The sequence below is a fragment of the Lentzea sp. NPDC036955 genome (genome assembly GCF_055608005.1).
This window is the reverse complement of sequence record NZ_JBVJRC010000014.1, coordinates 132,949-190,619: the sequence shown is the minus strand read 5'-3', so window position 1 is coordinate 190,619 and position 57,671 is coordinate 132,949. Positions and strand designations below refer to the sequence as shown.

The following is a 57,671-nucleotide window of genomic DNA, read 5'->3' as shown; positions in this document are numbered from 1 at the left end:
GCACGCGTCCTGTGCGACCGCCACTTCGGGGTCGGCGCTGACGGGGTGGTGTTCGGACCGTTGGGACGACCGGCCGCGGCGGGCGTGGTCGAGGTGCGCATCCACAACGCCGACGGTTCGGCGTGCGAGCGGAGTGCGAACGGGTTGCGCGCGTTCGCACTGGAACACGCGCGCCGGCACGGGACGCGGCAGCTGGTCGTGGACACGGGGTTCTGCACGTCCACGGTCTTCGTCGACGACGTGGACGCCGGGATCGTGTCGATCGAGCTCGGCCGCCCGGACTTCTCCGCGCAGGCGGTGCCCGTGCTGGGCTGCGCCGGTGAGGCCGTGGACGTGCCGATCGAGGTCGGCGGCGGCCGGTGGCAGGTCACCGCGCTGAACAACGGCAACCCGCACGCGGTGCTGGTCCTGTCCGCTGTGGACGATCAACTGGCCGACTCGGTCGGTCCCCTGCTGTCCGCGCACCCGCGGTTTCCCGGCAGGGTGAACGTCGAGTTCGCCGCAGTCTTCGGCCAGGACGTGCTCGGCGTGGTGGTGTGGGAACGGGGCGCCGGCCGCGTGCTGGCCTCCGGCAGCGGTGGCTGCGCGGCCGCCGCGGCCGCACGCCGCCTCGGCCTGGTCGGGGACCGGGTCGAGGTGGTCATGAGCGGCGGTGCCTTCACCGCGCGGTTCGACCGCCGGGGCTCCGTGCTCATGACCGGTGAGGTCGAGCACGTCGCCACGGGCCGGGTGGCAGCCGGCCTCACCTCGCGGCTGGAAGAACTGCAACCGTCCTGAGGGAGTGTCGTGCCACGCCAGAACCTGCCCATCACCAGCGCCACGAGCGAGGTCGCCGGAGCGTGCCCGCTCGACTGCCCCGACTGCTGCAGCTGGCTGGTCACCGTGGAGAACGGGGTGGCGACCGGGCTGCGCGGCAACCGGGAGCACCCGGTCACCAGGGGCACCCTGTGCGTCAAGGTGAACCGCTACCTGGAGCAGGCCTCGCACCGGGACCGGATCCTGCACCCGATGCGCCGGGTGGGGGCGAAGGGCGAGGGCCGGTTCGAGCGGATCGGGTGGGACGAGGCGCTGGACGAGATGGCCGACCGCCTCTCCCGCATCGTCGACGAGCACGGCGGTGAGGCGCTGTGGCCCTACCAGGGCACCGGTGCGCTCGGGTACCTGCAGGGGGTGCAGGGGCGAGCGGGCACCAGGTTGTGGAACGTGCTCGGCGCGTCCCACCACGACATGACGATCTGCTCGATCGCGGGCCTGACCGGGTTGACGTACGCGCTGGGCACCAGCAGGGGCATGGACCCGGAGGACTTCGCGCTCTCCAAGCTGACCCTGCTGTGGGGCACGAACACGTTGACGTCGGGGCACCACCTCTGGAGGTTCATCGAGGCGGGCCGCAAGAACGGTGGTCACGTCGTCGCCATCGACCCGATGCGCACGCGGACCGCGGCCGCCGCGGACGAGCACCTGGCGCCGATGCCCGGGACCGACGGCGCGCTCGCACTCGGCCTGATGCACGTCATCGTCGCGAGTGGCCGGGAGGACGACGACTTCCTGTCGCGGTACTGCTTCGGCTGGGAGGACTTCCGCGAACGCGTGCTGGCCTTCACGCCGGAACGCGCCGCGTCCATCACCGGTGTCCCCGCGGAGCAGATCCGGGACCTGGGTGAGCGGATCGCGCGCACCAGGCCCACCGCGATCCGCACCTCCCAGGGGGTTCAACGGCACGCCGGTGCGGGCGCGACGCTGCGGACGCTCGCCTGCATCCCCGCGGTCACGGGCGACTGGCACCGGCCCGGCGGTGGGCTGATGTTCTCCACCGACACCTACTTCGGCGGCAACCGCGAGGCGCTGTTCCGCGACGACCTGCGCCCGAAAGCGGTGCGCACGCTGTCGATGACGCGGCTCGCCGAGGGGCTGCTGGAGGCGAGCGACCCGCCGGTGATGGGGCTGGTCGTGTACGGCGCCAACCCGGTGGTCAGCACCAGCGACCAGAACCGGGTCCGCGCGGGTCTGTCCAGAAAGGACCTGTACACGGTGGTCGTCGAACACTTCCCGACCGACACCGTCGACTACGCCGACCTGGTCCTGCCCGCGACGATGCAGCACGAGCACACGGACCTGATGGACGCGTACGGCCACCTCTACCTCGCGTGGAACGAACGTGCCGTCGAGCCGCCGGGCGAATGCAGGTCGACCACGGACACCTTCCGCGACCTGGCCGCGCGGATGGGGTTGCACGAGCCCAGCCTCTACGACTCCGACGAACGGCTCGCCGAGCAGCTCCTCGACTCCGACCACCCCTCGCTGCACGGGATCACGCTCGACGGGCTGCGGGCCGGCGGGTGGGCCCGGCTCAACTACCCCAGCCCGCTCGCACCGTTCGAGCACGGGTTCCCCACCCCCTCGGGGAAGTTCGAGTTCGTCTCGGCCACGGCGGCCGCCGACGGCCTCGACCCGATGCCGGGCTACACCCCGCCGCTGGAGGTCGTGGACGACGAGATGGCCGCACGCCATCCGTTCGTGCTCATAGCGGGCGCGTCGCACTTCGCCATCAACACGATCTTCGGCAACAACGACGAACTGCGGAGGAGAGCGGGCTCGCCGACCGTGGTCGTGCACCCCGACGACGCCCTCGCGCACGGGCTCGCCACCGGCACCCGCGTGAGGGTGTTCAACAGCCGCGGTGAGTTCACCGCGGACGTGCTGGTCGACGCACGGGTCCGCCGCGGTGTCCTCAGCACCACCAAAGGCCATTGGCTCAAGCTCACCGGCGGCGCGACGGTCAACGCCACGGTGGACGAACGGGATGCGGACATGGGTGGTGGAGCGGTGTTCCACGACAACCGGGTCTCGGTCGAAGCCGTCGAGGTCCCGGCAGCGCAGATTCGAGGAGGAGCGTCGACATGAGCGCACACAACGGTGTCCAGCTGGCGAGCGGACCGCAGGGCGCCGAGCAGTTGGGCGCCCTGCTCGGGGTGGCCCTGCGCGGCATGGAGGCCGGCATCCTCGAACGCGGCGGCCCGCTGCCGGCGGGAGGGCCCGCCGTCGTCTCGGCCGCCCTCGCGGCAGCCGGCGGCGGAACGGGCCGCCTGCCCCTCGAGGGCATCGGCGAGGAACGCGCGCTGGAGGAGATGAGCAGGCTCCTCGGCCTGGGCTCCGCCGATCCCGCCCACCCGCACTGCGCGGCCCACCTGGTCTGCTCGTCGCTGGCGGTGTCCGTCGCCGCGGACGTCGTGGCGAGCGCGCTCAACCCGTCCATGGACGTGTGGGAGCTGGCGCCGATGGCCAGTGAGATCGAGCGGGACTTCACCGCGGGCATCGCCGGGCTCTGCTACCCGGCCGAGCCCTCCCCCGACGCCGTGGTGACCTCCGGCGGAACCGAGTCGAACCTCCTGGCGCTGCTCCTCGCGCGCACCCTGCTCGGTGCCGGCCTCCAGGTGGTGTGCGGCGCGAACGCCCACCACAGCGTGACGAGGGCGGCCTGGCTCCTCGGACTGCCCACCCCGGTCGTCGTCGCCTGCGAGGACGACCGGATGGTCCCGGCGGCACTGGAGGCCGCTCTGGAGCGGCTCGGCCCGGCCACCCTCGTCGTCGCCACGGCGGGCACCACCAACACCGGCCGGATCGACCCGCTCCACCAGATCGCCGGGATGTGCCGCCGGTTCGGGGTGCGCCTGCACGTGGACGCGGCCTACGGCGGGCTCGCGCTGTGCAGCGAGGAGTGGAGCCGGCACCTGCACGGCGTCGAGCTGGCGGACTCGGTGACGCTGGACATGCACAAGTTCGGCTGGCAGTCCATCGCGGCCGGTCTCCTCGCGACCCGCAACGCGGCGGACCTCGGTGCGCTGACGATCAGCGCCGACTACATCAACGCCTCCGACGACGTCGACGCCGGCCTGCCGGACCTGCTCGGCAGGTCGATCTGGACCTCGCGGCGCGCGGACGCGTTCCGGATGGCGGTCACGCTGATGGCGCTGGGCACCAACGGGCTCGGTCGCCTGGTCGAGCACTGCTGCGCGACCGCGCGGGAGGTCGCGGCGGAGATCGACTGCCGGTCCGACCTGAGGTTGTGGCAGAGCCCGTCCTTGTCCACCGTGCTCTTCCGGCCGACCGTCCTCGACGACCTGCCGATCGCCGCGGGGGACGCGCTCGTCGGCCGCGTCCGGCGTGAGCTGCTGGCCAGGGGGACCGCGATCGTGGGGCGGGCCGCACTTCCGGACGCGGTGGACGGTCAGCGGAAGCTGTGGCTCAAGCTCACCCTCCTGCACCCGAACGCCTCGGGCGCCGACTACCGCTCCCTGCTCGACCAGGTCGTCGCCGTCGCGGCGGAAGAAACAGGGCTGGTGGAGTCCCGGTGAGCCGCCCAGGGCGGTGTGCGCCGGCGGACGGACCTCCGAGCGCGCTCGGGCAGGAGGTCGTGGACGGGTCAGCGGGCCGACCGTGCCCGCTGTGACGATGCACCGCGCGGCGGTCCCCACCGGCCGCCCGGTTTTCACCTAGGAGTTCTGCCATGCAGATCGTGCTCGCGACAGAGTCGGACGCTCCGGCGCTCGGCGAACTCATCACGGAGTCGTTCCGCGACCTGGACCTCACCGGCTGGCTGGTGGACGACCTGGAGGACTGGTGGAAGATCGGTCCGCACTACCTCGAACGGGAGGTTCGGGACGCCATCGCCTGCGGTGTGGTCTACACCCTCCCGGACCTGTCCGCCGCCCTCGTCGCGTTCGACCACGCGGTCGAGCCAGAGCCGACGCCGGAACGGGAGAGCTGGCTCAGGGACCTCACCGGTCCGTACTTCGAACGGTTCGCCCGGTTCGAGGCGGCCTTCCTCTCCGCGCACCCGCACCAGTCCCACTACTACGGCGCCTACCTCGCCGTGCGCCCGACCGAGCAGAACAACGGTGCGGCCACCCTGCTGCTGAACCACCACCACCAGGTCCTGGACGAGCTGGGCCGCGACGCCTACGGCGAAGCGTCGAGCAAGCGGCTGGTGGGCTTCTTCGGTGCCCGCGACTACACGCCGCTCGGTCCGCCGGTCGTCCTCGACGGCCAGGAACTGCTCCAACCGATGTGGCGCACGGCCCGTCGCCCCGGCTGACCGGCTTCGGCGCCGGACCGGCCCACTCCGGTCCGGCGCGTCACTTCCGAGCGGTGCCGACCAGGAGCAGCGACCCGCTCGGATCGCTGAAGTCCACCACCTGGTCGTGCTCGCTCGCCTCCTCCGGATGCCAGTCGGGCGCCCAGGTGACGCCGGGCTCCAGGAGGGTGAAGTCCCCGAAGAGGGCGGTGACCTCCCGGCGGTCGCGGAAGATGGCCGGGCTGACCGAGTTCGCGTACATGCTCTTCAGCTCGCCCAGCATCGCGGCGCTGCGCGGTGAGACCTCCGTGTCGGTGACGTGGGACAGGGAGAGGTACGACCCCGGCACGAGCAGGTCGCGGTAGGTGGCGACGAGGCGGGGGCCGAGGTCCTCGGTGTCGCCGCTGCCCGGTGCGGGTGGTTGCTGGATGTGCAGCACCGCCATGAGGAGCACCGCCACCGGTTCCCGCAGGTCGATCACCCCGGTGTCCGAGATCCGCGACCAGACCCGGTCCGGGTCGCGCAGGTCCGCGTGGACGGCCGCGTGCCGGCTCGGGTCACCGTGCTCTTGGAGCAGCAGGTTCGCGTGGTCGACGGCCACCGGCTCGTGGTCGACGTAGGCGACCCGCACCTCACCCGGCGCGACCTGCTCGCCCACCTCGTGCACGTGCCCCATTGTGGGCACCCCGGACCCGATGTCGATGAACTGGCGGATGCCCAGCCGGACGAGGTGCCGCACCACCCTGCGCTGGAACATCCGGTTGGCGTACGCGACCGACCTGATCACCGGGTAGTCGCGCAGGACGCGTTCGGCGAACTGCCGGTCGACCTCCCAGTTGGTGGTCCCGCCGAGGTAGTAGTCGTAGATCCGGGCGACGCTCGGTCGCGTCAGGTCGACGCCCGGCAACGGGAAGGGCTCGTCGTTCGACTCGGGCACGTCAACTCCTCCGGGTACTGCGCGGACCTGACTCCACTGTGGACCGCAGCGGCTCGCTGCCGATTCCACACCGGTACGACTTCACGGCGCTGCAGGAGATTCTGGCACACCGGCGGTACCGGATGATCACCCGGAACAGGCTTTGTCCGTGTTGTCCGACGGGCAGGAGGTGGTTCATGAAGATCGAACGGCGCGAGTGGGTCCGGACGGTGGGCGAGGACGCCGCTCCCGCGCTGCTCACGTTGCTCGAAGCCGGGGGCGTTGCCTTCGACCCGGTGGAGGAGCAAGTCAACCCGGTCTACCGCGAGTACACCGACGAGTTGCCGGAGGAGGACTACCGCGAGGTCGTGGTGCCGAGCTCACCGATGTCGGCACGGTGCGCGTGAGCGAGCCGGGGAACGCGTCAGCGACGCGGCCGGGATCGGTGACCAACCCCGGCGTTCGTCACCCGCCTCGCCCGTGTCCGTCGAGGAGCCCCAGTCGCCGGGACGGAGACAGTCGTGATCGAAGTTCAGGGCTCAGGCCAGGCCACCGCCGCACACCAGGGCGTGGCGAACTCAGGTTCCATATGCGACGTTCATGTCGAGTGCCACTACAACTCCGCAGCAGAGTCGGCACCGTCCTGGCCGATGATGGTCGTCGGCAGAGGTATACCTGCCGCTCAGGTGTGCCGAACAGGCGGTTGGCTGTGCAGAACATCTTGCCCGCGGGTCAACCAGCCGCCGGAGTTCGTGACATGTCAGGACGGTCGTGCCGTTGCTCCAGCCGGATAGCCTGCCCCGCTGCAACGGCAACGCGGGAACAGTCAGTGTGATCGCGACGACCGCCGTTACCACGACCGCAGCCCAACCCACGTAGTTGCAGCGTTAGCGCTCTCACCACAAAGATTCGCGTCGCCGTGGCTGAACCGTGTCTGGGCTGCTTCTTCGCTCGTTCTCGCGCCATGGTCCCGGTACTGCCCGACGCTGGCCCATCGAGTGCGTGGTTGCCGACGATCTGTGCAGGTCAGTGCGCCGTTACCGAATGCTATTTATAGCTGATACATCACCCGTTCGGCTGCTATACCGCTTTGCTGTCACCGCAGGCCCAAGAGTTCCGAGGCAGCACCCGCCACCTCTTGTCATGTGGAATTACGGACCTGCCTAAACTTCGTAGCTTTGATCAAACCAAAATCGGGGTGTTCAGCGAGATGGACGACTTGGGCGACCGTCACACTCATAACGTGGTGGGCGGCGATGTGCATGGCCAGACGTTGATGGCCGGCACGATCAACGGCGACGTGCACATGAACCAGCGCCCGCAACAGGTGGTCGAATTGCCGCACCGGGCGGGAGCTTCTCCTGTGAGGGCGGGCTTCTTCCAGCCGCGCCAGGTGGAGCTGCCAGTGGAACCGGAGACACGGACGATCGTGTTGACCGGTCTTGGTGGCGTGGGCAAGACACAACTAGCGCTCGACCATGCCGAACGTGCGTGGGAGGCAGGGCAGGTGGACCTGCTCGTATGGGTTACCGCTGACTCCAGGGACGCGGTGGTGAGCGCTTACGCGTCTCTCGCCCGCGATCTCACCGGTATCGAGGACGTCGACCTCGAACGAGGCGCGGTCCGACTGTGGGAATGGCTGGCTCGCACGAGCGCGCGGTGGCTCGTCGTGCTGGACGACGTGATGCGTCCAACCGACTTGAATCGGCTCTGGCCTCCCAAATCGCCGAACGGACGCACGGTGGTCACCACCCGGCGAACCGATGCGGCGATTCGAGGCGATGGGCGCAAACTGATCAACATCGGAGTTTTCCACCCTGCGGAGTCGCTGTCCTATCTGGAAAGCGCGCTGGAAGACCACACGCACCTCCTGTCCGAAGCTGCGGAGTTGGGGCCTGATCTGGGGCACCTACCACTGGCGCTCGCGCAAGCGAGCGCATACATGGTCGACCTCAATCTTCCCTGTGATCGCTACCGCGCCCGGTTCGCGGACAGGCAACGGACACTCGCGACGCTGTTCCCCGATCGCGAACATCTGCCCGATGGGCACCAGCGAACCGTCGCAGCTACCTGGTCCTTGTCCGTCGAACTCGCCGACCAGCTGGTTCCTGCCGGACTTGCCAGGCCGTTGTTGATGGTGGCGAGTCTCCTCGATCCCAACGGCATTCCGCTCGACGTCTTCTCCACGCCGTCCGTGCTGGAGTGGTTGACACGGTCGGCAGGCCGCCGGGTGAGCGCTGAGGAAAGCCGTGACGGGTTGTGGTGCCTGCACAGGTTGAGCTTGATCAGCTCCGCCCGCAACCCGGATGACCAGGCCGTCCGGGTGCACAGACTGGTTCAGCGGGTCACCAGGGACACGATCACAACCGAACAGCTCGAAGAACTCACTCATGCCGGCGCAAAGGCGTTGGTGGAGGTGTGGCCGGAGGAGTTCAAAGACGCAGTGCTCGGGCAGTCGTTGAGGGCGAACACAGATGCACTCGCAGCGTCGACAGGAGAGTTGCTCTGGCGGTGCTCCTGCCGTGAGGTGCTGTTTCGAGCGGCAATCAGCCTGGGGCACAACGGTGGAGTGGTGGCTGCGCGTACAGCGTTCCTCAGCTTGACGGCGTCCGCCGAACGTCTCCTCGGGCAAGATGCCCCAGCCACCTTGCAAGCACGGAAGTACCTGGCGCGGTGGACCGGCGAGGCCGGGTATCCCACGCAGGCGGTCGAACAGATGGAAACCTTGTTGTCCGACGTCGTGCGTGCAAAGGGTGGAACAAGCCGGGCCGTCTTGGAGGCACGCAGCGATCTCGCACACTGGCGTGGACAGGCGGACGACCCACACGGCGCACTGTTCGATTTCGTGGCCATGGTGCCCGATTTCATCGCTGAACTGGGAGAGGACGACCTCCTCACGCTCACGGCAAGGGGCAACGCTGCCCGCTTCTACGGTGAGGCCGGCTATCCGTGTGCCGCGGTCTCCGCATATCGGGAACTGCTACCCGACCTGCGCCGGGTGCTGGGCGAGGACCACGCCGCGACGCTGACCGCTGCCCACAACTACGCGCACTGGCGAGGAATGGCCGGGGATCCGGTCGGAGCAGTAGCCGCCCTGCGAGCGGTCTTGGAAAACCGGGCGCGAGTGCTTGGAGATAATCATCCACACACCCTCTCGACGCGGGGAGTCATCGCACGATGGTTCTGGCGGACCGGAAACCCCGATGAGGCGGCGCAGCAACTTGAAGGAGTTGTCCTCGACCGCACTCGGGAATTCGGCGCCGAGCACCCCACCGTCGTGATCGATCTGGTCGACTTGGCCGTCATCTGGGCGCATGCCGGCAATCGAGCAAAGGCTCAAGCCGCACTGGACGCCGCACTCGCCGCAGACGAAAGCAGCCAGAGTTTGGACCTTGATCTCACGAGGTTCGTGCAACGGGAGATCTCGCAGTCCCAGCCGTTCCCTCGGACTCACACCACCGCAACGAGCCCCGCTCACAACAGGCCGTAGCGGCTTCCTGGGGTTGCGAGACCCGCGGGTTCATCGACGAGGCATCGCGGACCACATGCGGCACAAACGCTGCGCACAACCAGCGTGCTCACCATGCGGGAAGGTTCGCGAGCAGCTCGAGCGACTGCTAACTTCGAGCAGACCGCCGATCACTCGTCGAACATTGCGAGCCGATGAATGGCGCATGAATTCCTCGTCCAGCTGACCGACGACCTGGACGGCACCACCGCGGACGACATCGAGACCGTGCAGTTCGGCCTCGACGGCGTCACCTACTTGATCGATCTGAACGGCTACAACGCCGACACGCTGCGTGCGTTGCTGCGGGAGTACGTCACAAAGGCACGTCGAAAAAGTCGGTGAGCGAGCTATTTCGCGCTTTCCTCCTGGGAGAACCGGCGCAGCGTTCGGTTCGTCGTCGCGAAGACGGTCAACAATGCCGTGCCCACCGTGCACGTGAGAATGGCCTGCGTCGGTGTCAGGAAGTCCACGAGCAGGCCGCCGACCGCGGGGCCGGCGATCGCCGCGACGCCCAGTGCCACGCCCATCACGCTGCTGAGCCTGCCGCGCAGCTCGTCGGGCGTGAGCAGCAGCTGGTAGGTGGTGATGGTGGTGTTGGCGGTGGGGGCCAGGAACGCGGCGGCCGCGAACAGCACGCCCATGGGCAGGCCGGGGTCGAGGAACAGCGCGACCGGGATCAGGGCGGTGATCACCCAGAACACACCGACGATGGCGCGGTGCGGGCGCAGGGTGCGGTGCAGCCGCGGGGCCACCAGGGCGCCGAGGATGCCGCCGACGCCGAGCATCGCGCCCATGAGGCCGATCTGGCCCGCGGGCACGCCCTCCTGGTGGGCGATGGCGATCATCAGCAGGTAGAACGCCTGGAAGAACAGGTTGAGGCCCACCGCGCAGAACGCCACCACGCGCACCACCGGCTGGGTCCACACCCAGCGCAGACCCTCGGCGACCTCGCGGTGGAACCGGCCCAGGGGTGCGGGTTCCCGTTGACGTGGCGGGACGCGGACGAACAGCAGCGCCAGGAACGTGGCCACGTGGGTCACCGCCTCCACCGCGAACGGGAGCCAGCGGCCCAGGCCGAACAGCAGGCCGCCCAGTGCGGTGCCGGAGAGCTGGCCGAGGTAGCCGCGGGCGGTGTTCATCGCGACGGCGTCGGAGAGGTGGCGTTCGGCCACGATGGCGGGCAGCACGGCGTCCTCGGCCGGTTCTGACAGTGCGCGGCAGACGCCGAGCACGATCACCACCAGCACGACGTGTTCGACGCCGACCGCCTGCCACCACAGGGCGGCGACCAGGAACGCCACGGCGAGGGCCTGCACGGCCTCGCAGATCAGCATCACCGTTCTGCGGTTCCAGCGGTCGACCAGTGCCCCCGCGGGCAGGCCGACGACGAGCTGGGCCGCGGCTGAGGCGCCGAGGACGAAGCCGGAGGTCGCCGCCGAGTCGGTGAGGGTCAGGACGAGCAGGGGCAGCGCGATGACCGACGCGCTCGCCCCCGCCTCGGAAAGCGCCTGGCCGACCCAGAGGAGCCGGTAGTTGCGGTTGCGCGACAGGGACGTGGTCATCGGGTGCTCCGGCAGTCGGCGGCGATGCCGCGCAGGGCTTCGAGGAAGTCCTCCGCGACGCGGCGCACGGTGGTCTCGTCGTGCCGGTCGGGTTGGTGGTGCCAGGTGAAGCGGAGCTCGCCGCCCGCGACACCGCCGACGATCTCCAGCAGGTGCGGTCCGCGGTCGGCCGGGGAGCTGTCCTGCCCGATCGCGTCGAGGACGGTCCGGAAGAGACCGCCGTCGGCCTGGTCCGCGGTGCTGCCGGACTGGCCGAGGTAGTTGAACACCACCTGCGGACCCTGACCGGCGAGACGGTCCCCTGCTCCCAGGTTTCTCAGCGCGCCGAAGCCGAAACCGTTGCCCGGCACCGTGCGCAGCTGCCTGCGGACCGCCTTGACCACGTCACGCCACGACGCGTCCTCGCCCGGCAGCGTCAGGCGGACCGGGTAGAGGGTGGTGAACCAGCCGACCGTGCGGGACAGGTCGGCGCCCAGGACGTCCTCGCGGCCGTGGCCCTCCATGTCCAGCGACACGGTCTGTTCGCCGGTGAACCGCGACAGCGCGCGGGCCAGTGCGGCGAGCAGGACGTCGTTGATCCTGGTGCGGTAGGCCGTGGGGGCGTCGTGCAGCAACGCGTCGGTGTCCGCGGCGTCGAGGACCACGTGCACCTCGCCCGGCGGTGTGCCGGGCGTGGGCTCGTCGTGGTCGACGGGCAGCGGTGCCGCGTCGAGTGCCGCCTCCCAGTGGTCGAGCTCGTGGTCGAGCGCGCCGTCGGCGACGTGCTGCGCCAAGCCGTTCGCCCAGTCGCGGAACGACGTCGACTTCGCACCCAGGTCCACGTCCTCGCCGCGGACGGCCTGCCGGTAGGCGGTGTCGAGGTCGTCGAGCAGGATGCGCCAGGACACGCCGTCGACCACGAGGTGGTGCACGGTCAGGAACAGCAGTGGTGAGGGCATGTCGTCGGCGTGGAACAGCACGACCCGGTACAGCGGACCCGTGGCGAGGTCGAAGCTCGCGTGCGCCTCGTCGGCGATCTTCTCCAGGTGCGCCTGGCGTTCCGGCTCGGCGGTGGAGCTGAGGTCGCGGCGTTCCAGCACGGTGCCGTGCTGCACGGGGGCGTTGTGCTGGCGCCATTCGCCGTCGACGTGCTCGAAGCGCATGCGCAGCGCGTCGTGGTGCGCCACCACGGCCGCGAGTCCCTTCTCCAGCGCGTCCTCGGCCACGTCCGGGGTGAGCTCCAGCAGCATGGACTGGGCGTAGTGGTGTGGCGCGAGCGTGTGCGTCTCGAAGAACCAGCGCTGGATCGGGGTGAGCGGGACGTCGCCGACGACCTCGGCGGTGTTCGCCGGCGCGGTGTCGATCTCGGTGACGAACGGCGCCAGTGCCTCGATGGTCTGGTTGCGGAACAACGACTTGGTGGTCAGGGCGAGTCCTGCCTTCCGCGCGCGGGACACCACCTGGATCACCAGGATGGAGTCACCGCCCAGCTCGAAGAAGTTGTCCCGCACCCCGACCCGGTCGGCGCCCAGCACGTCCGCCCACACCTCGGCGAGCGTGGTCTCCACCGGTGTGCGCGGTGCGACGTGCGCGGTCGTGTCGGTGATCGGTTCGGGCGCGGGCAGTGCCGCCTTGTCGAGCTTGCCGTTGGGCGTCACCGGCAGGACGGGCAGCGCCACGAACGCGGACGGCACCATGTAGGCGGGCAGGCGGTCCGTGAGGAACGCGCGCAGCTCCGCCGACCCCACCTCGCCACCGGCGACGTGGTACGCGACCAGGCGGGCGTGACCCTGGCCGGTGTCGGCGGCGATGACGGCGGCCTCGGTGACGAGCGGGTGGTGCAGGAGCGCGGACTCGACCTCGCCCGGTTCCACGCGGTGGCCGCGGATCTTGACCTGGTCGTCGATGCGGCCCAGGTACTCGACCACGCCGTCGGCGCGCCTGCGGACCAGGTCGCCGGAGCGGTACATCCGCTCCCCCGGCGCGCCGAACGGGCACGCCACGAACGCGGCCGCGGTGAGGCCGGGCCGGTTGAGGTAGCCCCTGGCGAGGCCGTCGCCCGCGATGCACAGCTCACCGGGCACGCCGAGCGGCACCGGCCGCAGCTGGTCGTCCACCACGTAGAGGCGGGTGTTCCAGGCCGCGTGGCCGATCGGCACGGGTCCGGGGTCCAGTGGCGCGCCGGGTTCGACGCGGTGCTCCATGCAGCCGACGGTCGCCTCGGTGGGGCCGTACTCGTTGATCACCACGGCCGTCGGGTGCGCACGCCGCCACTCGTCCACGACCGCGCCGACGAGCTGCTCGCCGCCGACGACGAGGTCACCGGTCGGCGACAGCTGCGCCGGCACCGTGCCGAGCAGGGCCAGGTGGCTGGGCGTGGCCTTGAGGAACGCCGCCTGCTCCACCGGCGCCGCGTCCTCCTCCAGGTCGCTCACGACGATCCGGCCGCCGGCGAGCAGCGGGCCGAACAGCGTCGTGACGGTGAGGTCGAACGAGACCGGTGAGTGCAGCACCGCCGCACCGCGCAGGCCGCCGTAGACCTCGCTGGCCCAGACGAGGTAGTCGACCACCGAGCGGTGCTCGACGACGACGCCCTTGGGCCGGCCGGTCGACCCGGACGTGTAGATCACGTACGCGGGGTCGCGAGTGGACAGTGGTGCGATCCGGTCGTGGTCACGGGGGTTGTCGTCCCTGCCGTCGGCGCGCAGGAGGTCCCGGTCGTCGAGCACCAGGACGGGCCGGGCGTCGTCGAGCACGAACGCGACCCGGTCCGCGGGCTGGTCGGGCTCGACCGGCACGTACGCGGCGCCCGCCTTGAGCACCGCCAGCACGGCCACGAGCAGGTCGGCGGAGCGCGGCAGGGAGATCGCGACGTACCGGCCGGGGCCGACGCCCTGCGCGATCAGACCGTGCGCCACCCGGTTGGCACGGGCGTTGAGCTGCGCGTACGTCCACGTCTCGCCGCCGTCCACCACCGCGGTGGCCTCCGGCGTCCGCACCACCTGGGCCTCGAACAGCTCCGTGATGGTGGCGTCCGGCACGGCGTGGGCCGTGTCGTTCCACTCGTGCAGCACGGCCCGCTGCTCGTCCTCGTCCATCAGCGGCAGGTCGGACAGCGGCCGGTCGGGGTCGGCGACGGCGGCGGTCAGCAGCACGCGCAGGTGCCCGGCCATCCGCTCGACGGTCGCGAGGTCGAACAGGTCGGTGTTGTAGTTGACCGCCGCGTGCAGGGCGTCGGAGTCCTCCTGGAACTCCCAGGTGAGGTCGAAGTTGGCCGCCACCACGGGCAGCGGCAGGTCTTCAACCTGCAGACCGGGCAGGTCCGGTGCGGCGTCGGGGGTGTTCTGCAGGATCACCATCGCCTGGAACAGCGGGGTGCGGCTGGTGTCGCGCTCGGGCCGCAGCTCGTCGACCACGCGCTCGAACGGCACGTCCTGGTGAGCGAACGCGTCCAGCACGCCACCGCGGACCTGGCCGAGGAACTCGCGGAACGTGGTCGCGCCGTCCACTGTGGAGCGCAGCACCAGCGTGTTGACGAAGAACCCGACGAGGCCCTCCAGCTCGGCGCGGTCGCGGCCGGAGGCCACCGTGCCGACCGCGATGTCGTCCTGCCGCGACCAGCGGGCGAACAGCACCTGGCACGCGGCGACCAGCGCCATGAACAGGGTGCCGTCCTGGTGCCGCGCAAGCGCCTTGAGCTTGTCGGCGACCTCGACGGGCAGGCTGAACAGGTGCACCGCGCCGTGGTTCGTGCGCTCCGCCGGGCGGGGCCGGTCGGTCGGCAGCTCCAGCGGGGGGACGCCGGCGAGCCGGTCCCGCCAGAACGCGAGCTGCTCGTCCAGCAACGCTCCGGTGAGCCGGTCGCGCTGCCAGGCCGCGTAGTCCGCGTACTGGATCGGCAGGTCGGGCAGCGTGCCGCCGCGGTAGAGGTGGTTGAGCTCGCTGGTCAGCACGCCGTTGGACCAGCCGTCGGTCACGATGTGGTGCGCCAGCAGCAGGAGCACGTGGTCGTCGTCGGCGACGCGCAGCAGCAGCGGTCGCAGCAGCGGGCCGCGGGAGAGGTCGAACGGCCGGGTGCACTCGCGGGCGAGCACCTCGTCGAGGTTGTCCGGGACGTCGAGCACCGGCACCTCGACGACGTGCGGCGGGTGCACGACCTGGACGCCGTGGCCGTCCACGCCGTCGAAGGTGGTGCGCAACGACTCGTGCCGCGCCACCAACGCGGTCAGCGCCCTGTTCAGCGCGCCGACGTCGAGGTGACCGCGCAGCCGCAGGATCGACGGCGACAGGTAGTCGGTGCTCTCCGGTTCGAACTGGTCGAGGAACCACAGCCGCTGCTGCGCGAACGACAGCGGCAACGCGCCGTTGCGCGGCGTCCGCGGGATGACGTCCTCGGCCGCACCCGTCCCGGCTCCGATCTCCTCGACCAGCCGGGCGACGGTGGGCGAGGTGAAGAGCACGCGCGGTGACACCGGTGCGTCGAGCTCGGCGCGCAGCCGGGACACGACCCGGATGCTGAGGATGGAGTCGCCGCCGAGCTCGAAGAAGTTGTCGTCGAGCCCGACCCGCGGCACGCCCAGCACGTCGGCCCAGATGCGGCAGACGTGTTCCTCGGCCGGGGTGCGCGGGGCGCGGTACGCCGAGGCGGCGGCCTGGAGATCCGGTGCGGGCAGGGCGCGGCGGTCGACCTTGCCGTTGGCGTTGAGGGGGATCGAGTCGAGCTCGACGAACGCCGAGGGCACCAGGTAGTCGGGCAGCCGCTCGGCCAGCCACGTGCGCAGGTCGGTGGCGGCGCCGGTGACGTAGGCGACGAGCCGTTGGTGCCCGTCGACCGCACGGGCGACCACCACGGCTTCGCGCACGCCGGGGTGCTGGGACAGCACGGCCTCGACCTCGCCGGGTTCGACCCGGTGGCCGCGGATCTTGACCTGGTCGTCGGTGCGGCCGAGGTAGTCCAGGGTGCCGTCGGGCAGCCACCGCGCCCGGTCACCGGTGCTGTACATCCGCTCCCCCGGCTCGCCGAACGGGTCGGCGAGGAACCGGTCCGCGGTCAGGCCGGGCCGGCCGAGGTAGCCGCGGGCGAGCTGGTCGCCGGCCAGGAACAGCTCTCCCGGCACGCCGACGGGCACCGGCCGCAGCTGCTCGTCCAGCACGTAGGCACGCACGTTGCGCAACGGCCGGCCGACCGCGACCGGAGCGCCGGTCGTGATCCGGCAGGACAGCGCGTCCACAGTGGACTCGGTCGGGCCGTAGAAGTTGTAGCTCGCGACCCCGGGGACGTCGGCCAGCCGCCGCCACAGGTCGTCGCCGATCGCCTCTCCGCCCAGCATCAGCACCTGCGGGCGGTGCTCACCGTCGAGCAGTCCGGCCTCCAGCAGCTGGCGGGCGTAGGACGGCGTGAGGTCCAGGAAGCCGATGCGCTGGTCCACGACGTACCGCACCAGTGCGGGCGGGTCGAGTCGCACGTCCTCGTCCAGGACGTGCAACTCGTGGCCGTCGGCCATCAGCACGATGCCTTCGAGCGACGTGTCGAACGAGAACACCGCCGACAACGCCACCCGCAACCGCTTGCCGGCGGCGAAGTCCTCGCGGTGGTTCACCAGCAGGTTCACCAGGCTGCCGTGCTCGACCACCACGCCCTTGGGGCGGCCGGAGGAGCCGGAGGTGTAGATGACGTAGGCGGCGTGGTCGCGGCGCACCGGTGCCAGGTTCGAGGTGTCCTGGTCGTCGGCGTCGGGCAGCGCGTCGCGCACCACGAGCACCGGATCGGCGTCCTGCACCAGGAACTCCACCCGGTCCGCCGGCAGCGACGGGTCGACCGGCAGGTACACACCACCGGCCTTCCAGATCGCCAGCAGCGCGACCACGAACTCCACGGACCGCGGCAACGACAACGCCACCAGCCGCTCCGGGCCGACACCCGAGGCCGCGAAGGCTCGGGCCACCCGGTTCGCCCACGCGTTCAGCTCCACGAACGACAGCGACCGGTCGCCGACGACCAGTGCGGTGGCGTCCGGGGTGGCACGCACCCGGTCCTCGAACACCTCGACCACCGAGGCCGCGGTCACCTCACCGGCCGTGGCGTTCCACTCCACGAGCACCTGGTGCCGCTCGTCGCCGGTCATCAGCGGCAGCTCGCCGAGCGACCGGTGCGGGTCGGCCGCGATGCCTTCCAGCACCGACGCGAGCCGCGCGGCGAGGCGTTCGACGGTGCCGGTGTCGAAGAGACGCGGGTCGTAGTCCAGCTCCAGGCGCAGCCGGTCGCCGAGGTTGGCGCTGAGGGCCAGCGGGAAGCTGGTCGTGTCGGCGCCCTCGACCTCCAGCACCCGCACGACCTGGGCGTCGTCGAGCAGCTCGTCGATCGGGTAGTTCTCGAACACCACGGCGCTGTCGAACAACGCCGAACCCGCCGGCACGTCGCTCCACGACCGCAGGTCGGCCAGCGACACGAAGTCGAACCGCCGCGACTCGGTCTGCGCGGCCTGCACGTCCCGCAGCCACGGCAGCACCGCGGCGGCCGGGTCGACCTGGACGCGGGTGGGAACGGTGTTGATGAACATGCCCACCATGGACCCGATGCCCGGCAGTTCCGCCGGACGTCCCGAGACCGTGGTGCCGAACACGACGTCGGGCTCACCACTGTAGCGCGCCAGCAGCAACGCCCACGCGCCCTGCACCACCGTGTTGGCGGTCAGGCCGGCGGCGCGGGCGACCCGGTTCAGCGCGGCCGACCGGTCGGCGTCCAGTTCGACGTGGACGGACGCGCTGGACTCGGCGCGGTGGGCCTGCACGGGTGACCGGTCGTAGGGCAACGGGGTTGGTGACTCGACGCCGGCGAGGACCTGCCGCCAGTGCTGTTCGGCCGCGGCGGTGTCCTGATCGGCCAGCCACCGCAGGTAGTCGCGGAACGGCCGGCGCGGCGGGAGCTCTGGCTCCGCTCCGCGGGCGAGGGCGGTGTACTGCTCGCACACCTCGGCCAGCACCTGCGCGAAGCTCCACCCGTCGAGCAGGACGTGGTGGGCGGTCCAGAACAGCACGACCTCGTCGTCGGTGAGCCGTGCGATGGCCAGGCGCAGCAACGGTGGCGTGGTGAGGTCGAGCTCCTCGCCGCCGACCGCGGTGTCGTGCTCCTCGACGGGCAGGTGGCGCCAGTCGTGCACGGTGATCGGCACGTCGACCCGGTGCCGCACGACCTGCACGGGGGTTTCGACGCCCTCCCACACCACGCCGCCGCGCAGCACCGGTGTGCGGTCCACGACCCGGCGGCAGGCCTCGGCCAGCGCGTCCGGGTCGGTCACCCCGGACAGCCGCAGCCGGAACCGGTTCGAGTACGCCGTCGAGGTGTCGTCCACGAGCGTGTGGAACAGCATCCCGGTCTGCAACGGCGTCAGCGGGTAGACGTCCTCCACCTCGGCGCCGGTGCCGACCAGCCGGTCCACCGCCGCCTGGTCGAGTCGTGCCAGCGGGAAGTCCGACGGCGTGCGGCCACCGGCACCCGGCTCGGCGCAGTGCTCGACGATCTCCGCCAGCCCGTGCACCACGGCCTCGGCCACGGTCCGCACGGTCGACTCGTCGTGCAGGTGCTCGGAGTAGAACCAGGACAGCACCAGTTCGCCGTCCTCGACACCGCCGACGACGTCGAGCTGGAACGGCCGGGTGCTGTCGGCGGCCGCGTCGGCTCCCCTGTCCTCCAGCCGGCCGCGGACCAGACCTTCCCCGGCAGCCGCCACGTCGAACCGGCCGTGGTAGTTGAAGCTGACCGGCGGCAACGCCGATCCGGCCAGGGAGCTCGCGCGGAGCTGGCGCAGCGCCTCGAACCCGAAGCCGCGGCCGGGCACGGCCCGCAGCTGTTCCTTGACCGACTTGAGGGCGGCACCCCAGTCGCCGGCGGGCACGGTGAGCGCGACCGGGTACTGCGTGGTGAACCAGCCGACCGTGCGGGAGATGTCGGCGCCGTCGAGGACGTCCTCGCGGCCGTGGCCCTCCATCGTCACGGCGACGCGGTCCCGTCCGGTCCACGCCGACAACGCCCGGCCGAGCGCGCTGAGCAGCACGTCGTTGACCTGCGTGCGGTAGACGTCCGGGACGCGGTGCAGCAGGGCGTCGGTGTGCTCGCGGTCCAGCCGCACCGACACCACGCGCGTGGAGCCCGCGGTGTTGGGGCCGTCGCGGTCCACCGGCACGTCACCGGGCACGTCGAGCGCGGCGGTCCAGTGCGGCAGCTCGCCGTCGAACGCGCCCGACCGCACGTGCTCGGCCAGCCGGTGCGCCCACTGGGTGAACCGGGTGCCGACCGGGTCGAGGGCGATCCGCTGTCCCGCAAGCGCTTGGCGGTACGCGGTCTCCAGGTCGCCGAGCACGATCCGCCAGGACACGCCGTCCATGACGAGGTGGTGGACCACCAGGCTCAACCGCTTGCCGGAGAACAACAACGCGCGCACGACCGGACCGTGCTCGATGTCCAGTCCGGCCTGGGCGGCCGTGACGAGCGCTTCTTCCTCCACTGTGGACACGTCGTGGCCCTCCAGCTCGACCACGGCGTCGGCCGCGTCCTGGACCCACTCGCCGTCCACGCGGGTGAAGCGGGTGCGCAGACCCTCGTGGTGCGCCACGACCGCGGCCAGGGCTCGTGCCAACGCGTCGGTGTCGGCGTCGTCGGTCAGCTCCAGGTGCGCGGACATGGTGAAGTGGTGCGGGGCATCGCCGCGGGAGTCGAGGTACCAGCGCTGGATCGGCGTGAGCGGCGCCGGGCCGGCGATCTCCGGGAGCGCGGTCTTCTGCTCGCTCGTGCGGACGACGGTCGCCAGCTCGGCGATGGTCTGGTGTGTGAACAGGTCCTTGGTGACCAGCTCCAGGCCGGCCTGGCGGGCCTTGGACACGACCTGGATGCTCAGGATCGAGTCGCCGCCGAGGCCGAAGAAGTTGTCGTGCACGCCGACGCGCTCCACGTGCAGCGCCTCGGCCCAGACCCGGGCCAGCTCCCGTTCCACGGTGGTGCGCGGTGCCACGTGGTCCTGCGAGCCCGCGGCGTCGGGGGCGGGCAGGGCGCGGCGGTCGACCTTGCCGCTGTCGGTGGTGGGCAGCTCGTCGAGCAGCACGAACAACGAGGGCACCAGGTGGTCGGGCAGCTGCCGCTTCAGCTGCGCGCGCAGCGAGTCCGCGTCGGCCGCACCGACGACGTAGCCGACGAGTCGGTGGGTGCCGGGTTCGAACTCCTGGGCCACGACCACGGCCTCCGCCACGCCGGGCAGGCCGGCCAGTGCGGCCTCGACCTCGCCGGGTTCGACGCGGTAGCCGCGGATCTTGACCTGGTCGTCGGCGCGGCCGCGGTACTCCAGCACGCCGTCGGCGGTCCAGCGGACCAGGTCGCCGGTGCGGTACATCCGGCTGCCGGGCGGCCCGAACGGGTCGGCGACGAACCGGTCCGCGGTCAGGCCGGGCCGGTGCAGGTAGCCGCGGGTCACCTGGTCACCGGCCAGGTGCAGCTCACCGGGCACGCCGACCGGCTGGGGGCGCAGCCCGTCGTCGAGAACGTAGGCGCGCAGGCCCTGCCCCGGCGTGCCGATCACCGGCCGGTCGCGGTCGGTGACCTCCGTCCAGACCGAGTCGACCGTGCACTCGGTGGGGCCGTAGAGGTTGATCGCGGTGACGCCGTCGGCCTCGGCCAGCGCGCGCCACAGCGGTTCGCTGATGGCCTCACCGCCCAGTGCGAGCAGCAGCGGCCGTTCGAGCACGCCTTCCGGCAGGAGCTGGTGCAGGTAGGACGGGGTGCAGCTGAGGAAGTCGATGCCGTGCAGGGCGATGTGCTCGACGACGGCTCGCGGGTCGAGCCGGACGTCGTCGTCGAGCAGGTGCAGCTCGTGGCCGCCGGCGAGCAGGAGCAGGCCCTCCCAGGAGGCGTCGAAGGTGTAGGCGGCGGTGGCGATGCCGCGCAGCACCGTGCCGTCCTGGGGCAGCAGGCGGGCGTGGTGGTCGGCGACGAGCGCGGCGAGGTTGCGGTGCTCGACGACGACGCCCTTGGGGCGGCCGGTGGAGCCGGAGGTGTAGATGACGTACGCGGCGTGCTCCGGGCGCAGCGGTGCCGTGCGGTCGGCGTCGGTGGGGTCGGTCGCGGGGCGCGCGGCCACGGCGGGGTCGTCGAGCCGCACGTGCGGCAGGTCGCCGCCGACGTCGGTCCCGGCCACCACGAGCACGGGCTGGGCGTCGTCGAGGACGAACGCGATGCGCTCCGCGGGGTGCTCGGGGTCGACCGGCAGGTACGCGCCACCGGCCTTGAGCACGGCGAGGATCGCGAGCACCAGCTCGGCGGAGCGGGGCAGCGCCAGTGCCACCACGGACTCCGGCCCGACGCCCGCGGCGATCAGGTGGTGGGCGATGCGGTTGGCGTCGGCGTTGAGCTCGGCGAAGGTCCACGACCGGAGGCCGTCGACCAGCGCGGTCGCGTCCGGGGTGCGGGCGGCGCGGGCCTGGAAGACCTCGTGGTAGGCCGGTGCCGGGCCGGCGGTGCCGGTGTCGTTCCACCGCTCCAGCACGTCGAGCAGCTCGTCGTCGGTGAGCAGCGGCAGGTCGGCCACGGGGAGGCCGGGTTCGGCGGTCGCGCCGTCGAGCAGCACGCCGACGTGCGCGACGAGCCGTTCGGCCGTGGAGGTGTCGAACAGCGCGGTGTCGTAGGTGAGCACCGCCTCCAGCCGGCCGTCGACCTCCTGGAACTGGAACGACACGTCGAAACCGGCCGCGACCGACGGCGGCGGCAGCTCCTCGACGCGCAGGCCGGGCAGGCGCGGTTCGTCGCCGCCGGTGTTCTGCAGCACGACCATCGCCTGGAACAGCGGGGTGCGGCTGGGGTCGCGCACGGGGTGGACCTCGTCCACGACCCGTTCGAACGGCACGTCCTGGTGGGCGAAGGCGTCCAGGACGGTCTCCCGCACCTGGCCGAGCAACTGCCCGAAGCCCTGGCGCGGGTCCACGTCGCTGCGCAGCACCAGCGTGTTGACGAAGAACCCGACCAGGCCCTCCAGCTCGGTGCGGTCGCGGCCGGAGACGACGGTGCCGACGGCGACGTCGCGTTGCCCCGACCACCGGGCGAACACCGCCTGGCAGGCGGCGACCAGTGCCATGAACAACGTGCCGTCGTGCTCGCGGGCCAGCGCCCTGAGCCGTTCGGTGACCTCGGCGGGCACCTGGAAGTGCACCAGCGCGCCCTGCTTGCCGCGAACGGCGGGGCGGGGCCGGTCGGTGGGCAGTTCCAGCGGCCGCACGCCGTCGAGCGCGTGCCGCCAGTGCGCCAGGTGCTCCCGCAACACCTCCTCGGTCGCGGCGGTGCGCTGCCACACCGCGAAGTCGGCGTACTGCACGGGCAGGTCGGGCAGCTTCGCGTCCCGGCCGCACGTCGCGGCCTCGTAGCAGGCGCCCAGCTCGCCGAGCAGCACGCCGTTGGACCAGCCGTCGGTGACGATGTGGTGCAGCACCAGGGAGAGCACGTGGTCGTCCGCACCGAGCCGCGCGAGCAGCACCCGCACCAGCGGGCCGTGCCGCAGGTCCAGCGGCGTGGTCGTCTCGCGGGTCAGCACGTCGGCCAGCTCGTCCTCGGTCACGTCGACCACCGGCACCTCGACGGGCTGGGGCGGGTGCACGACCTGCACACCGCGCCCGTCGACCGTCTCGAACGTGGTGCGCAACGACTCGTGCCGCGCGACCAGCGCGGTGAGCGCCGCGGCCAGCGCGCCGACGTCCAGGGGTCCGCGCAGCCGCAGGATCGACGGCGACAGGTACTCGACGCCACCGGGTTCGAACTCGTCGAGGAACCACAGCCGCTGCTGCGCGAACGACAACGGCAGACCGCCGTCGCGCGGCACCACGGGGATCTCGTCCAGCCGCGCCTGTGCCGACTCCGCGACCAGCGCGGCGATCCCCGCGACGGTCGGGTGGCTGAACAGGGCCCGCGGCGACATCTCCACGTCGAACGCGGCCCGCAGCCGGGAGATCACCCGGATGCTGAGGATGGAGTCGCCGCCGAGCTCGAAGAAGTTGTCCCGCACGCCGATGCCGGGCACGCCCAGCACCTCGGACCAGATGTCGGCCACGTCGCGTTCGACGTCCGTGCGCGGTGCGACGTGCTCGGTGCGGGCCTCGGTGAAGTCGGGTGCGGGCAGGGCGCGGCGGTCGACCTTGCCGTTGGCGTTGAGGGGGATCGAGTCGAGCTCGACGAACGCCGAGGGCACCAGGTAGTCGGGCAGCCGCTCGGCCAGCCACGTGCGCAGGTCGGTCGCGGCGCCGGTGACGTAGGCGACGAGCCGTTGGTGGCCGTGGTCCTGCCGGGCGATGACGACGGCCTCGCGGACGTCGGGGTGCCGGGACAGCACGGCCTCGACCTCGCCGGGCTCGATCCGGAAACCGCGGATCTTCACCTGGTCGTCGGTGCGGCCGAGGTAGTCGAGGGTGCCGTCGGCGAGCCACCGGACGCGGTCGCCGGTGCGGTACATCCGCTCCCCCGGTCCGCCGAACGGGTCGGCGAGGAACCGGTCCGCGGTGAGCCCCGGCCGGTCGAGGTAGCCGCGGGCGACCTGCACCCCGGCCAGGAACAGCTCTCCCGGCACGCCGACGGGCACCGGGCGCAGGTCGTCGTCCAGGACGTGGGCGCGGGTGTTGAGCAGCGGACGTCCCACGACCGGGCGCCCGTGCCCGCTGATCCTGGTGGACAGCGCGTCCACCGTGGACTCGGTCGGGCCGTAGAAGTTGTAGCTCGCGGTGCCCTGGGCGTCCGCGAGGCGCCGCCACAGGTCCTCGCCGATCGCCTCTCCGCCCAGCATCAGCACCTGCGGACGGTGTTCGCCGTCCAGCAGGCCTGCTTCGACCAGTTGCCGTGCGTAGGACGGGGTCAGGTCGAGGAAGTCGATCCGGTGGCCGGTCACGTACCGGACGAGGGCGGGCGGGTCGAGCCGGGTGTCGTCGTCGAGGACGTGCAGCTCGTGGCCGTCCGCCATCAGCACGATGCCTTCCAGCGACGTGTCGAACGAGAACACCGCCGACAACGCCACCCGCAACCGCTTGCCGGCGGCGAAGTCCTCGCGGTGGTTCACCAGCAGGTTCACCAGGCTGCCGTGCTCGACCACCACGCCCTTGGGGCGGCCGGTCGAACCGGACGTGTAGATCACGTACGCCGCGTGCCCGGGTCCCACCGGTGCCAGGTCGTCCGAGCGGTCGGCCTCGGGCAGCGCGTCGCGCACCACGAGCACCGGATCAGCGTCCTGCAGCAGGAACTCCACGCGGTCGGCGGGCAGCGTCGGGTCGACCGGCAGGTACACGCCACCGGCCTTCCAGATCGCCAGCAGCGCCACCACGAACTCCACCGACCGCGGCAGCGACAACGCCACCACGCGCTCCGGCCCCACACCGGCGGCGACGAAGGCCCGGGCCACCCGGTTCGCCCACGCGTTCAGCTCCGCGAACGACAGCGACTGCTCCCCTACCACCAGGGCGGTGGCGTCCGGGGTGGTCCTGGCTTGGCTTTCGAACACCTCGACGACCGACTTCTCCGGCACGTCCCGGGTGGTCGCGTTCCACTCGGTGAGGACCTGGTGGCGTTCTTCGCCGGTCATCAGCGGCAGGTCCGCCACCGGTCGCGCGGAGTCGGCGGCGATGGCGTCGACGACCAGGAGCAGGCGGTCGGCGAGGCGCCGGGCCGTGTCGGCGTCGAACAGGTGCGGGTCGTAGGCGAGGTCCAGGCGCAGCCGGTCGTCGAGGACGGCGCTGAGGGTGAGCGCGAAGGTCGTCGTGTCCCGCGCCTGCACCTCGGTCGCGCGGATGCCGCCGACCTCGGTGACGTCGTTGAGCGGGTAGTTCTCGAACACCACGGCGCTGTCGAACAACGCCGACCCCGCCGGCACGTCGCTCCACGACCGCAGGTCGGCCAGCGACACGAAGTCGAACCGCCGCGACTCCGTCTGCGCGGCCTGCACCTCCGCGAGCCAGGTCGCGACCTCGGCGTCGGGGCGCACGGACACCCGGGCCGGCACGGTGTTGATGAACAGACCGATCATCTGCTCCACACCGGGCAGCTCGCCGGGGCGGCCGGAGACCGTCGTGCCGAACACGACGTCGGACTCACCGCTGTAGCGCGCCAGCAGCAACGCCCACGCGCCCTGCACGACGGTGTTGACCGTGAGGCCGTGGCGGCGGGCGGTGTGGCGCAGCCGGTCGGTCTGCTCGGCGGTGAGCGCGACGGGCACCGCCGTGGAGGACTCGGTGGCGTGGTCGCGGGCGGGCGGCCGGTCGTAGGGCAGGGCGGTGGGTGCGGAGAAGCCCGCCAGCACGGCACGCCAGTGGCGTTCGGCCTCGGACCGGTCCTGGGCGTCCAGCCACCGCAGGTAGTCGCGGAACGGCCGCCGCGAGACGACCTCCGGTGCGCTGCCCGCGGTGATCGCCCGGTACTGCTCGCACACCTCGGCGAACACCTGGGCGAGGCTCCAGCCGTCCAGCAGCACGTGGTGGAACGTCCAGACCAGCAGCACCTCGTCGCCGGGCAGCCGGGCCAGGTCGATCCGCATGAGCGGTGCCCGGCGCAGGTCGAGGTCCTGTGCCGCCAGTGCTTCCAGCTCGCGTGCGCGGTCCTGTTCGGACAGTGAGCGCCAGTCGTGGTGCGCGGTCGGCAGGTCGACGTGCGAGCGGATCACCTGCACGGGCCGCTCGACGCCTTCCCAGACCAGCGCACCGCGCAGCACCGGCGTGCGGTCGACGACGCGCTGCCACGCGGTGGCGAGGGCCTGTTCGTCGGTGACGCCGGTCAGCCGCAGGCGCACCTGGTCGAAGTAGGCCGTGGACGACGGGTCGGCCAGGCCGTGGAAGAGCATGCCCTCCTGCAACGGCGTCAGCGGGTAGACGTCCTCGACCTCGGCACCGGTCCCGACCAGCCGGTCCACCGCGACCTGGTCCAGGTGTGCCAGCGGGAAGTCCGACGGCGTGCGGCCACCGGCACCCGGCTCGGCGCAGTGCGCCACGATTTCCGCCAGCCCGCGCACCATCGCGTCGGCGACGCCCCGCACGGTCGACTCGTCGTGCACCTGCCCGGAGTACAGCCAGGTGAGCTCGAGCCGGCCGTTCTCCACCAGCCCGACGACGTCGATCAGGTACGCGCGGGCGTTGCCGGGGGCGCTGTCGCGGCCGAGCGGGGCGCAGCGGGCCCGGACGAGCCCGTCGGCGTCGGCCGCGACGTCCCACTGGCCGTGGTAGTTGAAGCTGATCAACGGGTGCGGGTCGTCGCGCAACGCGGCGGCCGGCGAACCGGGGGCGGCCAGGTAGCGCAGCGCGGCGTAGCTCTGGCCGCGGCGCGGCAGTGCGCGGACCTGTTCCTTGACCGACTTGAGCACACCGCCCCAGCCACCGGCCGGGACGTGCAGAGCCAGCGGGAACTGGCTGGTGAACCAGCCGACGGTGCGGGAGATGTCGAGGTCGTCGGGCACGTCCTCGCGGCCGTGGCCCTCCAGTCCGATGAGCACGCGGTCGTGGCCGGTCCACCCGGCCAGCGCGCGGCCGAGCGCGCTGAGCAGCACGTCGTTGACCTGGGTGCGGTAGACGCCGGGCACCTGGTGCAGCAGCGCGTCGGTGTCGGCGGGGCTGAGCCGCACGGTGACCGACCGGACGTCCTCGGCGGGGTCGCCGTCGTGGTCCAGCGGGAGCTCGGCGGGGGCGGAGGCGGCGAAGCCGGTCCAGTGGTCGAGGTCGGCGTCCAGCTCGCCGGCGCGCACCCGGTCGGTGAGGCGGCGGGCCCAGGTGGCGAACGCGGTGGGCACGGGCTCCAGCGCGACGGGTTCGCCGCGGACGAGCTGCTGATAGGCGGTGTCGAGGTCGGCGAGCAGCACGCGCCAGGACACGCCGTCCACGACGAGGTGGTGCACGGTCAGGAAGAGGCGGGAGCGACCGTCGGCGAGGCGGAACAGGATGGCCCGCAGCAGGGGGCCGCCGGTGAGGTCCAGGCTCGACTGGGCGGCGAGTGCGGCCTCGTCGCAGGCGTGGTCGTCGAGGCCGGTCAGCACCTGGAGGACGCCGGTCGGCGGGGTGGGGGCGAGGTCCTGGACCCAGCGGGCGGTCTCGGGAGCGGCGCTCGCGTTGCCGGGCTGAGTGGCGTCGGGCTGGGTGGCGCCGGGCTGGGCGTTGCCGGGCTGGGCGTTGCCGGGCTGGGCGTTGCCGGGCTGGGCGTTGCCGGGCTGGGCGTTGCCGGGCTGGGCGTTGCCGGGCTGGGCGTTGCCGAGCTGACCGGCGTCGTCGCGGCGGAAGCGGGTCCGCAGGGCGTCGTGGTGCGCCACCACGGCGTCCACGGCGGTGGCCAGCGCCCGTTCGTCCACCTCGGGTGCCAGCTCCACGTGCGTGGACATGGTGAAGTGGTGCGGGCTCGCGGGAGCGGTGTCGAAGAACCACTCCTGGATCGGCGTCAGCGGCGCGGGTCCGGACACCACCGCGTCCGCCACCGTGTCGGCCACCGCGGTCGCGGTCGCGGCCAGCCCGGCGACGGTGGGGTGCAGGAAGACGTCCTTGGACGACAACCGCAGACCGGCCCGGCGGGCGCGGGCGACGAGCTGGATGCTGAGGATGGAGTCGCCGCCGAGCTCGAAGAAGTTGTCCTCGATGCCCACGCGGTCGACGCGCAGCACCTCGGCCCAGACGCGCGCCAGCTCCCGTTCCACCGGCGTGGTGGGCTCGACGTGGCGGTCGGCTGCGGTGCGGGCCTCGGGTGCGGGCAGGGCGCGGCGGTCGACCTTGCCGTTGCCGCTCAACGGGAGCGCGTCCAGCACCACGAACGCCGAGGGGACCATGTAGTCGGGCAGCTCGCGGGTGAGCCACGTGCGCAGCTCGGCGTGCGCCGGGGCGGCGTCGGCCACGAGGTAGGCGACCAGCTGCTTGCGGCCGTCGTCGGTGCGGGCGACGGTGATCGACTGGGAGATGCCGGGGTGGCGCACGAGCAGGGCGTCGATCTCGCCGGTCTCGACGCGGAAGCCGCGGATCTTGACCTGGTCGTCGGTGCGGCCGACGAACTCGACCACGCCCTGCACGCGCCACCGGCCGATGTCACCGGTGCGGTACATGCGGGAGCCGGGCGGGCCGAACGGGTCGGGCACGAACCGCTCGGCGGTCAGGCCGGGCTGGCCGAGGTAGCCGCGGGCCACGCCGGCGCCCGCGAGGAACAGCTCCCCCGGCACGCCGACGGGAACTGGGCGCAGGCCTTCGTCGAGCACGTAGACGGCCATGCCGTCCAGCGGCCGGCCGATGGGGATGACGTCGGGCACGGTGTCGGTCATGGGGAACGACGTGGCGAACGTCGTGGTCTCGGTCGGGCCGTAGCCGTCGACCACGGTCAGGCCGGGGCACGCTTCGAGCACCCCGCGCACGGCCGCGGCGGGCACGACGTCACCGCCGGTCCACACCTCCCGCAGTCCGGCGAACGCGTCCGGTGCCTCCTGGGCGACGAGCCGGAACAGTCCTGCGGTCAGCCAGATCGCGGTCACACCGCGACCGGCGGCGGCCCTGATCACGTCGGCGTCGACGTCACCCGGCCGCGCCACCACGACCTGGCCGCCACGCAACAGCGGGACCCACAGCTCGTAGGTCGAGGCGTCGAACGCCGACGGCGAGTGCAGCAGCACCCGGTCGTGCGCACCGCCCGCGAAACGGGAGTCCAGCGCCAGCGCCACGACGTCGCGGTGCCGCACGGCGACACCCTTGGGCACGCCGGTGGAGCCGGAGGTGTGCATGACGTACGCGAGCTGGTCCGGGTGCACCGCGACGGCGGGATCGGCGGCGCCGGTCCGCTCGCCGTCGAGCAGTACGGTGTGGACGGACGCGACCGCGTCCCGGTTGCGCGCATCGGTGAGCACGACCGCGATCCCGGAGTCGGCGATGACCCGCCGGGTCCGCTCGGCCGGTGCACGACCGTCGAGCGGGACGTACGCCGCGCCGGCCTTCACGATCGCCAGCTCCGCCACGACCAGGTCGGCCGACCGCTCCACGAGCAACCCCACCGGGTCCTCCGGCCGCACACCGAGGCCGACCAGTTCCCGAGCGAGCGCGTTGGCCCGCGCGTCCAGCTCGGCGTAGGTGAGGACCTCGTCGTCGGAGAGCACGGCGGGTGCGTCCGGCGTCCGGCGCACCTGCTCGGCGAACAAGCCGGGGATCGTGGCGTCGACCGGTGCGCGGGAGGCGTCGTTCCAGCCGGTCAGCACCTGGTCGCGTTCGGCGTCCGACAGCCACGGCAGCTCGCCCAGCGGCCGGTGCGGGTCGCTCGCCAGGCCGTCGAGCAGCCGCACGAGGTGGTCGCAGAAGCGGGCGACCGTGGCGGCGTCGAACAGGTCGGTGTTGTACTCGACCACGCCGTCGAGCAGGCCGGCGCGCTCCTGGAACTCGATGGTCAGGTCGAAGATGGCGGCACGGCGGGACAACCCGACCTGCTCGACCGCCAGGCCGGGCAGCCGCGGCGGGGTGCGTTCGGCGTTCTGCAGCAGCACCATCACGTCGAACAGCGGGTTGCGGCTGACGTCGCGGTCGGTGCGCAGCGCGTCGACCACGTGCTCCAGCGGCACCTCGTCGTGGGCGTACGCCTCCTTGACGTTGTCCTTGACCTGGTCCAGGAACTCGGCGAACGTGGCACGTGAGTCCACTGTGGACCGCAGCACGACGGTGTTGACGAAGAACCCGACCAGCCGCTCCAGACCGGGGCGGCCGCGGCCGGTGGTCACGGTGCCCACGGCCACGTCGTCCTGCCCGGCGTAGCGGGCCAGCAGAGCCTGGCACCCGGCCATCAGCACGGAGAACAGGATCGTGCCGCGTTCCTGGGCGAGCGCCCGCAACGCCGCGGTGGTCGCGGCCGGCACGGTGAACGCCTGCACCGCGCCGTTCGTGGTGCGCACCGCCGGTCGCGGCCGGTCGGTGGGCAGCTCCAGCGGGGTGGTGCCGCTCAGCCGCCGAGTCCAGTGCTCGACCTGGCCGCGCAGCGCCTCACCGGAGAGCCGCTCCCGTTGCCAGGCCGCGAAGTCGGCGTACTGCAGCGGCAACGCGGGCAGCACGGCGTCCCGTCCGGCCACGGCCGCGCCGTACAGCTCGCCCAGCTCCTCGGTGAGCACGCCCATCGACCAGCCGTCGGTGACGACGTGGTGCGCGGTGACCAGCAGCACGTGCTCGTCCGGCGCCTGCCGCACCAGCACCGCCCGCACCAGCGGTCCGCGCCGCAGGTCGAACGGGCGGGAGTACTCCTCGACCAGCAGCTCGTCCAGGTCGCCGGCCGGCTCCACCACGGGCAGGGCGAGGTCGAACGGCGGGTGCACGACCTGCACACCGACCCCGTCGACCTCGTCGAGCGTCGTGCGCAGCGACTCGTGCCGCGCCACCAGACCGGTGAGCGCCGCGGTCAGCGCGGCCACGTCGAGCTGTCCGGTCAGGCGCAGCGCCAGCGCGCTGTTGTAGCCGGAACCGCCGGGCTGGAAGCGGTCGAGGAACCACAGGCGCTGCTGCGGGAACGACAGCGGCAGCGGCTGGGTCCGGTCGGCCGGTCTGATGGCGTCGGCCTGCTGCGAGCGGCCGGAGAGGCGGCGGCGCATCTGCTCCCGCAGGTGCGGGGGCAGCGCGGCGATGCGGTCCTCGATCGACGACGACATGGTGTGGTGTCTCCTCACAGTTCCTGGTTGGCGCCGTCTTCGAGGGCGAGTCGTTCGAGCTCGAGCAGGATCTTCTCCTCGACCAGCCCCGCCAGGTCGGCGACCGTGCGGGCGGTGAGGACGTCGTGCGGGGTCAGCGGTACGTCGAAGGCCGCGCGGCACCGGGACGTGACGAGCAGGCTGCGCATCGAGTCGCCGCCGAGTGCGAAGAAGTCGTCCTCGGCGCCGACGCGCTCCACGCCCAGCACCTCGGCCCAGATGCCGGCCATGACCTCCTCGGTCTCCGTCCTGGGCGCCACGTACGGCGCGGCGGACGCGGTGGCCGACGGTTCCGGCAACGCGGCCCGGTCGACCTTCCCGTTGGTGCTCAGCGGAAGCGCGTCGAGCACCATGAACACCGAGGGCACCATGTAGTCGGGCAGGGTCCGTCCCGCGAACGCGGCCAGCTCCGCGGGTTCCGGTGCACGGGCGGGGTCGACGGGCACCAGGTAGGCCACGAGCTGCTTGCCGCCGAGGGAGTCCTCGCGGACCACCACGACCAGCCCGCCCACGCCGGGGTGCCGGCCCAGGACCGCTTCGACCTCGCCGAGCTCGATGCGGAACCCGCGCAGCTTCACCTGGTCGTCGGCGCGGCCGGCGAACTCCAGCACGCCGCCGGGCAGCCACCGCACGATGTCGCCGGTGCGGTACATCCGCTCCCCCGGCGCACCGAACGGGCAGGCGACGAACCGGGACGCGGTCAGGCCCGGCCGGTCGAGGTAGCCGCGGGCCAGGCCGGCCCCGGCGAGGTACAGCTCGCCGGGCACGCCGACCGGAACGGGCCGCAGCCGCTCGTCCAGCACGTAGGTGGCCATGCCGTCGAGCGCGGAGCCGATGGGCACGGTGTCCGGCACGTCGTCCTGGCCGGTCATCCGGTGGGAGGTGGCGAACGTCGTGGTCTCGGTGGGTCCGTAGCCGTCGACCACCACCAGTCCGGGGCAGGCCGCCATGACCCGGCGGACCGCGGCGGCGGGCACGACGTCACCGCCGGTCCACACCTCGCTCACGCCCACCAGGCAGTCCGGCGAGTCCTGCGCCAGCACCCGGAACAGGCCCGCGGTCAGCCACAGCGCCGTCACGCCGTGCGCGGTGATCTGCTCGCGCAGTGCGGCCGCGTCCAGGTCCTGCGGCGGCGCGACGACCACCCGGCCGCCGCGCAGCAGGGGCACCCACAGCTCGTAGGTGGAGGCGTCGAACGCCAGTGGTGAGTGCACCAGCACGGTCCGGTGGGCCGGGCCGTCGAACCGGGAGTCGAGCGCGAGCGCCACGACGTCCCGGTGCCGCACCGCCACACCCTTCGGCGTGCCGGTGGAGCCGGAGGTGAACTCCACGTAGGCGAGGCCGTCGGGGTGTCCGGCCACGGCGGGCCGTTCGGCTGACGTCTCACCGCCGGGGACGACGACGTGCCCGTCGAACGGGACGGTGTCGGAGTCGGTGATCAGCACCCGGCTCCCGGCCTGGTCGAGCACGAGCTCCTGGCGTTCGACCGGCGCCCGGCTGTCCAGCGGCAGGTAGGCGCCGCCCGCCTTGAGCACGGCGAGCACCGCGACCACCACGTCGGCCGATCGGCGCAGCAGCAGCCCGACGCGTTCCTCCGGCTGCACACCGAGCGAGATCAGCCGCTGTGCCAACGCGTTCGCGCGGGCGTCCAGCTCGGCGTAGGTGAGCGACGTGCCGCCCGCGACCACCGCGGTCGCGTCCGGGGCCCGGTCCGCCTGGGCGGCGAACAGCTCGGCCACGGTCGCGTCCGGGACGCTGCTCCGCACGCGCTCCGGGAGGACGAGCCGGCGTTCGGCGTCGTCGAGGAGGTCGACCTCGCCCAGCGCGCGGCCGGGGTCGGCGGTCAGACCGCGCAGCACCGCGGTCAGGTGACCGGCGATGCGCTCGACCGTGGCGAGGTCGAACAGGTCGGGGTCGTAGCTGAGCCGGAACTCCAGCTCCGCGCCGGGCCGGACGCCCAGGCTGAGCGGGAAGTTGGTCGTCTCGACCGCGTCCAGGTCGCGCAGCACGACCCCGTGGGCCGCGGCCTCGTCGATCGGGTAGTTCTCGAACACCACGATGCTGGCGAACAGGTCGACGCCGCCCGGCACGTCGCTCCAGGCCTGGAGGTCGGCGAGCGCCACGTGCTCGAACCGCCGCGCCTCCGCCTGGTCGGCCTGCAAGCGCCGCAGCCACGCCGCGACCGGTTCGTCCGGCACGACCTCCGTGCGCACCGGCAGGGTGTTGATGAACATGCCCGTGATGGCGTCCGCGCCGGGCAGGTCGGCCGGGCGGCCGGAGACCGTGGAGCCGAAGCACACGTCGTCCTGGCCGCTGTAGCGCGCCAGCAGCAGCGCCCAGGCGCCCTGCACGACGGCGTTGAGCGTCAACCCGTTGCGCTGGGCGAACTCGCGCAGCTCGCCACCGGGCAGGGTGACCGTGGTCCAGGCGGCGGTCCGGGTGGCGTGACCCGGTGCGGCGGGGCGGTCGAGCGGCAACGGGGTGGGTGCGGCGAACCCGCCGAGCACCCGCCGCCAGTGCTCCTCCGCCTCGGTCGCGTCCTGTGCGGCGAGCCAGCGCAGGTAGTCGCCGAACGGCCGGCGGGCCGGCAGGTCCGGCTCGCGACCGGCGGTGAACGCCGCGTAGCAGGTGAAGACGTCGGTCAGCACCTGGAACGTGCTCCACCCGTCGAGCAGCACGTGGTGGAACGTCCAGCCGACCCGCACGGAGGTGGCGGACTCGCGCGTCAGCTCCAGCCGCAGCAGCGGCGCGGTGCCGAGGTCGAGCTCGCCGCCGGTCCCGTCGTTGATCGGCACGTCGACCGTGCGGCAGACCACCTGCACGGGCCGGTCGACGCCCTCCCACACGACGCGGCTGCGCAGGACCGGGGTCCGTGCGACGACCTCGCTCCACGCACGGGCCAGCGCCTCGACGTCCGTGACACCGTCGAGGACGAACGAGATCCGTTCGGTGTAGAGGCCTTCGTGGCCGTGGGACAGGCTGTGGAACACCATGCCCGCCTGCATCGGCGTCAGCGGGTAGACGTCCTCGACGGCGCGGCCGTCGCCGACGATCCGGTCCACCGCGGCCTGGTCGAGGCCCGCCAGCGGGAAGTCCGACGGTGTCCGGCCGCCCGCTCCCGGCCGGGCGCAGTGCGCGACGATCTCCCGCAGCGCCACCGCCATCGCCTCGGCCAGCACGCGCACGGTCGGCTCGTCGTGGACCTCGTCGCTGTAGTACCAGGTGAGCTGCAACCGCTTGTCCTGCACCGCGCCGACGACGTCGAGCAGGTGGTGGCGGGGCGTGTCCGGTGCGGCGTCGGCGCTGATCCCACCGGCCGTGCGCACCGCCGTGCCCGCCACGCCGTCGAACTGCCCGAGGTAGTTGAACGCCACCGCCGGCTGCACCCCGCCGTACCGCGCGCCGAAGCCGATGCCGCGCCGGGGCACCGCGCGCAGCCGTTCCTTGGTGGCCTTGAGCACCGCGCCCCAGTCCCCCGCCGGCACGTCGAGCGCCACCGGGAACACCGCGGTGAACCAGCCGACCGTGCGGGACAGGTCGACGCCGTCGAGGAAGTCGCCGTCGCGGCCGTGGCCCTCCAGGTCCACGAGCACCCGGTCACGGCCGGTCCACCCGGCCAGCACCCGTCCCAACGCGCTCAGCAGCACGTCGTTGACCTGCGTGCGGTACGCGGCGGGCACGTCCTGCAACAGGGCCCTGGTCTCCTGGGCGTTCAGCTCGACGGTGACGCCCCGCACGGAACCGGTCGTGCCGGTGCCGGTGCGGTCCACGGGCACGCTCGGGTCACCGGTGACGCCGGCCCAGTGCCCGGCCTCGTCGTCGAACCCGCCAGCCGCGGTGTGCTCGGCCAGCCGCAGCGCCCAGTCGCGGAACGACGTGGTCCGCGCCGGGAGGAGGACCCGTTCACCGCGCACGGCCTGGAGGTAGGCGGTCTCCAGGTCCTCCAGCAGCACCCGCCACGACACGCCGTCCACGACGAGGTGGTGCGCGGTGAGCCGGACCCGGTGCGACGTGAGCGGCGTGGCCCGCAGCAGCGGTCCGCGTCCCAGGTCGAACCCGTCCACTTCGGACAGGACGTCGACGGGTCCGACCGGCGGGTTGTGCTGCTGCCAGCCGGTCGCGGTGTGCTCGAACCGCATCCGCAGCGCGTCGTGGTGCTCGACCAGTGCCGCCAACGCCGTGCGCAACGCCGTGCGATCGACCTCGTCGGTGAACTCCACCTCGACGACCTGGTCGAAGTGCTCGGGGTGCGGCGGTTCCGCGTCGAGGAACCACCGCTGGATCGGGGTCAGCGGGACGTCGCCGGTCACCGGGCCCCGCGGCACGTCCTGCTGTTCCGCGGCGACCGCGGGCACGGCGGCGGCGAGCGCGGCGACGGTCGGACGGCTGAACAGGTCGCGTGGCGCCAGGGCGTACCCGGCCTGCCGGGCGCGGGACACGACCTGGATGCTGATGATCGAGTCACCGCCCAGCTCGAAGAAGTCGTCCTCGACGCCGACCCGGTCGAGCCCCAGCACCTGCGCCCAGATGCCGGCGAGCACGCGCTCGGTCTCCGTGCGCGGCTCGACGTGCCGGGTGCCGGTCGTCTCCCACTCCGGTGCGGGCAGCGCCTTGCGGTCGAGCTTCCCGTTGCCGGTCAACGGGAGCCGGTCCAGGTGCACGAACGCCGAGGGCACCATGTGCTCGGGCAGCGTCTGCGCGAGGAACCCGCGCAGGTCGGCGCCACGGCCACCGACGACGTACCCGACGATGACCTTGCGCCCGGCGTGCTCGCGGACGTCGGCGACGGCGGCGGTGACGTCGTCGTGGGCTTCGAGCGCGGCCTCGATCTCGCCGAGCTCGATGCGGAAGCCGCGGATCTTGACCTGGTGGTCGGCGCGGCCGAGGTAGTCGAGCCGGCCGTCCTTCCAGCGCGCCAGGTCTCCGGTGCGGTACATGCGGGAGCCGGGCGCGCCGAACGGGTCGGCGACGAACCGGGACGCGGTCAGGCCGGGCCGCTTGAGGTAGCCGCGCGCCAGGCCGGCGCCGGCGACGTGCATCTCGCCGACGACACCGGGCGGGACCGGTCGCAGGTCCTCGTCGAGGACGTACACGCGCAGGTCCGGGATGGGTTCGCCGACGGTGCCGTCTGCGGGCGTCCACGTGACGTGCACGGTGGTCTCGGTGATGCCGTACATGTTGATCAGCTCGCCGGGGCCGTTCCAGGCCGCGAGCTTGCGCACGTCCAGCGCCTCACCGCCGAAGACGACGTAGCGCAGGCTGAGGTCTCGCGGCTGTTCGGCGATGAGCTGGTAGAACGCGGACGGCGTCTGGTTGAGGACCGTGACCCGTTCCCGTGCCAGCAGGTCGGCGAACTCGCGCGGCGAGCGCGACACCTCGTGCGGCACGACGACGAGCCGGCCGCCGTGCAGCAGCGGTCCCCACAGCTCCCAGACGGAGAAGTCGAAGGCGTAGCTGTGGAACAGGGTCCACACGTCGTCGGCGCCGAACCCGAACCAGGCGTCGGTGGCCGAGAACAGCCGGGCCACGTTGGCGTGCGGGACGACGACGCCCTTGGGCTTGCCGGTGGAGCCGGAGGTGTAGATGACGTACGCGGGGTTCTCCGGCCGCAGCACGACGTCCGGTGCGGTCGAGGGCAGCCCGGACAGGTCCGGCAGCTCGGTCAGCACGGTCACCGGCCGGGTGTCCTCGACCATGCCCGCGATCCGGTCCTCCGGGTAGGACGGGTCGATCGGCAGGTAGGCCGCGCCGGACTTGAGCACGCCCAGCACCGCCACGACCAGGTCGGTGGACCGCGGCAGCCGCAGCGCGACGTACTCCTCCGGTCCCGCACCGCGGTCGGCGAGCAGGTGTGCCAGCCGGTTGGCGCGGGCGTCCAGCTCGGCGTAGGTCAGGTGCTCGTCCCCGCAGGTGACCGCGACGGCGTCCGGGGTGCGCGCGGCCTGCTCGGCGAACAACCGCGGCAGCGTCGCCACCGGGTAGTTCCCGCCGGTGGGGTTCCACTCGACCAGCACCTGCTCGCGTTCGGCGTCGTCGAGCAGCCGCAGCTCGCGCAGCGGGCGGTCCTGCTCGGCCAGCAGGTCGTCCAGGAGCAGCCGCAGGTGCCCGCCGAGCCGCTGCACGGTGGCCTCGTCGAAGAGGTCCGGGTCGTGGTCGAGCTCGACGACCAGGTGCCGGCCGGGCGAGACCACGACGGTGAGCGCGTAGTTGGTGGGCTCGTGGGCGTAGACGTCGTGCAGCCGCAGGCCGTGCTCGGCCATGGCGTCCTCGTCGAACGGGTAGTTCTCGAACACGAGGATGCTGTCGAACAGGTTCGCGCCGCCGGGCAGGTCGCTCCACCCGCGCAGCCGCGACAGGGGCACGTGCTCGAAGCGCCGCGCCTCCGCCTGGTCGGCCTGCAGCTCGCGCAGCCACGACAGCTGGTCGCGGCCGCGGTCGACGGCGACCCTGGTCGGCACGGTGTTGATGAACATGCCGACCGTCGACTCGACACCGGGCAGGTCGGCGGGCCGGCCGGACACGGTGGTGCCGAACACGACGTCGGACGTGCCGGCGTAGCGGGCCAGCAGCACCGCCCAGGCGCCCTGCACCACGGTGTTCACGGTCAGGCCGTTGCGCTGGGCCGCTTCGCGCAGCCGTTCGGTGCTCTCGGCGCTCAGCTCGAACCGGACGGTGCCACCGGACTGGGCGCGGTGCGCGTCCACGGGGCGGCGGTCGAACGGCAGCGGCGTGGTCTCGGCGAAGCCGTCGAGCACCCTCCGCCAGTACCGCTCGGCCTCGGCGCCGTCCTGGCGGTCCAGCCAGTGCAGGTACTCGCGGAACGGCGGGCGGGCCGTGGCCGGTCCCGCGGTGCCGCGGGTGATGGCCGCGTGGTGCTCGCAGACCTCGGTGAACAGCTGGGCCGCGCTCCACCCGTCGAGCAGGACGTGGTGGAACGTCCACAGCACCAACACCTCGTCGTGCGCCAGGCGGGCGATCGCGACGCGCATCAGCGGTGCGGCGGTCAGGTCCATCCCGGCCGCGCGGTCGCTCTCCAGCAGCGCGTGCAACTCGGCGTCCTCGTCGAGGCCGGTCCAGTCGAGGTGGGTGACCGGCAGGGTCACCTCGGGCCGCACGCGTTGCAGCGGTTCGGCGAGCCCGTCCCACACGACCTCGCTGCGCAGCACGGCGTTGCGGTCCACGACCCGTTGCCAGGCCTCGGCCAGCGCGTGCGGGTCGGTCACGCCGGTGAGCCGGAAGCGGACCTGGTTGAAGTAGGCGCCGGAGGTGGTGCCGTCGACCAGGCCGTGGAACACCATGCCGGCCTGCATCGGCGTCAGCGGGTAGAGGTCCTCGACGTCGCGGCCGTCACCGGTGAGCCGGTCCACCGCCGCCTGGTCCAGGCGTGCCAGCGGGAAGTCCGAGGGCGTGCGACCGCCGGAACCCGGACGGGAGCAGTGGGCCACGACCTCGCGCAACGCCGTGGCCAGTGCCTCGGCCAGGCGCCGCACGGTCGTCTCGTCGTGCACCTGGTCGCTGAAGTACCAGGTGAGCTCCAGGCAGCCGTGCTCGACCGCGCCGACGACGTCGAGCAGGTGCGGGCGCGGCGCCCGCGGTGCGCCGTCGAGCTCCAGGCTGCCGCGCACGGCGTGCAGCACGCCGCCTTCGACGCCCGTCCAGTCGAGCCGGCCGAGGTAGTTGAAGCTGATCTGCGGGCCACCGGTGCCGGGCTCGTGCAGGGCACCGTGGCCGATGCCCTTGCGCGGCACCGCGCGCAGCTGTTCCTTGACCGACTTGAGGACCGGTCCCCAGTCGCCTTCCGGCACGTCGAGGGCGACCGGGAAGATCGAGGTGAACCAGCCGACCGTGCGGGACAGGTCGACGCCGTCGAGCACGTCCTCGCGGCCGTGGCCCTCCAGGTCCACCGGCACCCGCGAGCGGCCGGTCCAGTCGGCGAGCACCCGGCCGAGCGCGCTCAGCAGCACGTCGTTGACCTGCGTGCGGTACGCGCCGGGCACGTCCTGCAGCAACGCCCTGGTGGTGTCGCCGTCGAGCCGCACGGAGACGGCGCGGGTGGACCCGGCGGTGTTGGGGCCGTCGTGGTCGACGGGCAGGGACGGGTCCACCGCCGCGGTCGCGGTCCAGTGGTCGCGTTCGTCGTCGAACCCGCCGTCGGCGGTGTGCCGGGTGAGCCGGTGCGCCCAGTCGCGGAACGACGTCGTCTTGGCGGCCAGCCGGACGGGCTCACCGCGGGCCGCCTGGTCGTAGGCCGTGACGAGGTCCTCCAGCAGCACGCGCCACGACACGCCGTCCACGACGAGGTGGTGGATCGTCAGGCGCAGCACCGACTCGTGCAGCTGGGCGTGCAGCAGCGGCCCGGTCGCGAGGTCGAAACCCGTGCAGGGGCTCATGGTCAGCAGCTCGGCCGGTTCGGCCGCCGCGTTGTGCTGGCGCCAGCCGGAGTCCGTGCGCTCGAACCGCATCCGCAGCGCGTCGTGGTGCTCCACCAGCGCGGCCAGGGCCGTGCGCAGGGCGTCGACGTCCACATCGGACGCCAGCTCGGCGGTCAGGACCTGGTTGAAGTGCTCGGGGTGGTCGGGGTTCGTGGCGAACAGCCAGCGCTGCACCGGTGTGAGCGGCACGTCCCCCACGACCCGGCCCTGGTCGGTCTCGGCCGGTCCGGCGACGGTCGCCACGGTCGCGAGCGCCGCCACGGTGGGGTGGCGGAACAGGTCGCCGGGGCTCAGCGACAGCCCGGCCTGCCGGGCGCGCGACACCACCTGGATGCTGAGGATGGAGTCGCCGCCCAGCTCGAAGAAGTTGTCGCCGGCGCCGACGCGGTCGACGCCGAGCAGCTGCGCCCAGATCCCGGCCAGCACGGCCTCCGGTCCGTCGGCGGGGGCGACGTGCGCGCCGGTGGCGGTGGCCCACACCGGGTCGGGCAGGGCGTGCCGGTCGACCTTGCCGCTCGCGTTGAGCGGCAACGCCTCCACGACGACGAACGCGGACGGCACGAGGTAGTCGGGCAGCACGCGGCCGAGGAACTCCCGCAACGCCGCCGCTTCAGGTGCGGTGTCCACGGCGGTCAGGTAGGTCACCAGCCGTCTGCGGCCGGTGTCGTCGACCCGCACGACCGTCACCGACTGACCGACCGCCGGGTGCGCGGACAGGGCGGTGTCGACCTCGCCCGGTTCGACGCGGAACCCGCGGATCTTGACCTGGTCGTCGGTGCGGCCGACGAACTCGACGGTGCCGTCGGGCCGCCACCGCACCAGGTCGCCGGTGCGGTACATCCGCTCCCCCGGCGCTCCGAACGGGTCGGCGACGAACCGGTCCGCGGTCAGCCCCGGCCGGCCCGCGTACCCCCGCGCGAGGCCGGAGCCCGCGATGAACAGCTCGCCCGGCACGCCGACCGGGGCGGGCGTCAGGCTCTCGTCGAGCACGCGCAGCCGCATGCCGTCCAGCGGGCGGCCGATCGGCACCACGTCGTCCACGGCGTCGGCGTCGGCCATGCGGTGGGAGGTCGCGAAGGTGGTGGTCTCGGTGGGGCCGTAGCCGTCGACCACGACGATGCCGGGGCAGGCGCGCAGCACCCGGCGGACCGCGGGGGCGGGCACGACGTCGCCGCCGGTCCACACCTCGCGCAGCCCGGCCAGGCAGTCGGGGTCGTCCTGCGCGATGACCCGGAACAGGCCGGCGGTCAGCCAGAGCCCGGTCAGCCCGTGCCCGGTGACGAGGTCGCGCAACCGGTCCGCGTCCAGGTCCTCCGCCGGGGCGACCACGACGGTGCCGCCGGAGAGCAGCGGCACCCACAGCTCGTAGGTGGTGGCGTCGAACGCGGGCGCGGAGTGCAGCAGGACCCGCTCGTGCGCGCCGCCGGTGAACCGCCGGTCGCGGGCGAGGTCGGTGACGTCGCGGTGCCGCACGGCCACGCCCTTGGGCACGCCGGTGGAGCCCGAGGTGTGCATGACGTACGCCAGCTGGTCGGGGTGCACGACCACGTCCGGCGCGGAGGTCGCCCCGTCCTCGTCACCCAGCACGACGACGTGGCCCTCGTGGACCTCCTGCGCGGTGGCCTGCCAGGTCCGGTCGGTGAGCACGACGGCGGCGCCGCTGCCCGCCAGCAGGACGGCCAGGCGTTCGGCGGGTGCCCTGGTGTCGAGCGGGACGTACGCGCCGCCCGCCTTGAGCACGGCCAGCTCGGCGACCACGAGGTCGGCCGAGCGGCCCAGCAGCACCGCGACCGGTTCCTCCGCGCGCAGTCCGTGCCGCAGCAGGTGGTGCGCCAGGCGGTTGGCGCGGGCGTCGAGCTCGGCGTAGGTCAGCGTGGTGCCGCCGGCGACGACGGCCTCGGCCTGCGGCGTGCGGCGGACCTGGTCGGCGAACAGGGCCGTGATCGTGGCGGCGGGCCGGTCGACGGCGGTGTCGTTGAACGCGTCGAGGACCTGGTGGCGTTCCTGCCGGTCGAGCAGCGGGAGCTCGCCCAGCGGCCGGCCGGGTTCGGTGGCCACGGCCTCCAGCAGGGTCCTGAGGTGACCGGCCATCCGCTCGATCGTGGTGGCGTCGAACAGGTCGGTGTTGTACTCCAGGGTCAGCTCCAGCGCGCCGTCCCGCGGCCAGAACTCCACCAGCAGCTCGAACCGGGCGCGCGGCCGGGGCAGGTGGTGCTCGGTGACGTCCAGGTCGCCGACCGCCGTGGACCGCACCATCTCCTGCTGCAGCACCACGAGCGCCTGCACGAGCGGGGTGCGGCTCGGGTCGCGGTCGGGCCGCAGCTCGTCGACGAGCCGGTCGAACGGCACCTCGTCGTGGGCGAACGCGTCGCGCACGGTCTCGCGCACGTCGGCCAAGAAACGCTCGAACGGCACAGCCGGGTCCACTGTGGACCGCAGGACGAGGGTGTTGACGAAGAAGCCGACGAGGTCGTCGAGCTCGGGCCGGCCACGTCCGGCGGAGGCGGTGCCGACGGCCACGTCGCGGCGGCCGGTGTAGCGGGCCATCAGCAGCTGCACGGCGGCGGCCAGCGTGGTGAACAGGGTGGTGCCGCCGGTGTGACCGACCTCGGTCAGGCGCTGCACCAGCTGTCCCGGCAGGGTTTCGCGGTGCACGGCACCGCGGGTGGTGCGCTGCGCGGGGCGGGGCCGGTCGGTGGGCAGGTCGAGGGGTTCGAGGCCCGCGAGGGCGGTGCGCCAGTGGTCGAGCTGGCCGGTGACGGCCGGGTCCTCGACGCGGCGGCGTTGCCAGGCCGCGAAGTCGCCGTAGCGGACGGGCAGCGGCTTCAGGTCGGGTGTTGTTCTTCGAACCGCGGCCCGGTACAGCTCCAGCAGGTCGTCGACCTGGACCCGGACCGACCAGCCGTCGGTGACGATGTGGTGCTGGTCGAGCAGCAGCACGTGGTCGTCGTCGGCGAGCGTGGCCAGCACGGCGCGCACCACCGGGCCGGTGCTCAGGTCGAACGGCGTGGTCAGCTCCTCCGCGCACAGCCGGTCGAGCGCCTCGTCCCGGTGTGCGGCAGCGGAAAGGTCCTCCACGCGCAGCGGTACCACCGCGGCCGGGGTGATGACCTGCACGCTGCGGCCGTCGACCTCGGCGAAGGTGGTGCGCATGGTCTCGTGCCGTTCGGCCAGGCCGTTCAGCGCGGTCCGCAGGGCGTCGAGGTCGAGCGGGCCGCGCAACCGCAGGGCGACACCGGTGTTGTAGTCGGTGCCCGTCGGGTCGATCTTGTGCTGCAACCACAACCGTTGCTGCGCCGGGGACAGCGGCAGCACGGCGTCGTGCGGCACCGCGGTGATCCGGTCGTCCGCCGCGATGGGCAGGCGGTCGGCGAGCAGGTCGGCGAGACCGGCGACAGTCCGCGCGTCCAGCAGGTCGCCGGTGGACAGCGGCACGTCCAGCGCCGTGCGCAGCCGGGACACGACCCGCAGTGCCTGGATCGAGTCGCCGCCCAGGGACAGGAAGTCGTCCTGCGCGCCGACGCGGCCGGGGTCGACCGCGAGGACCTCGGCCCAGACCTGCCCGATGGCGCGTTCGGCGGGGGTGCGCGGTACGACGTGCGCGGTGCGCCGGTCGAGGCCCCAGTCGGGGGCCGGCAGCGCCTTGCGGTCGACCTTCCCGTTGGTGTTGAGCGGAAGGCGGTCCAGTGCCACGAACGCCGACGGCACCATGTAGTCGGGCAGCGTCCGCAGGAGGAAGTCGCGCAGCCCGTCGTCGGACGGTGCGGTGCCCACGACGTAGGCGACCAGGCGCTTGACGCCGTTGTGGTCGAGCTGCGCCTGCACCGCGGCCTGCACGACCCCGGGGTGCTTGGCCAGCACGGCCTCGACCTCGGCGGTCTCGACCCGGAAGCCGCGGATCTTGACCTGGTCGTCGACGCGGCCGACGAAGTCGACGGTGCCCTCCGGCGTCCAGCGGACCAGGTCGCCGGTGCGGTACATGCGGTCGCCCGGCGCACCGAACGGGTCGGCGAGGAACCGGTCAGCGGTCAGGCCGGGCCGGTTGAGGTAGCCGCGGGCCAGTCCCGTGCCCGCGATGAACAGCTCGCCGGTCGCCCCGTCCGGCACCGGGTCCAGGTCGTCGTCCAGCACGTGCAGGCGCATGCCGTCCAGGGCCGTGCCGATCGGCAGGACGTCGGGCACCGAGCCGAGGTCGGGCAGCGGGTGGCTGGTGGCGAACGTGGTGGTCTCGGTGGGGCCGTAGACGTCCACCACGGTCGTGCCGGGACACGCCTCCAGCACCCGCCGCACCGCTGCCGCGGGGACCACGTCACCGCCGGTCCACACCTCCCGCAGACCCGTCAGGCACGCGGGGTCGTCCTGCGCCAGCACGCGGAACAGGCCGGACGTGACGAAGGTCCCGGTGACGCCGTGCTCGCCGATCGCCTTGCGCAGCACCGGTCCGTCCACGTCACCGGGAGGCGCGATGACGGCGGTACCTCCGGAGAGCAGCGGCACCCACAGCTCGTAAGTGGACGCGTCGAACGCCATCGGCGAGTGCACCAGCACGCGATCGTGCGCACCGCCGCTGAACCGCGCGTCACGGGCGAGGTCCACGACGTCGCGGTGCCGTGCCGCCACGCCCTTCGGCACGCCCGTGGAGCCCGAGGTGAACACGACGTACGCGAGGTTGTCCGGGTGGACCTCCGCCAGCCCACCCGTGCCCTCGTGCGCCTCCTCATCGCCCACGACCAGCACGTGGCCGATGTGCACGCGGTCGGCGACCGCCTTCCACGTGGTGTCGGTGAGCAGCAGCGAAGCACCGGCTTCCGCCAGCACGGTCGTCATCCGCTCGTCGGGCGCACGGGCGTCGAGCGGCACGTACGCGCCACCGGCCTTGAGGACGGCGAGCAGTGCCACCACGAGCTCGGCCGACCGCTCCACCAGCACGCCGACCGGCCGCTCCGGCCGCACCCCCAGCGCCGGCAGGCACCGGGCGAGCCGGTCCGACCGCGCGTCCAGCTCCGCGTAGGTGTGCTCGCCGTCCTCGGCGACCACCGCCACCGCGGTGGGCGTGCGCCGGACCTGCTCGGTGAACAGGCCGACCACCGTGTCGCGCGACTGGGAGCAGAGCGGTGTGCCGGCGGGCACCGTCTCGTGGAGCGTCATCGCCGTTCAACCTCTTTCGGGCGCGCAGCAGCGCCACGGGTACTGGGGGAAGGGGGTGCGGGGACCTGCGGCGGGGTCAGGCCACGTCGCGGTCGCGGCCTCGCCGGCCGGCGACCCGGCCGCCGATCTGGATGCGGTCGATCCGGCCGCTGCGCGGATCGCGCAGGAAGCGGCCGGGGTGACCGGTCGCGCCGCCGGCGAGCTCGGTCACCGAGAACACGAACCCGTCGTGGACCGCGAGCCGCGCGGCCGGTTCGTCGTCGACGACCAGGTGCAGCTCGTCGCCCCGCACGACGACCGAGAAGGCGGTGTCGCCGTTGACGTACGTGCCGGTGCACTCGCCCGGGATGGACGCGCGCGGTTCGGCGTTGATCGTCGCGGCGCTGTCGGCGAGGTCGATGCCGGCCGCGCGCAGCTCGGGCAGCAGGTCGCGCCAGAGGGCGGCACCCGTCGAGGAGTTCGCGGTCAGTGCGACGACCGTGCCGGACGCGGGGTTGAGCCGCAGGTGGCAGGACGTGCCGTCGGCGGTGCCGTCGTGGCCGAACCAGCCGGTGCCGTGGCTGCGGAACAGGGCGAGCCCCAGCCCCCAGCCGTCGGCCAGGCCGAACGGGTCCGCTCCGGGCACCGGCCTGCGCATCTCGGCGAGGTGCTCGGGCGTGACCAGGCCGGGGTCGATGCCGCCGTGTCGCGGGTCGAGGTGCATCCGCGCGAGCTCGACCAGGTCCGCGGCACTCGCGGTGAGCCCGCCCGCCGGCGCCTCGACCGGCGTCAGCTCCTGCTCGACGGGCCGCACCAGCCGCAGCGCGCGGTTGACGGTGTGCCCGCTGGCGGCCGGGGTGACGTCCTCGGCGCCGGCGATGAACCCGAGCTCCAGACCGAGCGGCTTGAGCAGCACGGCGCGGAGCGCCTCCGCCCACTCCATGCCGGTGACCGCCTCGATCAGGCGTCCGACCAGGGCGTAGCCGGTGTTGGAGTAGGAGAACCCGGCTCCCGGCGGCTGCACGACGTCCCGCACGGAGGCCGCGAGCGCCGCCCGGTCGTCGGCGGCGATGAGCTCCGACTGCAGGCCGCCGGTGTGGCTCAGCAGGTGGCGGGCGGTGAGGACGTCGGCATTGGCGCCGAGGGCCTGCCGCAGCTCGGGCAGGTACTCCACGACCGGCTCGTCCAGGTCGACGTCACCGTCGGACACCAGAACCATCAACAGCGTCGCCGTGAATGTCTTGGTGATTGACCCGATGGGCACCTTGCTGTCCCGCCGGACCGCGCAACCCGTACCGTGCCGCTCTTCTCCGAACTCGAATTCAAAGGCCTCACCGCCGCACCGGACCACGAGCTGTGCGCCCGGTACGTCGTTGGCGAGAGCCGCTCGTTCGAGCACCCCGCGTAAGTGGTCCACCATCACCCTTCCGTAGAACTCCGCAAAAAGCTGAATACCCGGGCACATATAACCCGTGACAAACCTTGGTACCCGCCGCAACCGCACCTCACACAAATTCCACGCTGTCCCGAATAACATTCGGAATCCATGCACACGATCGACAGCAGGACAGCGTCGAACAACTCCGCAGATCAATGCCTGCGGAGTCCCGAAGTGAGTTCTGCGGTGTACGGCGAACTGTGCGCCGGGCCCTGCCGCAGCGGGCGCCGTTCACCTGGCCGTCGACTCCGGCCGCCCCTGCGGACAACGGCGAGTGATCAGCCGTTCTGTTCGGCCGCCATCTGTTCACGCAGGCTACGGGGCCGCATGTCGGTCCAGACGGTGTCGACGTGGTCCATGCACTCCTGCCGCGACCCCTGCTTGCCCTCGGCACGCCAGCCGTGCGGGACCTCTTTGCCCAAAGGCCACAACGAGTGTTGCTCCTCGTCGTTCACGAGGACCTGGTAGGTGTCGTCGGTCACAACTTTCTCCTTCTTCTGTCGATCGTCAGCAGCGGATGCGGACGTGCCGGAGCCCAGCCGAATCCCGATCATCCGAGGGGAACCCGCGCAGAAACCAGCCACGAACGCAATCCGAGGACAACAGTGTCTCCCCGACACTGCCGCAAACACCGCCGAAAGGAGCATTCTTGATATGTCCACATTCCGACATCAAAAGTTCATATGTTTAGGAATCTGCGACATCGGGAAGCGGGGCGTTACCCGAGAGTTCCTTGCTTTTCCCGCAGGCAGGACGGCCAGGAGCTGCCCATCGGATTCGACCCGTCAATGCGGGTAGGAGCGGTACGTGGCAAGACAACCCGCACCACAAAGGACTTCGACGGACTGTCCCGTGAATCCCCGCGGCGGAGACGTCGCCGCGGCGTTCTGTCCATCTGGAGTGGAATGACGAGCGCGGTGCCTCGGCCGACGCGAACTCAGCCGGCCGGGCACCGCGCGGCTCACACGAGCGTGCTGTCCACGAAGCACCAGCGCCAGGCCTCGCCCGGCTCGAACGAGCGGATGATCGGGTGCCCTTCCTCGGCGAAGTGCTTCGAGGCGTGCTTGGCCGGCGAGGAGTCGCAGCAGGCGACCTTGCCGCAGCCCAGGCACAGGCGCAGGTGGACCCACCTGCCTCCGGTGGCCAGGCAGTCCTCGCAGCCCTCCGTCGTGCTGGGGGTGGGCTCCGGGCCCAGGTCGGCGACGTGTTCGCAGGTGGTGGTGGTCACGGCCCGACGGTACCTCCATTGCAGCTTTCAACAACTTCTGGTGTTTGACTGGGCGCATGACGACTGCCGGTCGCGTCGCGCGGCCTTCGATTCTCACGGTGGACGACGACCCGGCCGTGTCCCGGTCGGTGGCGCGCGACCTGCGGCGGAAGTACGGCGAGCAGTACCGCGTGGTGCGGGCGGAGTCCGGGCCGCAGGCGCTGGAGGCGCTGCACGAGATCAAGCTGCGCGGTGAGGAGGTCGCGGCGCTGCTGGCCGACCACCGGATGCCGCAGATGAGCGGCATCGAGTTCCTCGAACAGGCGATGGACGTGTTCCCGCAGGCACGGCGGGTGCTGCTGACCGCCTACGCCGACACCGACGCGGCGATCCAGGCGATCAACGTCGTGGACCTCGACCACTACCTGCTCAAGCCGTGGGACCCGCCGGAGCAGAACCTCTACCCGGTGCTCGACGAGCAGCTGCGGGCGTGGGCGGTGAGCGACCGGCAGCCGCCGCAGCGGGTGCGGGTGGTCGGGCACCGCTGGTCGCCGCGGTCCTACGAGGTGCGCGACTTCCTGGCGCGCAACAACGTCCCGTTCCGCTGGCACGCGCTCGACGAGCCGGAGGCGCGCTGCCTGCTGACCGCGGCGCACCAGGACGGGACGACGCTGCCGGTCGTGGTCACGGCTTCGGGCAAGGCACTGGTCGACCCGTCCGACGCGGAGCTCGCCGCCGAGGTGGGCCTGAGCACGCAGCCGTCGGCCGACTTCTACGACCTGATCGTCGTCGGCGGCGGTCCCGCGGGCCTCGGTGCCGCGGTGTACGGCGGGTCGGAGGGCCTGCGGACCGTCCTGGTGGAACGGATCGCGACCGGCGGCCAGGCCGGTACGAGCAGCCGCATCGAGAACTACCTGGGCTTCCCGGACGGCGTGTCCGGCGGGCAGCTGACCGAACGGGCCCGCAGGCAGGCGGTGAAGTTCGGCGTGGAGCTGCTCACCACCCGTGACGTCGTCGCGCTCGAACGCCGGGGTGCCGCGCGAGTCGTGCGGTTCGGCGACGGCACCGAGCTCTCCGCCCACACCGTCATCCTCGCCACGGGGGTGTCGTACCGGTTGCTGAACGCGCCCGGCCTCGGCGAGCTGACCGGCCGGGGCGTGTACTACGGCGCCTCGACGACCGAGGGCCCGAACTGCGCGGGCCAGGACGTGTACCTGGTCGGTGGCGCGAACTCAGCGGGCCAGGCGGCCGTCTACTTCTCCGGGCACGCGCGCAAGGTCGTGATCCTGGTGCGCGGCGACTCGCTGGAGCAGTCGATGTCGCGGTACCTGATCGACCAGCTCGACGCGATCGGGAACGTGGAGGTCCGCCCCCACACCGAGGTCTGCGGCGGCGCGGGTGAGGGCCACCTGGAGACGCTGACGCTGCTGAACAACAAGACCGGCGAGACGACGGCGGTCCCGGCGAGCTGGCTGTTCGCGTTCATCGGCGCCGCCCCGCGCACGGACTGGCTGGACGGCACGCTGGAGCGCGACGAGCACGGCTTCCTGCTCGCCGGGCCCGACCTCGGCACCTCCCCGCCCGGCTGGGACCTGGAGCGGGCGCCGTACCACCTGGAGACGAGCCTGCCCGGCGTGTTCGTGGCGGGCGACGTCCGCGCGGAGTCGGTGAAGCGCGTCGCGTCCGCGGTCGGCGAGGGCGCCATGGCCGTCACGCTGGTCCACCGCTACCTGGAGAGGTCCTGATGCAGCGGCTCACCCCGGCGGAACTGCGCGAGCTGTTCCTGTTCGAGGAGCTCGACGACGCGCAGCTGGACTGGCTGGCCGCCCACGGTCACGTCGAGACCCGCGCGGCGGGCACCCCCGTGCTCACCGAGGGCGAGCCGGCGACGTGCTTCTTCGTGCTGCTGGGAGGAACCGTCGCGCTGTGCCGCACCATCGGCGGCCAGCGCATCGAGGTGAGCCGCAGCGACCTGCGCGGCTCGTACTTCGGCGCCACCCAGGCCTACCTGGAGCTCGACCAGCCCACCTACCAGATGACCGTCGAGTCGATCACGGCCACGTCGATGCTGCAGTTCGACGCCGACGAGTTCGGCCCGATGGTCCGCACGTGGTTCCCGATGGCCATGCACCTGCTGGAGGGCCTGTTCTGGGGCATGCGCAACACCCAGGCGACGGTGGGCCAGCACGAACGCCTCACCGCGCTCGGCGCGTTGTCCGCGGGTCTGACCCACGAGCTGAACAACCCGGCCGCGGCCGCCGTGCGTGCCACCGCGGCCCTGCGCGAACGCGTCGCGGGCATGCGCCACGAACTCGCCCTGCTCGCCCAGGGCGCGCTCGACCCGTCCGAACTGCCGGCGTTGGTGAAGCTGCAGGAGAAGGCGGTCGAACGGGTCGCCAAGGCACCGAAGCTCAGCCCGCTGGAGACCAGCGACGCCGAGGACGAGGTCTCCGACTGGCTCGACGACCACGGCGTCAGCGGCGGCTGGGACGTGGCACCGGTCCTGGTCGCGGGTGGCCTGGACGTCGAGTGGCTGGAGACCTCGCTGCTGCCGTGCCCGGCGGCCGTCACCGGTTCGGCCGTGCACTGGCTGCGGTACACGGTCGAGACCGAGATGCTGATGAACGAGATCGAGGACGCCACCACGCGGGTGTCCACCCTGGTCGCCGCCGCGAAGCAGTACTCGCAGATGGACCGCGCACCGTTCCAGGTGGTCGACGTGCACGAGCTGCTGGACTCCACCCTGGTCATGTTCGGCGGCAAGTTCGGCGACGTGCGGGTGGTGAAGAACTACGACCGGACACTCCCGTCCGTCCCCGCCTACGCCGGCGAGCTGAACCAGGTGTGGACGAACATGATCGACAACGCGCTGAGCGCGATGGGCGGGTCGGGCACGCTGACCTTGCGGACGTTCCGGCGGGACCGGCACCTCGTGGTGGAGATCGGTGACACCGGCCCCGGCATCCCGGCGGCGGTGCGGAGCCGGATCTTCGAGCCGTTCTTCACCACCAAACCGGTCGGTGAGGGCACCGGGCTCGGGCTGGAGATCTCCTGGCGGATCGTGGTGAACAAGCACCACGGCGACATCCGGGTGGAGTCACAGCCGGGTGACACGCGGTTCCAGGTCCTCCTTCCGCTGGAAGCTGCTGTAGGAGCCTGACCCTCCTGCGGCCGTCAAGGTGATCTCCGCGCTCCGCGGCACCACGTCGTTGCCCCGCTGGACGGGCAGTACCGCATCGGCGCGCAGCGCGGTGACCGCGTCGGCGATGTCGTCCGCGAGCCGGCGGGCGAGCACGTCGGAGAGGTCGTTGCGGCAGACGATCCGCGCGACCGTGACGTCCGCCTGGTCGGCCGGGAGTGCGTAGGTGGGCACGAGCCAGCCGCGCCGGCGGAGGCGGTCGGCGAGGTCGGTGACGCTGAAACCGGCGTCGTGGTGGGTGGTGAACGCGACCAGGGGCAGGTGGTCCGTGCGGGAGACCACCCGCAGCTCGGGGAACTGGCCGAGGTGCGCGGTCAGCGACAGGGCGAGGTCGCGGCAGCGCCGCATGACGGCCCGGTAGCCCTCCGCCCCCAGGCGGAGGAACTGGTAGTACTGCGCGATGACCGGTGCGACGGGCCGGGTGAACGACAGCGTCTGGGTGGACATGCGGCCACCGGTGTAGTCGGTCGAGAACCCGATCTCGGCGGGCACCACGCTCGGGTCGCGCCACACGATCCACCCCAGCCCCGGAGCGACGAGGCCGTACTTGTGCCCGGACGTGTTGATCGAGCTCACCCTGGGCAGCCGGAAGTCCCACACCAGCGCGGGGTCGAGGAACGGTGCCACCATCCCGCCGGAGGCCGCGTCGACGTGCACCGGCACGTCCACGCCGTCGCGGGCGCACCGCCGGTCCAGCGCGGCGCACACCTCCTGCACCGGTTCGTAGAAGCCGTCGTAGGTGGTGCCGAGCACGGTCACCACGCCGATGGTGTCGCTGTCGCACAGGTCGGCCGCGGTCTGCGGGTCGATGCCCGAACCGCCTTCGCGCACCGGGACCTGCCTCGCCTCGACGTCCCAGTAGGCGCAGAACTTCGCCCAGCACACGTGCACGGCGGTGCTCATGACCAGGTTGGGCCGCCTGCCGGAACCGCCGGCGCGGGAGCGCCACCGCATCAGCATCGCGAGCCCGCCGAGCATGCAGGCCTCGCTGGAACCGCCGGTCGACGTGCCGACCGCGCTGTCCGGGTCGGCGGCGTGCCACAGGTCGGCGAGCGCCGCGACGCACCGCTGCGCCAGGTCGGCCGTGTGCAACGGCTGCACGCCGTCGACGGTGTTGTGGTAGAGGAAGTCGGCCATCAGCCGTTCGGCCTCCGGCTCCATCCCGGTGGTGATGAACGTCGCCAGGTTCTGCTGTGGCCGCACGTCCGGGCGCAGCTCGTCCTGCACCGCCTGGTACGCCGTGCCCGCCGCCGTCGGCTCCTGCGGCAGCCGCCAGCCGGTGGAACTTCTCTGCAGCTCAAACATCACACACCTCAACTGGAGATCGGAGGAACATCAGCCGGCCGCCTTCTCGAAGCTCTTCGGCAGCGGTACGGGAACGGTCGGGGAGAGCAGGTTCTCGGCGCGCAGGTCGGACCAGACACCGGCGGGCACCTCGCCGGCGGCCATCGCGACGTTCTCGGTGACCTCGGCCGCCGACCGGGCACCGACCACGACCGCCCGCACCGCCGGGTGCCCGAACGGGAAGTGCAGCGCCGCCCGCGGGAGCGGGACGCCGTGCCGGCGGCAGACTCCGGCGATCCTGCGGGCGCGCTCGACCAGCGCGGGCGGTGCCGTCGTGTAGTCGTGCGTGGCGTCGGCAGGGACCTCGTGGCGGGCCAGCAACCCGGAGTTGAAGACACCGGCCGCCACCACGGAGACTTCCCGTTCCGCGCACAGCGACAGGAAGTCCAGGGTCGCGGCGTGTTCGAGCACCGTGTACCGGCCGGCCAGCATGACGTGGTCCAGGGGATGCGCCAACACGAACGGCTCCGCCACCTCCCACCGGTTCACGCCCACGCCGATCCCGCGGACCACGCCCTGGGCCTTCAGCTCCGCCAAGGCCGGCAACGCCTCGCGCAGGACCTGCTCGGCGTGGTCGTCCGGGTCGTGGACGTAGACGAGGTCGACCCGGTCCAGGCCGAGCCGCGTCAGCGAGGCCTCCAGCGAGCGGCGCACCCCGTCCGCGCTGAAGTCCCACACCCGGCGGTGGGTCGCGGGCACCGCGAAGCCCTCGGCCAGGTCGTCACCGCCGCTGTCACGGGGTTCCAGCAGCCTGCCGACCTTGGTGGAGATGACGAACTCCGACCGGGGCCGGTCCGCGAGCGCTGCCCCGAGCCGCCGTTCCGACAGGCCGAGGCCGTAGTGCGGGGCGGTGTCGAAGTACCGGACACCGGCCTGCCACGCGGCGTCGACGGTGGCGCGGGCGTCCACATCGGACACGGGGCGGTACAGGTTCCCCAGTGCGGACCCGCCGAGGCCGAGGCCGTGGATCACGGCAGCTCCCACACGAACTTCGCGGCCGAGCTGCCCGAGTCGTAGTCGAGCGGGGCGTCGAGGAACTCGTCCATCCTCTGCTGCCACGGGATGTCCGCCGGGTGCCCGTGCATCTTCTCCATCATGGCCGCGTAGTCGTCCACCTCGACGACGTGGAACAGGTCGAGACCGCTGCGCCAGATCCGCCACGACCGCACCCCCGCCGCGCGCAGCGCCGCGTCGAGGTCGTCGGGAATCCGGGCGTGCGCGGCCTCGTAGGCGGCTTCCTTGCCCGGCTTGAGCCTGGTGTGCAGGGCGACTGTCTCCATGGTGCCGGTACCTTCCGATCGGGTTGCCGGGGACGCGGGTCAGGGTGCGGGGGTGGACGCGGCGCGTTCGGCGAGCTTTCGCTCCACCAGCGGTTTGAGGAACGCGAGCCCTGCCCGCGCGTCGTGGTCGGGGTCGATCCCGCGGCGGTGGAACCCCGTCTCGGCCGTGAGGTAGCCGTCAAAACCCGTGTCGAGCAGGGCGTCGACCAGGCCTTCCCAGTCCTCGTCCCCGGAACCGGCCGGCAACCGCGTCTGCGTTCCCCTGGTGTCGGCGATGTGGATCTGGTGCAGGTCGCCGCCCATCAGGTGGACCTGGTCGGTGAGCGACTCCCGCCGGTAGCGGACGTGGCTGCAGTCGAACATCACCTTGACGTTCGGCCGCGCGATGTCCTCCATCAGCTCCATGGCGTCCTCGCCGCTCTCGCACAGGTTCGAGTTCTCCGCGAGCGGCTCGACCACCACCGTGAGGCCGTACTGCGCCGCGTCGTCGGCGACCAGGGCCAGGCATTCGCGCGACCACGCCCAGGCCTGCCGCCGCCGGGTGCCGAACACGACCCAGCCTGGCAGGTAGACCACCGCTCCGGCGCCCCACTCGGCGCACAGCTCGTTGATCGCGCGGTAGTGCTCCACGGTCGCTTCGCGTTCCTCGGCCATCGGAGAGCTCGGGTTGTAACCGGGTCCCCCGGTGGGCGCCGGGCCGATGCCGGAGACCTCCACGCCGTGGTCGTCGAGCAGGCTGCGCACCTCGCGCCGCCGGGCCGGGCTCAGGTACGGCGGAAAGGCGTGCGGTGCGGCGGCACCGATCTCGATGCCGTCGAAGCCGATGCGCGCCAAGCGCTTGACGGTCTCGTCCAACGTGTACGCGGGAACCCAGCTGCCGAAGCTGGAGTAGGACCAGGTGTGGTAGCCGAACTTGATCGCCATGAGCTTCCGCCTCTCGAAGGGGTCAGCGTTCGAAGAGCTCTCGGAGGTGCCCTCCGAGGAAGACGCCGTCCGGGTCCCAGGCCCTGCGCAGCTCCTGGAACCGGTCCCACTCCGGGTAGCGCGCGGCCAGCTCCCCGCCCGTGCGGAAGTGGACCTTGGCCCAGTGCGGGCGGCCGTCGAAGTCCCACAGCACCGAGTCCACGGCGCGCAGCGGTGCGACCCACCCCTCGGGGTCCCGTGCTGTCACGGGGTGCGTCACGCCGATGTGGCAGGTGGTGGCCTGCCTGCTCGGGCTGAGCCAGGCGGTGTCCGCGGCGGTGAAGCGGATGTCCACGGGTGCGCAGACGCGCAACCTGCCTCGGCGCACCTCCCCGGCCAGGGCGCGGACGGCGTCGGCCGCCCGGTCGAACGGGACGCTGTACTCGGTGCCCTGCACGGGTGGCGGCAGGTGGTGCAGGAGCGCGTCGTCGCACCGCATGACCTGCGCACCGCCCCGGCCGGCGGCCACAGCGGCCGCGTAGTGCGCGGCACCCGCGACCCGCGACGACCAGGAGTTGTTGCACAGGGCCGAAAGCAGGGCACCGGGCGGTCCCGGTGGCTGGGTCGGTGGCTCGTCCGTCGGCGCCGCCTCCCAGACGATCGCCTGGGAGGTGTGCGGGTACCACCAGAAGCCGCCGAAGTGGACTCCGCGGAACTCGTCGAGGTTCGCCAGCACCTCCGCCAGCGGCCTGCGCCGGACCACCTTGCGCAGCCGGTGGCCGGGCACGACGGTGAAGGTGAGGTCCAGGACCACGCCGAGGCACCCCAGGTGCACGCGGACGCCGTCGAGCTCCGGGTCGTCCCGCGTGATCGTGCGCACCCGGCCGTCCGCGGTGAGGATCCGCGCCGCCACGACGTGGCTGGAGAGCGTGCCGAGCCGGGGGCTGCTCCCGTGCGTGGCCGTGGCCACCACGCCGGCGACGGTCTGCTCGTCGATCGCGCTCTGGTTCGGCAACGCGAAGCCCGCCGCGGCGAGCTCCCGGTTCAGCTCGCGCATCGTCGTGCCCGCCCTCACCGTGACCGTCATGGCCGCCGGGTCGACGGCGACGACACCGCGGTGGTGGCGCAGGTCGACCAGCGTCCGGCCGGTCGGTGCGACGAGGTTCGCGTAGGAGTGCCCCGAGCCCACCACGCTGATGCCGCGTGCGCGTGCGGTGTCGTCGAGCACGATGTCGCGCAGCTGGTCCGCGGTGTCCGGAGCGAGGAGGCGGTCCGCGATGCCGCGGACCGCCCCGCTCCAGTTGGACCACGCCGTGCGCCGGTGTTCCCCGGTGGTGATCTCCGGTCCTGGTGTCACCCGCGGTGCGTCGGTCATCTCTACCTCGTGGTCAGCCGCTCGGCGAACTCGGCCGTCGTCATCCGCTCGGCCTGGCGCGACTCGAAGTACCACTCGGTGAGCCGCTTGAGACCGGTGTGGAACGGCACCTCGGGCGCCCAGCCGAGCCGCTCGAACGCCATGGCGGCGGACGCGACCCGGTTGTAGGGGCCGGTCGGCTTGTCGGGCAGCGGCTTGATCTCCGTGTCGGCCTGGCCGGTGAACTCCAGGATCATCCTGGCGGCTTCCTTGACCTGGATCGGCTCCTCGGTGCCGAGGTTGATCGCGCTGCCGTCGTGGACGCGCTCCCCGGCGAGGACCAGGCCGCGCACGATGTCCGTGACGTAGGTCCAGTTGCGGATCTGCGTCCCGTCACCCCAGACCTCGAAGGGCTTCTGCTGGATGAACGCCCGGCCCACCATGGCGGTCAGGGCGTGGCTCTCCGGGCAGCGCTCGCCGTAGACCGTGAACAGGCGGCACGACACCGACGGGAACCCGAGCTCGGCGTGGAGCGCGGCGAGCCGCTGCTCGGTCATCAGCTTGGCCCAGCCGTAGATCCCGTCCGCGTGGAACGGCGGCCCCACCTGCGGTTCCGAGAGCCGGACCTCCTCGTTCACGTCGGCCTGCAGGTCGACCGGGTAGACGCAGCCGGAGGAGGCGAAGACGAAGTTCTCCACGCCCGCGTCGACCGCCGCCTGCGAGACCACGCCGTCCAGGACGAAGTTGCGCGAGCACGCGGCCTGGTGCAGCTCGATGAACCCTCTGCCGCCGTGGATCGCGGCGAGGTGGAAGACGACGTCGATGCCGCGCATCACCTCGGCGGCGAGCCGCGGGTCGCAGAGGTCGCCCTCCACGAACTCCCAGGCGGACTCCGGAACGTCGCTGAGGTTCTCCAGACGTCCCGAGCTGAGGTCGTCGGCGACGCGCACCCTGGCACCGGCACCGACGAGGTGCTCCACCAGGTGCGATCCGATGAACGAGCAGCCACCGGTGACCAGCACTCTTTTGCCGCGCCAGAATTCCTGCTGGGTCATGAGGAGATTCCATTCGTGAGATCGGGGTGACGGGTATTTCTGCGCGGCTGCCGGTGGGAGTTCTCGCCCGGCAGCCGGCCGTCGGCTGAAGGGAGTGTGTGACAGCCGGCATCGATCATCCAGAGCCCGTTCCAGTGTTCGGGACGGAATTCCGGCCGGGTCCGGCGGAGCGGAGTTCGTCCCACCGAACGGGACGGGAGGTGGTCCGGTGCGCAACAGGTCCATACCTTCCAGCGCGAACGCGATCACCGGAAGGCGGAGGACGATGCCTGGACCGCTCAACCCCGTGCAGTCGGACGCACTGCCCGCGGCACCCGTGCTCGACTGGCGCGACGGCCCCGGCACCGGAGGCCACGCCTGGGTGCCCGAGGAGCTCTACCGCGAGATCCTGGAACGGATGCCCGTCGTCTGCGTCGACACGCTCGTCGTCCGCGCCGGCGAGGCGCTGCTCACCCGGCGCAGCCAGGAACCCCAGGCGGGTTCCCTGTGGTTGCAGGGCGGGCGCATGCGCAAGGGCGAGCAGCTCGCCGAGGCCGCGGTGCGCACGGCCGAGCAGGAGTCAGGGCTGAGCGTGACCCTGTGCGGTGTGCTGGGGACGTTCTCCACCGTCTTCGAGGCCTCCGCGCACGGCGACTCCCCCACCCACACCGTCAACGTCACCTTCCTCGCCCAGGCCGAGCACGACGCCCGGCCGCGGGTCGACAGCACGCACGACGCCTTCGTCTGGTGGCCGCTGACGGAGCCCACCGGGAACGCCTACCTCGACCAGCTCCTCGCGCTGGCGGCGGAGCAGCTGGGCGTCGCCGGGCGGAGCTGAATTCACCCGGTGTCGCAATTCTGTGAATGTGCGCGGCATTCCGGTATTCGGCAATGGCGATTTCCTCGGACGACCCAACGGTTGGAACGCGGGCTTCTGGCATTGCCGCGACGTCATTAGCTTGGACTTCAATCCCTGCTCTGCCCGATGACGGGCGCGTCGAAACGGAGTCCTCGGTGTTCGCAGTGCATGTCCTTCCTGATGATCTCGGCCGATTCGCTGGATCGAGCGGCGATCTCAACCCGTTGCACCTGGACGCGGACTACGCGTCCAGGAGCGGGTTCGGCGCGGAGGTGGCGCAGGGCGCGCTCACCGTCCTCCACGCGGTGGCGGGCCTGCCCCCGCAGGACGCTGCGGCGGTGCGGCGGGTCCGGGCGCGCTTCCACGCCGCGGTCTACCCGGCGCAGTCGTACTCCCTGGACGTGGCGCGCACCGGGAACGGGGGTGTGCGGCTGGAGGTGTCGGACGGCGGGCAGCCGGTCGCGACCGTGGACGTCGAACTGGGCGGCACGGTCGGCGCCGGGGTCGGCGCGGTGCGCGTGGGATCGGGAGAACGCAGGCAGCAGGCCGCTGACCGGGTCCCGGCGGAGCTCCGGGTGGGACAGCGCATCCCGGTGTCCTACCGCAGCGATCCCGGTGACTTCACGAGCCTGCTCGACCGCATCGGCAGCGGTGTGCGGGAAGAGGTCGCGCGGCTGCTCGGCTGGGCGAGCTACCTGGCGGGCATGGAGGTCCCCGGCCGGCAGTCGCTCATCTCCTCGCTGACCGTCGAGCTCGACCCGGCCGCGACCGGC

The 57,671-nt window shown here is 72.2% G+C and carries 23 protein-coding genes and 1 pseudogene (2 of these 24 only partly in view); 11 read left to right on the top strand and 13 right to left on the bottom strand.

Going from position 1 to position 57,671, the window contains the following annotated elements:
* From dapF to ACZ7CF_RS37810, 4 genes are all read left to right on the top strand, one after another.
* Window positions 1-777, top strand: partial view of a diaminopimelate epimerase gene (gene dapF, locus ACZ7CF_RS37825; RefSeq protein ID WP_360400010.1) — the 3' portion only. It extends 87 nt beyond the left edge of the window; 777 of the gene's 864 nt are visible here — the last part of the coding sequence; the start codon falls outside the window, past its left edge; its stop codon occupies window positions 775-777.
* A gap of 9 nt (window positions 778-786) precedes the next feature.
* Window positions 787-2,904, top strand: a complete 2,118-nt coding sequence (locus tag ACZ7CF_RS37820) for a molybdopterin-containing oxidoreductase family protein (protein ID WP_470372079.1) — start codon at window positions 787-789, stop codon at window positions 2,902-2,904.
* Entirely contained in the window at window positions 2,901-4,355 is a 1,455-nt protein-coding gene (locus ACZ7CF_RS37815) for a pyridoxal phosphate-dependent decarboxylase family protein (RefSeq protein WP_470372078.1), read from the top strand. Before ACZ7CF_RS37820 ends, ACZ7CF_RS37815 begins: the two co-directional genes overlap by 4 nt.
* 152 nt (window positions 4,356-4,507) lie before the next feature.
* Complete coding sequence (locus ACZ7CF_RS37810; RefSeq protein ID WP_360400019.1) at window positions 4,508-5,095, top strand: hypothetical protein; 588 nt, start codon at window positions 4,508-4,510, stop codon at window positions 5,093-5,095.
* A 40-nt stretch (window positions 5,096-5,135) separates the two neighbouring features.
* On the opposite strand, the gene ACZ7CF_RS37805 is transcribed toward ACZ7CF_RS37810, so the two are convergent.
* Complete coding sequence (locus ACZ7CF_RS37805; RefSeq protein ID WP_360400022.1) at window positions 5,136-6,011, bottom strand: SAM-dependent methyltransferase; 876 nt, start codon at window positions 6,009-6,011, stop codon at window positions 5,136-5,138.
* 176 nt (window positions 6,012-6,187) lie between these two features.
* Here ACZ7CF_RS37805 and ACZ7CF_RS37800 point away from each other — a divergent pair, with 176 nt between their 5' ends.
* From ACZ7CF_RS37800 to ACZ7CF_RS37790, 3 genes and pseudogenes are all read left to right on the top strand, one after another.
* Window positions 6,188-6,397 (top strand): hypothetical protein, encoded by a 210-nt coding sequence (locus tag ACZ7CF_RS37800; protein WP_360400025.1) that lies wholly within the window; start codon window positions 6,188-6,190, stop codon window positions 6,395-6,397.
* Window positions 6,398-7,188: 791 nt separating this feature from the next.
* Window positions 7,189-9,480, top strand: coding sequence for a tetratricopeptide repeat protein (locus tag ACZ7CF_RS37795; RefSeq protein WP_470372077.1), 2,292 nt, complete (start codon window positions 7,189-7,191; stop codon window positions 9,478-9,480).
* A gap of 177 nt (window positions 9,481-9,657) precedes the next feature.
* A pseudogene (locus ACZ7CF_RS37790) lies at window positions 9,658-9,831 on the top strand (Lsr2 dimerization domain-containing protein); the annotation flags it as partial.
* A 17-nt stretch (window positions 9,832-9,848) separates the two neighbouring features.
* Here ACZ7CF_RS37790 and ACZ7CF_RS37785 read toward each other — a convergent pair.
* The 6 genes from ACZ7CF_RS37785 to ACZ7CF_RS37760 all read right to left on the bottom strand — a co-directional run bounded on the left by ACZ7CF_RS37785 (window position 9,849) and on the right by ACZ7CF_RS37760 (window position 46,946).
* On the bottom strand, window positions 9,849-11,063 hold the full coding sequence (locus ACZ7CF_RS37785; protein WP_360400031.1) for an MFS transporter: 1,215 nt from the start codon (window positions 11,061-11,063) through the stop codon (window positions 9,849-9,851).
* Window positions 11,060-30,682: a non-ribosomal peptide synthase/polyketide synthase gene (locus ACZ7CF_RS37780; RefSeq protein ID WP_470372076.1), complete on the bottom strand. Its 19,623-nt coding sequence runs from the start codon at window positions 30,680-30,682 to the stop codon at window positions 11,060-11,062. The genes ACZ7CF_RS37785 and ACZ7CF_RS37780 overlap by 4 nt, the downstream gene beginning before the upstream one ends.
* 14 nt (window positions 30,683-30,696) lie before the next feature.
* Window positions 30,697-44,301 (bottom strand): amino acid adenylation domain-containing protein, encoded by a 13,605-nt coding sequence (locus ACZ7CF_RS37775; RefSeq protein ID WP_470372075.1) that lies wholly within the window; start codon window positions 44,299-44,301, stop codon window positions 30,697-30,699.
* 76 nt (window positions 44,302-44,377) lie between these two features.
* Window positions 44,378-45,700 (bottom strand): serine hydrolase domain-containing protein, encoded by a 1,323-nt coding sequence (locus tag ACZ7CF_RS37770; RefSeq protein ID WP_470372074.1) that lies wholly within the window; start codon window positions 45,698-45,700, stop codon window positions 44,378-44,380.
* Between the two features lie 296 nt (window positions 45,701-45,996).
* On the bottom strand, window positions 45,997-46,200 hold the full coding sequence (locus tag ACZ7CF_RS37765) for an MbtH family protein (protein WP_360400043.1): 204 nt from the start codon (window positions 46,198-46,200) through the stop codon (window positions 45,997-45,999).
* Window positions 46,201-46,679: 479 nt separating this feature from the next.
* Window positions 46,680-46,946, bottom strand: coding sequence for a UBP-type zinc finger domain-containing protein (locus ACZ7CF_RS37760; protein WP_360400046.1), 267 nt, complete (start codon window positions 46,944-46,946; stop codon window positions 46,680-46,682).
* Between the two features lie 56 nt (window positions 46,947-47,002).
* On the opposite strand from ACZ7CF_RS37760, the gene ACZ7CF_RS37755 reads away from it, so the two are divergent.
* Window positions 47,003-48,670, top strand: a complete 1,668-nt coding sequence (locus ACZ7CF_RS37755; RefSeq protein ID WP_470372073.1) for an NAD(P)/FAD-dependent oxidoreductase — start codon at window positions 47,003-47,005, stop codon at window positions 48,668-48,670.
* Complete coding sequence (locus ACZ7CF_RS37750) at window positions 48,670-50,085, top strand: ATP-binding protein (protein ID WP_470372072.1); 1,416 nt, start codon at window positions 48,670-48,672, stop codon at window positions 50,083-50,085. The genes ACZ7CF_RS37755 and ACZ7CF_RS37750 overlap by 1 nt, the downstream gene beginning before the upstream one ends.
* Here ACZ7CF_RS37750 and ACZ7CF_RS37745 read toward each other — a convergent pair.
* Genes ACZ7CF_RS37745 through ACZ7CF_RS37720 form a run of 6 tightly spaced genes read right to left on the bottom strand, consistent with a single transcriptional unit; the run spans window position 50,023 to window position 56,060 of the window.
* The gene (locus ACZ7CF_RS37745; protein WP_470372071.1) at window positions 50,023-51,429 is read right to left on the bottom strand and encodes a glutamate decarboxylase; all 1,407 of its coding nucleotides are present in this window, start codon (window positions 51,427-51,429) and stop codon (window positions 50,023-50,025) included. The two genes, ACZ7CF_RS37750 and ACZ7CF_RS37745, sit on opposite strands and share 63 nt — an antisense overlap.
* A 30-nt stretch (window positions 51,430-51,459) precedes the next feature.
* Entirely contained in the window at window positions 51,460-52,440 is a 981-nt protein-coding gene (locus tag ACZ7CF_RS37740; protein ID WP_470372070.1) for an aldo/keto reductase, read from the bottom strand.
* Window positions 52,437-52,748 carry an L-rhamnose mutarotase gene (locus tag ACZ7CF_RS37735; RefSeq protein WP_470372069.1) on the bottom strand — a complete coding sequence of 104 codons (312 nt, stop codon included), beginning with the start codon at window positions 52,746-52,748 and terminating at the stop codon, window positions 52,437-52,439. Before ACZ7CF_RS37735 ends, ACZ7CF_RS37740 begins: the two co-directional genes overlap by 4 nt.
* A gap of 39 nt (window positions 52,749-52,787) precedes the next feature.
* Window positions 52,788-53,672, bottom strand: coding sequence for a sugar phosphate isomerase/epimerase family protein (locus ACZ7CF_RS37730; RefSeq protein ID WP_470372068.1), 885 nt, complete (start codon window positions 53,670-53,672; stop codon window positions 52,788-52,790).
* 22 nt (window positions 53,673-53,694) lie between these two features.
* Window positions 53,695-55,026, bottom strand: coding sequence for a D-arabinono-1,4-lactone oxidase (locus ACZ7CF_RS37725; protein WP_458432983.1), 1,332 nt, complete (start codon window positions 55,024-55,026; stop codon window positions 53,695-53,697).
* 2 nt (window positions 55,027-55,028) lie between these two features.
* A complete protein-coding gene (locus tag ACZ7CF_RS37720) occupies window positions 55,029-56,060 on the bottom strand; it encodes an NAD-dependent epimerase/dehydratase family protein (RefSeq protein WP_360400070.1) in 1,032 nt (343 codons plus the stop codon).
* A 265-nt stretch (window positions 56,061-56,325) separates the two neighbouring features.
* Between ACZ7CF_RS37720 and ACZ7CF_RS37715 the strand changes: the two genes are divergently transcribed.
* Window positions 56,326-56,877, top strand: a complete 552-nt coding sequence (locus ACZ7CF_RS37715) for an NUDIX domain-containing protein (protein WP_470372067.1) — start codon at window positions 56,326-56,328, stop codon at window positions 56,875-56,877.
* 176 nt (window positions 56,878-57,053) lie between these two features.
* Window positions 57,054-57,671, top strand: partial view of a bifunctional acetaldehyde-CoA/alcohol dehydrogenase gene (gene adhE, locus ACZ7CF_RS37710; RefSeq protein ID WP_470372066.1) — the 5' portion only. It continues 5,517 nt past the right edge of the window; the window shows 618 of its 6,135 coding nt (coding positions 1-618); the start codon lies at window positions 57,054-57,056; its stop codon lies off the right edge, out of view.

What these genes read in the sequence shown, in the direction of transcription:
- ACZ7CF_RS37815 (WP_470372078.1), top strand. Translation starts at nt 2,901, where the DNA reads ATGAGCGCACACAACGGTGTCCAGCTGGCGAGCGGACCGCAGGGCGCC.
- ACZ7CF_RS37810 (WP_360400019.1), top strand. Translation starts at nt 4,508, where the DNA reads ATGCAGATCGTGCTCGCGACAGAGTCGGACGCTCCGGCGCTCGGCGAA.
- ACZ7CF_RS37800 (WP_360400025.1), top strand. Translation starts at nt 6,188, where the DNA reads ATGAAGATCGAACGGCGCGAGTGGGTCCGGACGGTGGGCGAGGACGCC.
- ACZ7CF_RS37785 (WP_360400031.1), bottom strand. Translation starts at nt 11,063, where the DNA reads ATGACCACGTCCCTGTCGCGCAACCGCAACTACCGGCTCCTCTGGGTC.
- ACZ7CF_RS37780 (WP_470372076.1), bottom strand. Translation starts at nt 30,682, where the DNA reads ATGTCGTCGTCGATCGAGGACCGCATCGCCGCGCTGCCCCCGCACCTG.
- ACZ7CF_RS37775 (WP_470372075.1), bottom strand. Translation starts at nt 44,301, where the DNA reads ATGACGCTCCACGAGACGGTGCCCGCCGGCACACCGCTCTGCTCCCAG.
- ACZ7CF_RS37770 (WP_470372074.1), bottom strand. Translation starts at nt 45,700, where the DNA reads ATGGTGGACCACTTACGCGGGGTGCTCGAACGAGCGGCTCTCGCCAAC.
- ACZ7CF_RS37755 (WP_470372073.1), top strand. Translation starts at nt 47,003, where the DNA reads ATGACGACTGCCGGTCGCGTCGCGCGGCCTTCGATTCTCACGGTGGAC.
- ACZ7CF_RS37750 (WP_470372072.1), top strand. Translation starts at nt 48,670, where the DNA reads ATGCAGCGGCTCACCCCGGCGGAACTGCGCGAGCTGTTCCTGTTCGAG.
- ACZ7CF_RS37745 (WP_470372071.1), bottom strand. Translation starts at nt 51,429, where the DNA reads ATGTTTGAGCTGCAGAGAAGTTCCACCGGCTGGCGGCTGCCGCAGGAG.
- ACZ7CF_RS37735 (WP_470372069.1), bottom strand. Translation starts at nt 52,748, where the DNA reads ATGGAGACAGTCGCCCTGCACACCAGGCTCAAGCCGGGCAAGGAAGCC.
- ACZ7CF_RS37730 (WP_470372068.1), bottom strand. Translation starts at nt 53,672, where the DNA reads ATGGCGATCAAGTTCGGCTACCACACCTGGTCCTACTCCAGCTTCGGC.
- ACZ7CF_RS37725 (WP_458432983.1), bottom strand. Translation starts at nt 55,026, where the DNA reads ATGACCGACGCACCGCGGGTGACACCAGGACCGGAGATCACCACCGGG.
- ACZ7CF_RS37720 (WP_360400070.1), bottom strand. Translation starts at nt 56,060, where the DNA reads ATGACCCAGCAGGAATTCTGGCGCGGCAAAAGAGTGCTGGTCACCGGT.
- ACZ7CF_RS37715 (WP_470372067.1), top strand. Translation starts at nt 56,326, where the DNA reads ATGCCTGGACCGCTCAACCCCGTGCAGTCGGACGCACTGCCCGCGGCA.